Source organism: Mesorhizobium sp. AA22, from assembly GCF_001672375.2.
GTDB lineage: Bacteria > Pseudomonadota > Alphaproteobacteria > Rhizobiales > Rhizobiaceae > Mesorhizobium > Mesorhizobium wenxiniae.
Window position 1 is genome coordinate 1244990 of the sequence record NZ_CP048406.1, and the last position, 57671, is coordinate 1302660.

At 63.0% G+C, this 57671-nt stretch carries 50 protein-coding genes, 1 pseudogene and 1 riboswitch (2 of these 52 running past the window's edge); of the genes and pseudogenes, 34 read left to right on the plus strand and 17 right to left on the minus strand.

The genetic code is table 11. The features are described 5' to 3' along the window. Window positions 1-837, plus strand: the 3' portion of a protein-coding gene (locus tag A9K68_RS05940) for a metallophosphoesterase (protein ID WP_065011256.1). 66 nt of this gene lie to the left of the window's left edge; 837 of the gene's 903 nt are visible here — the last part of the coding sequence; its start codon lies beyond the left edge, outside the window; its stop codon occupies window positions 835-837. Window positions 838-841: 4 nt separating this feature from the next. On the opposite strand, the gene A9K68_RS05945 is transcribed toward A9K68_RS05940, so the two are convergent. Further along, entirely contained in the window at window positions 842-2092 is a 1251-nt protein-coding gene (locus tag A9K68_RS05945) for a cellulase family glycosylhydrolase (RefSeq protein WP_065011257.1), read from the minus strand. A gap of 133 nt (window positions 2093-2225) precedes the next feature. Between A9K68_RS05945 and ybgC the strand changes: the two genes are divergently transcribed. The 9 genes from ybgC to ftsH all read left to right on the plus strand — a co-directional run bounded on the left by ybgC (window position 2226) and on the right by ftsH (window position 12210). Further along, on the plus strand, window positions 2226-2699 hold the full coding sequence (gene ybgC / locus A9K68_RS05950; protein ID WP_065011258.1) for a tol-pal system-associated acyl-CoA thioesterase: 474 nt from the start codon (window positions 2226-2228) through the stop codon (window positions 2697-2699). A 292-nt stretch (window positions 2700-2991) separates the two neighbouring features. Continuing rightward, window positions 2992-3702 carry a protein TolQ gene (gene tolQ, locus A9K68_RS05955; RefSeq protein ID WP_029348869.1) on the plus strand — a complete coding sequence of 237 codons (711 nt, stop codon included), beginning with the start codon at window positions 2992-2994 and terminating at the stop codon, window positions 3700-3702. 9 nt (window positions 3703-3711) lie between these two features. After that, a complete protein-coding gene (tolR, locus tag A9K68_RS05960; RefSeq protein WP_065011259.1) occupies window positions 3712-4170 on the plus strand; it encodes a protein TolR in 459 nt (152 codons plus the stop codon). Window positions 4171-4177: 7 nt separating this feature from the next. Then, window positions 4178-5335 carry an energy transducer TonB gene (locus A9K68_RS05965; RefSeq protein ID WP_065011260.1) on the plus strand — a complete coding sequence of 386 codons (1158 nt, stop codon included), beginning with the start codon at window positions 4178-4180 and terminating at the stop codon, window positions 5333-5335. Window positions 5336-5402: 67 nt separating this feature from the next. Then, window positions 5403-6686, plus strand: coding sequence for a Tol-Pal system beta propeller repeat protein TolB (tolB, locus tag A9K68_RS05970; RefSeq protein ID WP_240992820.1), 1284 nt, complete (start codon window positions 5403-5405; stop codon window positions 6684-6686). Between the two features lie 261 nt (window positions 6687-6947). Then, a complete protein-coding gene (pal, locus tag A9K68_RS05975; RefSeq protein ID WP_029348860.1) occupies window positions 6948-7454 on the plus strand; it encodes a peptidoglycan-associated lipoprotein Pal in 507 nt (168 codons plus the stop codon). Between the two features lie 188 nt (window positions 7455-7642). Next, the gene (gene ybgF, locus A9K68_RS05980; protein ID WP_065011261.1) at window positions 7643-8755 is read left to right on the plus strand and encodes a tol-pal system protein YbgF; all 1113 of its coding nucleotides are present in this window, start codon (window positions 7643-7645) and stop codon (window positions 8753-8755) included. Beyond that, window positions 8749-10158, plus strand: a complete 1410-nt coding sequence (gene tilS, locus A9K68_RS05985; RefSeq protein WP_065011262.1) for a tRNA lysidine(34) synthetase TilS — start codon at window positions 8749-8751, stop codon at window positions 10156-10158. The genes ybgF and tilS overlap by 7 nt, the downstream gene beginning before the upstream one ends. Before the next feature lie 123 nt (window positions 10159-10281). Further along, window positions 10282-12210, plus strand: coding sequence for an ATP-dependent zinc metalloprotease FtsH (gene ftsH / locus A9K68_RS05990; protein ID WP_065011263.1), 1929 nt, complete (start codon window positions 10282-10284; stop codon window positions 12208-12210). 317 nt (window positions 12211-12527) lie between these two features. Here the strand turns inward: ftsH and A9K68_RS05995 are convergent, their stop codons facing one another. Next, the gene (locus tag A9K68_RS05995) at window positions 12528-13319 is read right to left on the minus strand and encodes a hypothetical protein (RefSeq protein ID WP_065011264.1); all 792 of its coding nucleotides are present in this window, start codon (window positions 13317-13319) and stop codon (window positions 12528-12530) included. 523 nt (window positions 13320-13842) lie between these two features. Between A9K68_RS05995 and glmM the strand changes: the two genes are divergently transcribed. The 5 genes from glmM to serA all read left to right on the plus strand — a co-directional run bounded on the left by glmM (window position 13843) and on the right by serA (window position 20233). After that, window positions 13843-15195: a phosphoglucosamine mutase gene (glmM, locus tag A9K68_RS06000; RefSeq protein WP_065011344.1), complete on the plus strand. Its 1353-nt coding sequence runs from the start codon at window positions 13843-13845 to the stop codon at window positions 15193-15195. A gap of 225 nt (window positions 15196-15420) precedes the next feature. Continuing rightward, a complete protein-coding gene (locus tag A9K68_RS06005) occupies window positions 15421-16251 on the plus strand; it encodes an outer membrane protein (RefSeq protein WP_065011265.1) in 831 nt (276 codons plus the stop codon). 189 nt (window positions 16252-16440) lie between these two features. Next, window positions 16441-17190, plus strand: coding sequence for an outer membrane protein (locus A9K68_RS06010; RefSeq protein ID WP_065011266.1), 750 nt, complete (start codon window positions 16441-16443; stop codon window positions 17188-17190). 200 nt (window positions 17191-17390) lie between these two features. Further along, complete coding sequence (locus A9K68_RS06015) at window positions 17391-18566, plus strand: phosphoserine transaminase (protein WP_065011267.1); 1176 nt, start codon at window positions 17391-17393, stop codon at window positions 18564-18566. Window positions 18567-18634: 68 nt separating this feature from the next. Next, on the plus strand, window positions 18635-20233 hold the full coding sequence (gene serA / locus A9K68_RS06020) for a phosphoglycerate dehydrogenase (protein ID WP_065011345.1): 1599 nt from the start codon (window positions 18635-18637) through the stop codon (window positions 20231-20233). Between the two features lie 102 nt (window positions 20234-20335). Here serA and A9K68_RS06025 read toward each other — a convergent pair whose 3' ends face one another. Further along, complete coding sequence (locus A9K68_RS06025; protein WP_065011268.1) at window positions 20336-21226, minus strand: DMT family transporter; 891 nt, start codon at window positions 21224-21226, stop codon at window positions 20336-20338. Window positions 21227-21548: 322 nt separating this feature from the next. Here A9K68_RS06025 and A9K68_RS06030 point away from each other — a divergent pair, with 322 nt between their 5' ends. Together A9K68_RS06030 and A9K68_RS06035 are read left to right on the plus strand one after the other, a co-directional pair. Next, a complete protein-coding gene (locus A9K68_RS06030; protein WP_065011269.1) occupies window positions 21549-22847 on the plus strand; it encodes an adenylosuccinate synthase in 1299 nt (432 codons plus the stop codon). 74 nt (window positions 22848-22921) lie between these two features. After that, window positions 22922-24595 (plus strand): hypothetical protein, encoded by a 1674-nt coding sequence (locus A9K68_RS06035; protein ID WP_065011270.1) that lies wholly within the window; start codon window positions 22922-22924, stop codon window positions 24593-24595. 115 nt (window positions 24596-24710) lie between these two features. Here A9K68_RS06035 and A9K68_RS06040 read toward each other — a convergent pair whose 3' ends face one another. The 4 genes and pseudogenes from A9K68_RS06040 to A9K68_RS06055 all read right to left on the minus strand — a co-directional run bounded on the left by A9K68_RS06040 (window position 24711) and on the right by A9K68_RS06055 (window position 27691). Further along, window positions 24711-24881, minus strand: coding sequence for a CcdB family protein (locus tag A9K68_RS06040; RefSeq protein WP_246811302.1), 171 nt, complete (start codon window positions 24879-24881; stop codon window positions 24711-24713). A 42-nt stretch (window positions 24882-24923) separates the two neighbouring features. Then, window positions 24924-25165: pseudogene (locus A9K68_RS32430) on the minus strand (type II toxin-antitoxin system CcdA family antitoxin). A gap of 56 nt (window positions 25166-25221) precedes the next feature. Continuing rightward, the gene (locus A9K68_RS06050) at window positions 25222-27045 is read right to left on the minus strand and encodes an ABC-F family ATP-binding cassette domain-containing protein (RefSeq protein ID WP_065011271.1); all 1824 of its coding nucleotides are present in this window, start codon (window positions 27043-27045) and stop codon (window positions 25222-25224) included. A 1-nt stretch (window position 27046) separates the two neighbouring features. Further along, window positions 27047-27691: a thiamine diphosphokinase gene (locus A9K68_RS06055; protein ID WP_065011272.1), complete on the minus strand. Its 645-nt coding sequence runs from the start codon at window positions 27689-27691 to the stop codon at window positions 27047-27049. A 102-nt stretch (window positions 27692-27793) separates the two neighbouring features. Then, a riboswitch (TPP riboswitch) is annotated at window positions 27794-27908 on the plus strand. A 43-nt stretch (window positions 27909-27951) separates the two neighbouring features. On the opposite strand from A9K68_RS06055, the gene thiB reads away from it, so the two are divergent. The 4 genes from thiB to A9K68_RS06075 all read left to right on the plus strand — a co-directional run bounded on the left by thiB (window position 27952) and on the right by A9K68_RS06075 (window position 33337). Continuing rightward, entirely contained in the window at window positions 27952-28965 is a 1014-nt protein-coding gene (gene thiB / locus A9K68_RS06060; RefSeq protein ID WP_065011273.1) for a thiamine ABC transporter substrate binding subunit, read from the plus strand. A 260-nt stretch (window positions 28966-29225) separates the two neighbouring features. Continuing rightward, window positions 29226-30845: a thiamine/thiamine pyrophosphate ABC transporter permease gene (thiP, locus tag A9K68_RS06065; protein WP_065011274.1), complete on the plus strand. Its 1620-nt coding sequence runs from the start codon at window positions 29226-29228 to the stop codon at window positions 30843-30845. Further along, window positions 30842-31612: a thiamine ABC transporter ATP-binding protein gene (gene thiQ / locus A9K68_RS06070; RefSeq protein WP_065011275.1), complete on the plus strand. Its 771-nt coding sequence runs from the start codon at window positions 30842-30844 to the stop codon at window positions 31610-31612. The genes thiP and thiQ overlap by 4 nt, the downstream gene beginning before the upstream one ends. A 297-nt stretch (window positions 31613-31909) precedes the next feature. Continuing rightward, complete coding sequence (locus A9K68_RS06075) at window positions 31910-33337, plus strand: M48 family metalloprotease (RefSeq protein WP_065011346.1); 1428 nt, start codon at window positions 31910-31912, stop codon at window positions 33335-33337. Between the two features lie 3 nt (window positions 33338-33340). Here A9K68_RS06075 and A9K68_RS06080 read toward each other — a convergent pair whose 3' ends face one another. Next, window positions 33341-34204, minus strand: a complete 864-nt coding sequence (locus tag A9K68_RS06080; RefSeq protein WP_065011276.1) for an RNA polymerase factor sigma-32 — start codon at window positions 34202-34204, stop codon at window positions 33341-33343. Between the two features lie 331 nt (window positions 34205-34535). Here A9K68_RS06080 and A9K68_RS06085 point away from each other — a divergent pair, with 331 nt between their 5' ends. From A9K68_RS06085 to A9K68_RS06095, 3 genes are all read left to right on the plus strand, one after another. Next, window positions 34536-35309 (plus strand): amino acid ABC transporter substrate-binding protein, encoded by a 774-nt coding sequence (locus A9K68_RS06085; protein ID WP_065011277.1) that lies wholly within the window; start codon window positions 34536-34538, stop codon window positions 35307-35309. A 162-nt stretch (window positions 35310-35471) separates the two neighbouring features. After that, the gene (locus A9K68_RS06090) at window positions 35472-36152 is read left to right on the plus strand and encodes an amino acid ABC transporter permease (RefSeq protein WP_029348816.1); all 681 of its coding nucleotides are present in this window, start codon (window positions 35472-35474) and stop codon (window positions 36150-36152) included. Beyond that, window positions 36149-36922 (plus strand): amino acid ABC transporter ATP-binding protein, encoded by a 774-nt coding sequence (locus tag A9K68_RS06095; protein ID WP_065011278.1) that lies wholly within the window; start codon window positions 36149-36151, stop codon window positions 36920-36922. Before A9K68_RS06090 ends, A9K68_RS06095 begins: the two co-directional genes overlap by 4 nt. A gap of 101 nt (window positions 36923-37023) precedes the next feature. On the opposite strand, the gene A9K68_RS06100 is transcribed toward A9K68_RS06095, so the two are convergent. From A9K68_RS06100 to A9K68_RS06120, 5 genes are all read right to left on the minus strand, one after another. After that, a complete protein-coding gene (locus tag A9K68_RS06100) occupies window positions 37024-37605 on the minus strand; it encodes a CarD family transcriptional regulator (protein ID WP_027152934.1) in 582 nt (193 codons plus the stop codon). Between the two features lie 471 nt (window positions 37606-38076). Then, window positions 38077-38415: a ferredoxin FdxA gene (gene fdxA, locus A9K68_RS06105; RefSeq protein ID WP_023762879.1), complete on the minus strand. Its 339-nt coding sequence runs from the start codon at window positions 38413-38415 to the stop codon at window positions 38077-38079. A 227-nt stretch (window positions 38416-38642) separates the two neighbouring features. Beyond that, entirely contained in the window at window positions 38643-39029 is a 387-nt protein-coding gene (locus A9K68_RS06110) for an RNA-binding S4 domain-containing protein (protein ID WP_029348806.1), read from the minus strand. Between the two features lie 14 nt (window positions 39030-39043). Further along, window positions 39044-42463 (minus strand): helicase-related protein, encoded by a 3420-nt coding sequence (locus A9K68_RS06115; protein ID WP_065011279.1) that lies wholly within the window; start codon window positions 42461-42463, stop codon window positions 39044-39046. A gap of 708 nt (window positions 42464-43171) precedes the next feature. Then, window positions 43172-43930, minus strand: coding sequence for a TetR family transcriptional regulator (locus tag A9K68_RS06120; RefSeq protein ID WP_246811303.1), 759 nt, complete (start codon window positions 43928-43930; stop codon window positions 43172-43174). Here A9K68_RS06120 and A9K68_RS06125 point away from each other — a divergent pair. Continuing rightward, window positions 43889-45088 carry an NAD(P)/FAD-dependent oxidoreductase gene (locus tag A9K68_RS06125; RefSeq protein ID WP_246811304.1) on the plus strand — a complete coding sequence of 400 codons (1200 nt, stop codon included), beginning with the start codon at window positions 43889-43891 and terminating at the stop codon, window positions 45086-45088. The two genes, A9K68_RS06120 and A9K68_RS06125, sit on opposite strands and share 42 nt — an antisense overlap. 81 nt (window positions 45089-45169) lie before the next feature. Here A9K68_RS06125 and phbB read toward each other — a convergent pair whose 3' ends face one another. Beyond that, window positions 45170-45895 carry an acetoacetyl-CoA reductase gene (gene phbB, locus A9K68_RS06130; protein WP_065011280.1) on the minus strand — a complete coding sequence of 242 codons (726 nt, stop codon included), beginning with the start codon at window positions 45893-45895 and terminating at the stop codon, window positions 45170-45172. A 181-nt stretch (window positions 45896-46076) separates the two neighbouring features. Continuing rightward, a complete protein-coding gene (locus A9K68_RS06135; protein ID WP_065011349.1) occupies window positions 46077-47255 on the minus strand; it encodes an acetyl-CoA C-acetyltransferase in 1179 nt (392 codons plus the stop codon). Here A9K68_RS06135 and A9K68_RS06140 point away from each other — a divergent pair. Together A9K68_RS06140 and phaR are read left to right on the plus strand one after the other, a co-directional pair. Then, a complete protein-coding gene (locus A9K68_RS06140) occupies window positions 47242-47421 on the plus strand; it encodes a hypothetical protein (RefSeq protein ID WP_156768512.1) in 180 nt (59 codons plus the stop codon). The two genes, A9K68_RS06135 and A9K68_RS06140, sit on opposite strands and share 14 nt — an antisense overlap. Before the next feature lie 134 nt (window positions 47422-47555). Next, complete coding sequence (gene phaR / locus A9K68_RS06145; protein WP_065011350.1) at window positions 47556-48179, plus strand: polyhydroxyalkanoate synthesis repressor PhaR; 624 nt, start codon at window positions 47556-47558, stop codon at window positions 48177-48179. Between the two features lie 91 nt (window positions 48180-48270). On the opposite strand, the gene A9K68_RS06150 is transcribed toward phaR, so the two are convergent. Further along, window positions 48271-48711: a hypothetical protein gene (locus tag A9K68_RS06150; RefSeq protein ID WP_065011351.1), complete on the minus strand. Its 441-nt coding sequence runs from the start codon at window positions 48709-48711 to the stop codon at window positions 48271-48273. 175 nt (window positions 48712-48886) lie between these two features. On the opposite strand from A9K68_RS06150, the gene A9K68_RS06155 reads away from it, so the two are divergent. From A9K68_RS06155 to A9K68_RS06165, 3 genes are all read left to right on the plus strand, one after another. Then, on the plus strand, window positions 48887-49501 hold the full coding sequence (locus A9K68_RS06155) for a TetR/AcrR family transcriptional regulator (RefSeq protein WP_246811399.1): 615 nt from the start codon (window positions 48887-48889) through the stop codon (window positions 49499-49501). A gap of 155 nt (window positions 49502-49656) precedes the next feature. After that, window positions 49657-50454, plus strand: coding sequence for a 3-hydroxybutyrate dehydrogenase (locus A9K68_RS06160; RefSeq protein WP_065011282.1), 798 nt, complete (start codon window positions 49657-49659; stop codon window positions 50452-50454). A 46-nt stretch (window positions 50455-50500) separates the two neighbouring features. Next, window positions 50501-51631, plus strand: a complete 1131-nt coding sequence (locus tag A9K68_RS06165; protein ID WP_065011283.1) for a patatin-like phospholipase family protein — start codon at window positions 50501-50503, stop codon at window positions 51629-51631. A 14-nt stretch (window positions 51632-51645) separates the two neighbouring features. On the opposite strand, the gene A9K68_RS06170 is transcribed toward A9K68_RS06165, so the two are convergent. Further along, entirely contained in the window at window positions 51646-52242 is a 597-nt protein-coding gene (locus tag A9K68_RS06170; protein WP_065011284.1) for a TetR/AcrR family transcriptional regulator, read from the minus strand. Between the two features lie 122 nt (window positions 52243-52364). Here A9K68_RS06170 and A9K68_RS06175 point away from each other — a divergent pair, with 122 nt between their 5' ends. The 4 genes from A9K68_RS06175 to A9K68_RS06190 form a co-directional block, all read left to right on the plus strand. Beyond that, a complete protein-coding gene (locus A9K68_RS06175; RefSeq protein WP_065011285.1) occupies window positions 52365-52826 on the plus strand; it encodes a (2Fe-2S)-binding protein in 462 nt (153 codons plus the stop codon). Window positions 52827-52828: 2 nt separating this feature from the next. Then, window positions 52829-55102, plus strand: coding sequence for a xanthine dehydrogenase family protein molybdopterin-binding subunit (locus A9K68_RS06180; protein ID WP_065011286.1), 2274 nt, complete (start codon window positions 52829-52831; stop codon window positions 55100-55102). A gap of 400 nt (window positions 55103-55502) precedes the next feature. Then, window positions 55503-56684, plus strand: a complete 1182-nt coding sequence (locus tag A9K68_RS06185; RefSeq protein WP_082982677.1) for an efflux RND transporter periplasmic adaptor subunit — start codon at window positions 55503-55505, stop codon at window positions 56682-56684. Window positions 56685-56686: 2 nt separating this feature from the next. After that, window positions 56687-57671, plus strand: the beginning of a protein-coding gene (locus A9K68_RS06190; RefSeq protein WP_065011287.1) for an efflux RND transporter permease subunit. Its footprint extends 2192 nt past the window's final position; only the first 985 of its 3177 coding nucleotides appear in the window; it begins with the start codon at window positions 56687-56689; its stop codon lies off the right edge, out of view.

Sequence of the window (57671 nt, forward strand, 5' to 3'; positions counted from 1 at the left end):
GCTTATGCGGTTGGCCTTGAGCCGATGTTCTTGACGCATGTAAAGCGCTATTCACTGACGCCGCCAAACTGGCCTGCGGGATTGCGGCTTCGCGTCGTCGCTCTCGCCGATATCCATGCTTGCCGGCCATGGATGACGCCGGAGCGGATTAGGTCGCTTTCGGAACGGGCGAACAGCCTGCAGCCGGATCTGATTGTCCTGCTTGGCGACTATGCAGCCGGCACACGCCTGGTTTCGGACTGGGTGGGTTCCTCCGAATGGGCGCCGGCCTTGTCAGGACTGAAGGCGCCGCTCGGCGTGTGGTCAATCCTTGGCAATCACGACTGGTGGGAGGACCTTTCTGCGCAGAAAGCCGGGGTCGGCCCGACGGTGGCGCGCAGGGCGCTCGAAAGTGCCGGCATCCCGGTCCTGGAAAACGATGCGGTGCGCCTGGAAAAAGACGGGCATGGCTTCTGGGTCGCCGGACTTGCGGACCAACTTGCGCTGCGGCCGGGCAAGGCCTGGGGCCGCAGCAGATTCAAAGGACTGGACGACCTGCATGGCACGCTGGCAAAGGTGTGCGACAAGGCTCCTGTTATCCTGCTGGCGCATGAGCCGGACATATTCCCGAAGGTCCCGTCACGGGTATCGTTGACGCTTTCCGGTCACACCCATGGCGGACAGGTGCGGTTGCTCGGCTATTCTCCAGTCGTGCCATCCCGCTTCGGCAACCGTTTTGCCTATGGCCATGTCGTGGAGGAGAACCGGAACCTGATCGTCTCCGGAGGGCTCGGTTTCAGCATCCTGCCGGTGCGTTTTGGGATGCGCCCAGAGATTCTTTCGATCGAACTGGGTTGATCCGTCAATGAAGTGACTTGACCACGTCCATCACATCCGGCTCGGCCTTTTCGCCGTCAAACGCGTCGACGATGCCGAAGGCGCCGCCATAGCTCCAGACCGACCATGCGAAGCCATGGGCTTCGGCGCGCCCGATCATGTCCCTGACATAGGCAGCACGGTATTCGGCCGGCATCACGTAGGGATTGCCGTATTCCTGGCGAATCATGCCGAATTCGCCGAGCGTGATGTTCTCCGGCTTGATGCCGTTGGCCTTTGCCCAGGCCTCGACCCTGGCGAACGGCGCATCCATCATCCCGAGTAGTTTCTCATTCGTGTCGATGCTCGCAACCTGCTCGTCGAGATAGGCGAGCAGGCCGCTCTGCCGCGCCCATGGCGCCTCGGCCTTGATCCTTGCGCGGATCGTATCGAGCGCTGCCTCCAGCTGGGCGCGCGGGACGGCGCTGAGCGGATAGGGCAGGCCAGTCACATAGGGGATGAAATCGCCGGCCCAGGTCGCGCCCTGATGGGTCAGCAGGAACGGGTCGTAAGAGTGAAAGGTCCAGATGATATTGTCGTCCGGGATCGCCTTCGGATCGATCTTTGCCAGCGATGTCGCATTGGAATAGCAGGCGCCGGTCAGGATCAGGGTGAGCTTCGTGGCCGACGAACGCGCCGCCGCGAACAGTCTCTGCTGGCGCTCCGGCCAGAGGCCAGTGCCGTCGGCGTCGCAGTCGATCACCGGCTCGTTCATCGGCTCGAAAGCGACCTGGCGCGGATCCTCATCGGCCAGCGTGCGGGCCATCCTGCGCACCATTTCGACATAGGCTTCGAAGGTTTTCGGGTCCTCCATCACCTCGCCCATGCCGATCTTGCGGCTGCTGCCGCTGGGGATCAGATGCATGTCGACGACCACTTTCAGCCCGGCGCGATTGACCATGCGCACCGAGTCCAGCACGCTGGCATAGAGCCCGTCGCGCAGCGCTAACGTCTCGCCGGACAGAAATGGCGACGGATCGACCGGCATGCGCAGGAAATCGAAGCCAGCCCTCTTCAGCGCCTTGAGGTCATCGTCATTGAGGAACTTGCGCCACTCGGGATAGGGCAGGATTGCCTGCGGGTCGCTCCATTTGTCCTCGCCAGGCCAGGTCGTCCATTGGTCGAGATTGAGGCCGCGCTTCATCGAAAAGCTCGCTGTCTGGGCCGGCATCACCAGCGCGGCAAGCACGAGTAGCGCCGCCATCAAGGTCTTGATCATCGCCGTCAACACTGCCATCCGGTTCTTGCGCCAAGCCAGTGCGTGTCGCCCAAGAGTGTGTAGCGGTTTTTGGGACAGCGACACGCAAGCAAACAACCACTAAAGTGCGTCGCGCTTTAGGTGCCCAGTCAGGCCCAAAAAGGAAAGCGCAATGGACGATCATGGTGAATCGGCGGCGCTCGGCGCCGGGCTTTCCGGCGCGCTGACGGAATTCGGCCATCGGCTGATGGCGCGGGTCTACTATGCCGACACCGATTTCTCCGGCGTGGTGTATCACGCGCGCTATCTCGAATTCTTCGAGCGCGGCCGCTCCGACTATCTCCGGCTTGCCGGCGTCCATCACACCGAGCTCGCCGAGGGCAAGCATGGCGAAAAAATAATCTGGGTGGTGCGGCGCATGGAGATCGACTTCCGCGGATCTGCCCGTATGGACGACATCTTGACCATCGAGACGCGCACGGAGGACATTTCGGGCGCCCGCATCTTCATGGCGCAGCAGCTGAAACGCGGCGGCGAGGTACTGGTCGAGGCGCGGGTCGAGGCGGCGATCATCGGCGAGAGCGGCCGGCCAAGACGTTTTCCGAAGGAATGGATCGCAACCTTCATGCGCAAGATAAATCGGTAGTTCAAATCGGTAGGTTACTTATGCCGGCGATCCGCGGACGATGCCTGGCGGCTCGCTCAAGGCGCGGCAATGCGCCGCGCTGTACGTCCTAACCCATCCTTAACCATAACGGTTCATGAAGAGAGTGGTGAAGATTGGAGGAATCCAGCGCCTTCCTTTCACCAACATTTGCCCCGAAAAGGCCGTCAACGGTGCATTTTGGGGTTATTCCGCAAGCGTTGCGCGAACCGACCAAAAGGGATGCCCATGGGCCAGCCGCCAGCCGTGCCCGGAAAATCTTAAGGACGTAACCATGGAAAATATCGCACTCGCCGAACCGGGCGCGCATTTGTCGATTTGGGCGCTGTTCATGCAGGCCGGCTGGGTGGTCAAACTGGTCATGATCGGGCTGCTCTGCGCCTCGATCTGGACCTGGGCGATCATCGTCGACAAGCTCGTCGCCTATGGCCGCATGCGGCTCGCGCTCAATCGCTTCGAACAGGTGTTCTGGTCCGGGCAGTCGCTGGAGGAGCTCTACCGCACGCTCGCCGACCGCAAAACGACCGGCATGGGCGCCATCTTCGTCGCCGCCATGCGCGAATGGAAGAAGAGCTTCGAGAAGGGCGCGAAATCGCCGCTTGGCCTGCAGACCCGCATCGACAAGGCGATGGACCTGGCGCTGACCCGCGAAATGGAAAAGCTGGAAGGACGGCTTGGCTTTCTCGCCACCACCGGCTCGGCGGCGCCCTTCATCGGCCTGTTCGGCACCGTGATCGGTATCATGACCTCATTCCAGGCGATCGCCGCATCCAAGAATACCAGCCTGTCGGTGGTCGCACCCGGCATTGCCGAAGCGCTGCTGGCCACGGCAATAGGCCTGCTCGCGGCCATCCCCGCCGTCATCGCCTACAACAAGCTGTCGTCGGACGCGAGCAAGATCGCCGTGCGCATGGAGGGGTTCGCGGACGAGTTCTCCGCCATACTCTCGCGCCAAATCGATGAAAAAGTCGCGCAGAAGACCTGAGGAACAATCATGGGAATGTCTGTAGGCGCGGGTGGCGGGGGACGCGGTGGTCGCGGCCACAGGCGGCGCGGCCGCCATCACGCGATGATATCGGAAATCAACGTCACGCCGATGGTCGACGTGATGCTGGTGCTGCTGATCATCTTCATGGTCGCCGCACCATTGCTGACGGTCGGCGTGCCGATCGACCTGCCGGACACGCAGGCCAAGGCGATGAATGTCGACACGCAGCCGATCACGGTCTCCATCAACTCCGCCGGCCAGATCTATCTCCAGGAGACCGAAATCCCGGTTGAGGAACTGGTGGCGAAGCTGCAGGCGATCTCGAAGACCGGCTATGACGAGCGCATCTTCATCCGCGGCGACAAGTCGACGGACTATGGCACCGCCATGAAGGTGATGGCCCGCATCTCGGCCGCCGGATACAAGAATATCGGCCTGGTTTCACTGCAGGAACAGGATCAATAGACGCAAGATGAGGACCGGCCTCACCACATCGGTGATCTTGCATACGGTCGTGATCGGCTTCGGCCTGTTCACGCTGTCGGCGCCGGCTGCATTGCCGGCGTCCGATGCCGAGTCGCTGGCGGTCGAAATCGTGCCGATGGAAGCGATCGCGCAGATACAGCAGGGCGACAAGAAGGCTGCGGTGAGTGAAAAGCCGGCGCCATTGCCTACCCAGCGCCCGGACATCGTGGCCGACGCGCAGACGGTCGGTGAGAACAGCGTCGATACCGACAAGCCGCCGACGCCGGAACCCAAGCCCCAGCCGGTCGATATGGCTGAGGCGCCGCCGCCCGCGCCGACGCCGAAAGAGAAGCCGAAGCCCGAGGATGTGCCGAAGCCGAAGGAACAGCCCAAGCCTGTTCCGGCGACGGAGGTCGCACCGGTCCCGCAGCCGAAGGAAGAGGTCAAGCCCGAGCCTGTCAAGCAGGCGGAGCCTAAGCCAACACCGGCCAAGGAGCCGGCGCCGACGCCGCCGCACGACAAGACCGCCGCCATCGACCCGCAGCCTGAGGTCAAGCCGGACGCCGTCGCCGAAGCAATAGCGAAAGAGCAGCCCACCGAGACGACGCAGCTTCCGGACTCTGCACCTGCGCCGCAGGCGCGGCCGAAGCCGCAGCCGGCCCAGGCCGAAAGCGCCAAGGCGCCGGAGCGCAAGAACGCCGACAAGCCGGTCAAGGAGGCCTCGTCCAAGCCGAAGTCGGAAGACAAGCAGTTCAACGCCGACGAGATTTCCGCGTTGCTCGACAAGCGGAAGCCGTCCGGCGGCGGCGCCAAGCGTTCAACCCAGCAGGCATCGCTCGGCGGGGACAAGAATCAGGGCCAGAAGCTTTCAAGGTCGGAGCAGGGGGCGTTGGAGGCTCAGCTTGGTGGTTGCTGGACCCTACCGGTAGGGCTCGAGGGTTCCGAGAATTTCATCGTCGTAGTCCGGTTCAACCTCGATGCCTCCGGCAAGCTGGACGGACGGCCATCTGTCGAAAAGTCGAGCGGAAGCCGCCCGTTCGACGAAAGTGCCGTTCGCGCGGTTCAGAAATGCGATGTGGCCGGCCTGCAGGTTCCCGCAGGCAAACAAGACATCTGGGCCGACGTGCGGGTCACGTTCGATCCGAGGGAGATGCTGGGCCTATAGGTCTGGCGCCCGTTGAATCATTGAAGAGAAGCGAGAAGACATGAAATCCATCCTCAAGCCGCTCCTGATGATCGTAGCGATGGCGCTGGGCATGACTGCCGCCGCCACCTTGCCGGCGCGGGCGCTCGTTGAGCTCAACGTCAACAAAGGCAATGTCGAGCCGCTGCCAATCGCCATCACCGATTTCCAGGGCGGCGATGCGTTGGGCGCGGAGATTTCCGGCATCGTCAGCGCAGACCTGAAACGCTCCGGCCTGTTCGCGCCGATCGACAAGAGCGCCTTCATCGAAAAGATCTCCAATCCGGATGCCACGCCCCGCTTCGAGGACTGGAAGGTGATCAATGCCCAGGCGCTGGTCACCGGCAGCGTCAGCAAGGAGGCCGATGGCCGCGTCCGCGCCCAGTACAGGCTGTGGGACACCTTTGCCGGCCAGCAGATGTCGGGCGAGCAGTTCTTCGCCAACGACGCCAATACGAGGCGCGTCGCTCATATCATCGCCGATGCGATCTATGAGCGGCTGACCGGCGAGAAGGGCTATTTCGACACGCGCGTCGTCTTTATCGACGAATCGGGCGCAAAGAACGCGCGCAAGAAGCGCCTCGCCATCATGGACCAGGACGGCGCCAACGTCCGCTATCTGTCGGATGGCAGGTCGATCGTGCTGACCCCGCGCTTCTCGCCAAACCGGCAGGAAATCACTTACATGTCCTACGAAAGCGGCCAGCCGAAGGTCTATCTGCTGCAGATCGAGACCGGGCAGCGCGAACTGGTTGGCGACTTTCCCGGCATGACCTTTGCGCCGCGCTTTTCGCCCGACGGCCAGAAGGTGATCATGAGCCTGCTGCGCGACGACGGCAATTCCAACATCTTCGCCATGGACCTGAGAAGCCGCTCGACGACCAGGCTCACCAATTCGACGGCCATCGACACCTCGCCGTCCTATTCGCCGGATGGCAGCAAGGTGGTGTTCACCTCCGACCGCGGCGGCCGCGCGCAGATCTATGTGATGGGCGCCGACGGTTCGGGCCAGACCCGCATCTCCTTCGGCGACGGCGTCTATTCGACGCCGGTATGGTCGCCGCGCGGCGATCTCATCGCCTTCACCAAGCAGACTGCCGGCGAATTCCAGATCGGCGTCATGCGCGTCGACGGTTCGGGCGAGCGCATCCTTTCAACCGGCTTCCAGCAGGAGGGGCCGACCTGGGCGCCCAACGGGCGGGTGCTGATGTTCTTCCGCGATTCAGCCGGCGGGCCGAAACTCGTTTCGGTCGATCTCACTGGGCGCAACGAGCAGTCGATCCCGACCGCGAATTTCGCGTCGGACCCGGCCTGGTCGCCGCTGCTCGAGTAAGCGAGGAAATGAAGAATTGAAGAGATGGAGACGACGGGATTCCTCAATTCTTCAATTCGCTCCTTTCCACGGCTTGGTCGCGTTTTAGCCGCATTTCCGCCTAGGGTCCGCGCACATGTTGCCCCGTCTGGTGGCCTCTGGCAAAACGGCTGCGGACGGCAGCCGAAACCAAATTTTAACCGTGTTTCTTGAACGCCGGTTAACCCAAACGTGGTTACTGGACGATCAACGAAATCACTCGAATTGCGAAGGAGAGGCGGCATGGGCCGTATCGCAGCACTTACCAGAAACCCGGTGATGATCGCGCTGGTGGCGTCGCTCGCCATTGCCGGTTGCGCCTCGAAGAAGACCCCGAACAGCGCCGCCGATCTCGGTCTCAGCGGCGCCGGGGCGGCAACGCCCGGATCGGCCCAGGACTTCACCGTCAACATCGGCGACCGCATCTTCTTCGATACGGATTCTTCCTCGATCCGCGCCGACGCGCAGACGACGCTTTCGCGACAGGCGCAGTGGCTGAACCAGTATAGGCAGTATGCCATCGTTATCGAAGGCCATGCCGACGAGCGCGGCACGCGCGAATACAATCTGGCGCTCGGCGCCCGCCGTGCCGCCGCCACCCGCGACTTCCTCGTCGCCAGGGGTGTTTCCGCCCAGCGCCTGAAGACCATTTCCTACGGCAAGGAGCGTCCGGTCGCGGTTTGCGACGATATCTCCTGCTGGTCGCAGAACCGCCGCGCCGTCACCACGATCAGCGGCGCCGGTTCTTGATCGGCAGAAATGCAACACATATGTGCGAAAGGCGGCCGCGGCCGCCTTTTTCATGTCCGGCGCCCGGATATGGGACTTGAAACAAAATTTGGCCGAAGTCCTGCGTCCTGCTAAGAGCCGAGGCGCCTGACGGTCCCACTCCGATCGGAAGGCATGCAACAGGCAAACAATTTCACGGCGAGAGGCACATGCATTTCAGATCGGTCTTGAGCGGCACGCTTGCGCTGCTGCTCGTATCAAGCGTCGCCGCACTTGGTGGCGGTACGGGGGCAAGCGGCAACGAGCAACAACCGCCGAAAGGCGGCTTTTCCTTACATTTGCCGAAGATCAACTTGCCCGGCGTTTTCGGCGAAAGAAAGAAACCGGATCAGGTTCAATTCGCCCAGGATGGCACCGGCACTACGGCGCTGGAGGAACAGCTGCGCCAGATGAACGGCAAGATTGAGGAGCTCAACTTCCAGGTGCTGCAGATGCAGGAGCAGATCCGCAAGCAGCAGGAAGACAACGAGTTCCGCTTCCAGCAGCTGGAAGGCGGGTCGCAAGGCGCGCAGCAACCGGCCGAGCAGAAGAAGTCGGACGCCACCACCAACACCGACAGCAGCGTCGCCGAGGCTCCGGCGACGCACGCGCCGGGCGATGCGGGCTCACCGCCCGCCGGCGACCAGAGCGGGGAGGTCATCGTCGAATCGCCGACGGGCGAACCCGGCACGGTGATCCCCGGCACGCCGCCGAAGACGTTCGGCACCATCACCGTCGACAAGAACGGCAATGTGATCGACGCCGACGGCAACACGCAGGCACATGCACCGGTGCAGAACACTGCCCCTGCCACCAGCGACCAAGCCCCCGGTGACCAAGGTGCTGGCACGCAGGCCGGCAAGTCCGACGACACGGTGGTCGCGGCGCTGCCCGCCACCGACGACCCCGAGGAGCTTTACCGCAACTCCTACCAGTTCATCCTGTCGGGCGACTACAGCACTGCCGAACAGGGCTTTCGCGACCACATCGCCCGCTTCCCCAAGAACGCCAAGGCGGCGGACGCGCATTACTGGCTGGGTGAGTCGCTGCTCGGCCAGCAGAAATACCGCGACGCGGCCGAGACGTTCCTCGCCGCCAGCAAGGACTATCCGAAGGCCAAGAAGGCTCCCGACATGCTGCTGAAGCTCGGTGTCTCGCTGGTCGGATTGAATCAGCGCGACGTGGCCTGCGCCACTTTCGGCGAGATCGGTAAGCGCTATCCCAACGTTTCCGGCACGCTCAAGGAACGCGTCAAGCAGGAAAGGGCGCTCGCGGCGTGCTGACGCTAGAAACCGAGCCTGACCCTTCGGTTTTTTCGCAGATCGACTTTACCAACGGCGCTGTTGCGGCCGTGTCCGGCGGCAGCGACTCGACCGCCCTTCTCCTTCTCCTCAAAGATCACCTCGACCGTACCGCGCCCGCAACGAAATTGCTGGCTGTGACGATCGATCACGGTCTGCGGCCGGGCTCGGCAGCGGAAGCGCAAGCCGTGGCCAGGCTTTGCGTCGGGCGCGGCATTGCCCACCGCACCCTGGTCTGGTCCAGGCGCAAGCCGTCGACCGGCCTGCCGGCTGCCGCGCGAGAGGCACGCTACCGGCTGCTGGCCGAGGCAGCGCAGGCGGAAGGTATCGGCCTGGTCCTGACCGGCCACACTGCCGACGACCAGGCCGAGACCGTGCTGATGCGGAAAGCACGCGAGGATGGGGCACGCCAAGATGGGCGAGGTCTCGCCGGCATGGCGCCCGCGACTCTTTACGACTGGCGGATCTGGATCGCACGGCCGCTTCTCGGCACACGGCGGGCGGCGCTGCGCGAAGTCCTGCAGCGCGCGAATGTCGGCTGGGTCGAAGACCCGACCAATGAAGACGAGGCTTTCGAGAGGCCGCGTATCCGCGCGGCACTTGCCGACCGCAATGGTACCCAGCGCGTGGAAGACGCGGTGGCGCTGGCCGCGCGGGCTGCGGTGGAGCGCGAACAGCTTGGCCATCGCGCAGCCGCGCTGATCCGCGGCTTTGCCAGCAGGCCCACCGCCGGCCTTATCCGTCTCGATCCGGGCTTTGCGACGGCCAGCGACGACGCGGCGGCCGTCTATGCGCTGCGCATCCTGCTGGCGACTGTCGGCGGCGTTGCCTTTCTGCCCGACCAGGTTCGCAGCAAGGCGCTGCTCGATCGGCTGAGGGCCGGACCATCTGGCACAACCCCATTTTTCGCGACCCCGTTTTGCGCCACATTGTCGCGGACGGTGGTCGATGCACGGCGTGCCGGCATCTTCCTGCGTCGCGAAACCCGCAACCTGCCGCCCGCTGCTCCTGCCGTGGACAATGCCCTCTGGGACGGCCGCTGGAGGATCACATTGGACGATGAACCAGGTGCATTTTTGATCGCGCCGCTCGGTGCGGCTCGTGCCGCAAAACGGCCAATTGCCGACGACGGCACGCCGCCAAGCCTTGTCCGCGCGGCCCTGGCGGCCGAGCCGGTGCTGTGGCGGGCAAATGAACTTCTTGGCGAATGCCTCGGTTCGGCGCAGGACAGCCAGGTCCTGCCGGGAATGGCGGTATGCCCGGTGGTCGCGCCCTTTGCCCGCTTCCTGCCGTCCTTCGACCTGGCGCCGGCCGGAACGGTCGCCGCGCTGATCGGCGCGGCGCTTCTTCCTGCCACGCCTTTTAGCGGCCACACTGCCAGTTGATCTTGGGCGAAAGCTTAACCGCGACATGCTGTTCTGCTTGGCAAGGGAAGGCGCCATCCCTATGTTAGACCCAAGTTTCCTCTCACGACGCGTGTCCGCCAGCGGACACCAACGGGACAATTGATGAATCCGAATTATCGCAATCTCGCGCTCTGGGCGATCATAGCGGTCCTGCTCATCGCTCTCTTCAATCTGTTCCAGACGCCGCAGACGCGCGGAGCAGCGAGCGATGTCCCCTATTCGCAGTTCCTGCAGGATGTCGCAGCCGGCCGGGTCAAGACGGTGACCATAGCGGGTGCCCGCATCTCGGGCACCTACACCGACACCTCTACCGGCTTCCAGACCTATTCGCCGGGGGATCCGTCGCTGGTTTCGAGACTCCAGGACAAGAACGTCACCATCAACGCGCGCCCCGAATCCGACGGTTCCAATTCGCTGTTCGGCTATCTCATCTCCTGGCTGCCGATGATCCTCATCCTTGGCGTCTGGATATTCTTCATGCGCCAGATGCAGTCCGGCTCCGGCCGCGCCATGGGCTTCGGCAAGTCGAAGGCCAAGCTTTTGACCGAAGCGCATGGCCGCGTCACCTTCCAGGACGTCGCCGGCGTCGACGAAGCCAAGCAAGATCTGGAAGAGATCGTCGAATTCCTGCGTGATCCGCAGAAGTTCCAGCGGCTTGGCGGCAAGATCCCGCGCGGCGTGCTGCTCGTCGGCCCTCCCGGGACCGGCAAGACGCTGCTTGCCCGTTCGGTCGCCGGTGAGGCCAACGTGCCGTTCTTCACCATTTCCGGCTCGGATTTTGTCGAGATGTTCGTCGGCGTTGGCGCCAGCCGCGTCCGCGATATGTTCGACCAGGCCAAGAAGAATGCGCCCTGCATCATCTTCATCGACGAAATCGACGCGGTCGGCCGCCATCGCGGCGCCGGCCTCGGCGGCGGCAACGACGAACGCGAGCAGACGCTGAACCAGTTGCTGGTCGAAATGGACGGCTTCGAATCCAACGAAAGCATCATCCTGATCGCCGCCACCAACCGGCCGGACGTGCTCGACCCGGCGCTGCTCAGGCCCGGCCGTTTCGACCGCCAGGTGGTGGTGCCGAACCCCGACATCGTCGGCCGCGAGAAGATCCTGAAGGTGCATGTGCGCAACGTGCCGCTGGCGCCCAATGTCGACCTCAAGGTGATCGCACGCGGCACGCCGGGCTTTTCCGGCGCCGACCTGATGAACCTCGTCAACGAATCCGCCCTGATGGCGGCGCGGCGTAACAAGCGCCTTGTCACCATGGCCGAGTTCGAGGACGCCAAGGACAAGATCATGATGGGCGCCGAGCGCCGCTCGTCGGCGATGACCCAGGCCGAGAAGGAACTCACCGCCTATCACGAGGCCGGCCACGCCATCCTGGCGCTGAACGTGCCGTCGGCCGATCCGCTGCACAAGGCGACCATCATCCCGCGCGGCCGGGCGCTTGGCATGGTTATGCAACTGCCGGAAGGCGACCGTTATTCGATGAGCTACAAATACATGATCTCGCGCCTCGCCATCATGATGGGTGGCCGCGTCGCCGAGGAGTTCAAGTTCGGCAAGGAGAACATCACCTCTGGCGCCTCCTCGGACATCGAGCAGGCAACCAAGCTGGCGCGCGCCATGGTCACGCGCTGGGGCTTCTCCGACAAGCTCGGCCATGTCGCCTATGGCGATAACCAGGAAGAGGTCTTCCTCGGCCATTCGGTGGCGCGCACGCAGAACGTCTCGGAAGAGACGGCGCAGATCATCGACGCCGAAGTGCGCCGGCTGATCGACGAGGCCTATTCGACGGCGAAATCCATCCTGACCAAGAAGAAGAAGGAATGGATCGCGCTGGCGCAGGGGCTGTTGGAATATGAGACGCTGTCCGGCGAGGAGATCAAGCAGCTGATCGCCGGCCACAAGCCCGCCCGCGATCTCGGCGACGACACGCCACCGAGCCGTGGCTCGGCCGTGCCGAAGTCCGGCAGCCGCCGCAAGAAGGGCCCGGAGCCCGAAGGCGGCATGGAGCCTCAGCCGTCAAGCTAGGGTCCGGCTCAGGAGATTGATTTCGAAAATCGCCGCGGTGTTGATCGCGGCGGTTTCATTTGGAGGGCTGCCAGCAGTCGGTCGCGGCCTGAAAACTCCATCGCTTCACCCAGTGCCGGGGACTTCTCCACATGGGAGGTAGACGCTGAAGGTTTGCGGAGGCCGTGATGAGGGCCGATCTCCCGCAAGGGGGAGACCGGCCGTCACCTCCGCTTTTACAAACCTTCAGCACTGCCGGCACAATTTATCGCCGGCAACAGGAAGGCCCGCGAACCTTGCGGTTGGCGGGCCTTCCTGTCTTCAGGTGTTACTGCCGATCAGCTCTTCAGCGCGGCATTGCAAAGGCTGTAGAAGCCGCCACCCTTCTGGATCCACTTGAGGCCACCCAGCGTATCGGCCTCCTTGTTGGCGTGGTACTCGTCGCGGCAGGTGTGCATGCGGCCCTTCGCCGGGGTTTCGCTGCTATACTTGGTGGAGATCGCCTTCGGAAACGTCACACCCTGGGGAGCGGTGACGGTCGGCGTTTCCGGGTGGCTGGTGAGGCTTGCCTGATCGGCTGCCGGCATGGTGTCGTCGTCGGAACCACTGGCACCGCACTGGCTCATGCGGAAGTCGTTCCACTTCATGCCGTTCAGCGTGTTGCCGGTCTTGGCCGCCTGATACTTGGCGCTGCAATCCGCCCTGCTGAGGCCGTTGCCTGCGGTGGCAGTCGCCGCTGCCTTGGGCGTCTCTGCGGCGGGTTCCACCGTCGCGCTGGCGCCGGCGGCGCATTCGCTCTTGCGGAAGTCATTCCACTTCGTGCCGTTCAGCGTGCCGGCGGCCTTTGCGGCCTGGTATTTGGTGCTGCATTCTTTCGCCGTCGGGCCCGGTGCCGCGTCGGTAGTTGCAGCGCTGGTGCTTTCCGCCGCGGCTGGCGTGGCGTCGGCGGCGTCGGTACCGCATTCTGCCTTGCGGAACTGGTTCCAGTTCTGCCCGCCAAGTGTTCCGGCGTCCTTTGCCGCGTTATACTTGGTGCTGCATTCAGTCATGGTCAGCGCATTGGCGGGCGCCGTCAGGAATAAAGTCACGACGGCGAGACCCGTCAAAGTGGCAAGTCGATGGATGAGCATGCGTCTTCTCCCTCAGATGTTCACGATATGTACCAAGCAAGCAGTAGCACTCAACGGCTGGTTGCGCCAGAGGCTAAATGGCGTAAAAGCTGTCGGAAAGTGCATTATTTCGATAAAGTCGTAGCCAGCTCCTGTCCGCCAGGTAGATTTTCCCGAGCGCTTTTGCACGGAAAGCGCGCATAGAGCGGCCCACAGTGAGGGACTGCCTGACATGACGGGTTGGATCGAGTGTCGCCGCTGCGGCGCAACTGAATGCCCGATCCAGGGCCACTCGACCCGCGGATTGCGAGTTCAGTGCCTACTGACTGAGACAACAAAGAATCCAGATGCAGTCTGAAGTTCCTGAACGCTGCTGCCGCAACCAGGCAGGGAACTTGAAAATCCACGCACGAGCGTGACACAAAACACACAAAACAACAATTTTCTAAGGATTGGTGACCTATAATCATGCATTGTGATGATAGGGCTCGGGCCAATTTATGGCATGACGTGCCGGAAAAGAACCATCGGGAAGCTGGCTAGCATGGCAGGAAGTTATTTCGGTACGGACGGCATTCGCGGGCGCGCCAACAGGTTTCCAATGACGGCGGAGGTCGCCATGAGGGTCGGCATGGCCGCCGGCCTTTCGTTCCAGCGCGGCAGCCATCGCCACCGCGTCGTGCTCGGCAAGGACACCAGGCTTTCCGGTTACATGATCGAGAATGCGATGGTGTCGGGTCTGTGCGCCGCCGGCATGGACGTGTTCCTGCTCGGCCCGATTCCGACGCCCGCGGTCGCCATGCTGGTGCGCTCATTGCGCGCCGACATCGGCGTGATGATCTCGGCCTCGCACAATCCCTACTACGACAACGGTATCAAGCTGTTCGGCCCAGATGGCTACAAGCTCTCCGATGAGATCGAGGAGCGAATTGAGGGGATGCTCGACAAGGATATCGACCTGGCGCTCGCCGATTCGGACGGGCTCGGCCGCGCCAAGCGCGTCGACGGCGTCCATGACCGCTACATCGAATTCGCCAAGCGCACGCTGCCGCGCTCGATGTCGCTTTCGGGCCTCCGCATCGTCGTCGATTGCGCCAACGGCGCCGCATACAAGGTGGCGCCCGAGGCGCTGTGGGAACTCGGCGCCGAGGTCGTCGCTATCAATGTCGAGCCCAATGGCTTCAACATCAACAAGGAGTGCGGCTCGACCCATCCGGCCGGCCTGCAGAAGAAGGTCCACGAAGTGCGCGCCGATATCGGCATCGCGCTCGACGGCGATGCCGACCGCGTCGTCATCGTCGACGAGAACGGCGCGATCGTCGATGGCGATCAGATCATGGCGCTGATCGCCGAGTCCTGGCATCAGAGCGGACGGCTGGCCGGCGGCGGCATCGTCTCGACGGTGATGTCCAATCTCGGCCTCGAACGCTTCCTCGGCGACATGAACCTGCAGTTGCACCGCACCAAGGTCGGCGACCGCTATGTCGTCGAGCACATGCGTGCGCACGGCCTGAATGTCGGCGGCGAACAGTCGGGCCACATCGTGCTGTCCGATTTTTCCACCACCGGCGACGGCCTCGTCTCGGCGCTCCAGGTGCTCGCCTGCATCAAGCGGCAGAACCGGCCGGTCAGCGAACTGTCGAAGAAGTTTGCGCCGGTGCCGCAGCTGCTGAAGAACGTCCACATTTCCGGCGGCAAGCCGCTCGAGGAAGCCCTGGTCAAGGCGGCGATCGAAGATGGACGGCACCGCCTGGGCAAGGCCGGGCGCCTGGTCATCCGGCCATCCGGCACGGAACCGCTCATCCGCGTCATGGCGGAAGGCGACGATCACCAACTGGTCGAGGCCGTCGTCAACGATATCGTCGAGGTCATTTCGGAAACGCGCAGCGCCGCCTGATCCTGAAGCTTTTGCCAGTTTGAAAGCCCGCCTCCGGCGGGCTTTTTTCGTTGGCTTGCACGCAAATTCTCCGCAGAAATGACGCGAAAACTCTGAAAGATTTAGAGGTACATGGTTAACCGATACGGTTAAACGCGTTTTAACTTTTCCAATTCATTATCCACGACTGAAGCCAATCAGATTCGGACGCGTTCGCTGTGCCGAGGGTTCTCAGGGGTGACAAGCATGTTCAATACAGCAAGAATGGCCCTCTTTGCCGCGCTGCTCGCGGGCGTGGCCGGACCAGTGTTCGCCGCCGACTTCGTCGAGCCGCCCGTGGTCGAGCCGGCCCCGCCGCCGCCCGTCTACGAGCAGCCGGTCGAATATGGCGGCTGGTACATTCGCGGCGACATCGACTATCACTGGTCGAAGTTCCGCGGCGGCGACTACATCACCTACGGGCCGGATCCAGGCACCGGCCGCTTTGACAGCGGCAAGCTGGAGGGCGCCTTCTCGGCCGGCGCCGGCGTCGGTTACCAGATCAACCAGCATTTTCGCACCGACCTGACCGCGGACTGGATGAGCAAATCCGATTTCCGCGGCTCGACCAGCGGCATCTGCCTCGATGGAGATCCCTGCACTTCGACCGACACCTCGTCCTATACGGCCCTGCTGCTTCTCGCCAACGCCTATGTCGATATCGGCACCTGGCACGGCATCACGCCCTATGTCGGCGCCGGCATCGGCGGCGCCTGGGTCAAGTGGGATACGCTGCATAACGTCACTGAGGACGGTTCGTTTGAGCATAGCGGCGGCAAAGGCTGGCGTTTTGCCTATGCCGCCATGGCGGGCGCATCCTACTGCCTGACCGATCGTGTCAAGCTCGATGTCGGCTACCGCTACAGCCATATCGAAGGCGGTAAGATGTTCGACTTCGCCAGCGGCGTCGGTCCGGGCCATGACAAAGGCATCAATGTGCACGAAGTGCGCGGCGGCCTGCGCTACCAGTTCGGCAACTCGGGCTGCGCCCAGCCGGAGCCGATCGCCTACGAACCCGAACCGGTCTACACCAAGTAATCGCTTCGAGAGCAGGGTTGCGGACCGCCCGGCGAAAGCCGGGCGGTTTTCGTTTGAGTCAGGAAAGCGCATCAAAATCAAATCGCTAACGTGCTGTTATCCTTAACCGCCACTTAACCACTATGGTTAACAATGCTCTGAAACGGCGCTCGCGATCGCGAATGGCGCCACCTTCGGGAGCCAGGGATCATGACATTCAAATCGCGCATAGCGCTGGCGCTTGCAGCAATCGCCCTGATGCCGCTGTCTCAAGCGCTTGGTGCCGACTACGATCCGCCGATCTATGTCGACCAGGCGCCGGATTATGTGCCGGTCGAAGTCGGTTCGGGATGGTATCTGCGGGGCGATGTCGCTTATTTGCCGGAAAAGAGTTTCGAAGATGAGGACTTCGCCTTCACACCGGCGAGCTTCAGCGACAATGAAGATCCGATCTTTGCCAGCATCGGCTTCGGCTACCATTTCAACGACTATCTGCGGGCCGATCTCAATTTCGGCTATCTGCCCGGCAACAAGATCGGCGTCGGCTATGATGACGGAACGACCGTGGCATCAGCGTCCCTGAAGAACTACGCCTTCTCGGGCATGCTCAATGGCTATGTCGATCTTGGCACCTATGTCGGGATCACGCCCTATCTCGGCGCGGGTATCGGAATCGTCCAGAGCAATCGCAAGCTTTCGGCGAGCTATTTCACCGACAACAATGACCCTACCGACGATTTTGTTCTGCAGGACGACAAGACCCAGTATTCCTTTGCCTATACGCTTAATGCGGGCCTTGCCTATCAAGTGTCCAAGAATGTTTCCGTCGATTTGGGCTATCAGTATTTTTCCGCGCCCGACGCCGAATATGCGACTGCCGAGAGTCTAAATTCCTATCCGATCGACAAAGGGATCAGCAATCATCAGGTTAAGCTCGGGTTGCGCTACGACCTCTGGTAGGAGCTGCTCGGGAGACAATCAAGACGGCGGATCTTCGGGTCCGCCCTCGTTTTGGAGGCCCACGACATTCTCATCACAGGTGATCAATATCCTGCCAGCGACAAAAACTTTCCCCTTGACGCCTGACGCCTGAACGCATATCGCCATCCGTGGGCCACCCCTCCCCAACGAGGGGCCACTATCTGGAAGGATAGACCACAATGACGACGCGTACGAAGCCCGGACTCCGTCCGGAAAATCCCAATTTTTCCTCAGGTCCCTGTGCAAAACGTCCCGGCTGGTCGGTCGAGGCGCTGACCAATGCTGCGCTCGGACGCTCGCACCGCGCCAAGATCGGCAAGTCCAAGCTCGAACAGGCGATCGAGCTGACGCGGGAAATTCTCCAGGTTCCGGCAGACTATCGCATCGGCATCGTGCCGGCGTCGGACACCGGCGCGGTCGAGATGGCGCTGTGGTCGCTGCTCGGCCAACGCGGCGTCGACATGGTCGCCTGGGAGAGTTTCGGTTCCGGCTGGGTCACCGATGTGGTCAAGCAGCTGAAGCTCGCTGACGTGCGCAGGATCGAGGCCGGCTACGGCGCGCTGCCGGATCTGACAAAAATCGACTTCGACCGCGATGTGGTCTTCACCTGGAACGGCACGACATCAGGCGTGCGTGTCCCGAACGGTGAGTTCATTCCGGTCAGCCGCAAGGGCCTGACCATCTGCGACGCGACGTCGGCGGCCTTTGCGCAAAAGCTCGATTTCCAGAAGCTCGATGTCGTCACCTTCTCCTGGCAGAAGGTGCTGGGCGGCGAAGGTGCGCACGGCATGCTGATCCTCAGCCCGCGCGCCGTCGAGCGGCTGGAAAGCTACAAGCCCGCCTGGCCGCTGCCGAAAATCTTTCGCCTCACCTCGGGCGGCACGCTCATCGAAGGCATCTTCAAGGGCGAGACCATCAACACGCCATCGATGCTGTGCGTCGAGGACTATCTCGACGCGCTGCGTTGGGCGAAGTCGATCGGCGGCCTCGACGCATTGATTGCCCGCGCCGACGCCAATGCCGCCGTTATCGACGGTTTCGTCGACAGATCCGCATGGCTCGGCCATCTGGCCACCGACCCGGCGACGCGGTCGAACACGTCCGTCTGTCTTTCCTTCACCGACCCGGATGTCGCCACGCTTGATGCCGACGGACAAGCGGCGTTCGCCAAGGGCATCGTCTCGACGCTCGACAAGGAAGGCGTCGCCTACGATATCGGCGCCTATCGCGATGCGCCGCCCGGCCTGCGCATCTGGTGCGGCGCGACAGTCGAGACCTCCGACCTCGAAGCGCTGCTGCCGTGGCTCGACTGGGCCTTTGCCGCACAAAAGGCGTCGCTCAAGGCGGCTGCCTGAGTTTCCCGTGGCGGCCCTCGGGGCCGCCCATTCCCAAACGGATCAAATCTCATTTGAAGGAGGCCGCCATGGCGCCCCGCGTTCTCGTCTCAGACAAACTCTCCACCACTGCCGTTCAGATCTTTAGGGATCGCGGCATCGACGTCGACTACCTGCCCGAGCTCGGCAAGGACAAAGAAAAGCTGCTCGAAGTGATCGACCAGTATGACGGCCTCGCCATCCGTTCGGCGACCAAAGTCACCGAAAAGCTGATCAACGCCGCCACCAGGCTCAAGGTGGTCGGCCGCGCCGGCATCGGCGTCGACAATGTCGACATCCCGGCGGCGAGCCGCAAGGGCATCATCGTCATGAACACGCCGTTCGGCAATTCGATCACCACCGCCGAGCATGCCGTCGCCATGATCTTCGCGCTAGCCCGCCAGATACCGGAAGCCAATGCCTCGACCCATGCCGGCAAATGGGAAAAGAACCGCTTCATGGGCATCGAGATCACCGGCAAGACGCTGGGCATCATCGGCTGCGGCAATATCGGCTCGATCGTGGCCACGCGCGGCGTCGGCCTCAAGATGCACGTCATCGCCTTCGACCCGTTCCTGTCGGACAGCCGCGCCGAGGAGCTCGGCGTCGAGAAGGTCGAACTGGACGAGCTGTTCACCCGCGCCGATTTCATCACTCTGCACACGCCATTGACCGACAAGACGCGCAACATCATCGACGCCGCGGCGATCGCCAAAATGAAGACCGGCGTGCGCATCATCAACTGCGCCCGTGGCGGGCTGATCGTCGAGGCCGACCTGATTGCGGCGTTGAAAAGCGGCAAGGTGGCGGGCGCTGGCATCGATGTGTTCGAGGTAGAGCCGGCGGAGAAAAGTGAGCTGTTCGGCATGGAGCACGTGGTGGCGACGCCGCATCTCGGTGCGTCGACGATGGAGGCGCAGGAGAATGTCGCCCTGCAGGTCGCCGAGCAGATGGCCGACTATCTGATCAAGGGCGCTGTTTCCAACGCCATCAACATGCCGTCGATCACCGCTGAAGAAGCGCCGCGCCTGAAGCCTTTCGTCAAGCTTGCCGAAGTGCTCGGCGCCTTTGTCGGCCAGGTCACCGAGGATCCTATCAAGGAGGTCGAGATACTGTTCGACGGCTCGACCACGACGATGAACACGCGCGCGCTGATCAGCGCCACTCTTGCCGGGCTGATCCGGCCGCAGGTCTCCGACGTCAACATGGTGTCGGCCCCGATCATGGTGAAGGAGCGCGGCATCATCGTCGCCGAGGTCAAGCGCGACAAATCCGGCGTGTTCGACGGCTACATCAAGCTGACGGTCAAGACCGAGCATAGGACGCGTTCGATCGCCGGCACCTGCTTCTCGGACGGCAAGCCGCGCTTCATCCAGATCAAGGGCATCAACCTCGACGCCGAGGTCGGCCAGCACATGCTCTACACGACGAATGCCGATGCGCCCGGCATCATCGGCCTGCTCGGCACGGTCTGCGGCGAGAACGGCGTCAACATCGCCAACTTCCAGCTCGGCCGCAACCGGCCTGGCGGCGATGCCATTGCACTGCTTTATCTCGATGCGCCGTTCCCGGAAAACGTGCTGGAACAGGTGCGGGCGCACAAGTCGATCGACTCCGCCAAGCGGCTGCATTTCGATGTGGGCGCCTGAATAATGCCCGCGCGCCCCGCGTGCTCTGCAAGCGCGCGGGGCGCTTCGACAATGTGGCTGACAGGCTCTGGATTGCACCATGCGGCGTCGAATATTTGCCGGCTAAATCGCCATCTTCCTTCCGCTGTATTCGGCGAGGCTGATACCGCCAAGCACCAGCACCAGGGCCAGTCCCTGATAGAGCTGGAATGTCTCACCGACGATCAGCACCGACAGGAGCGTGCCGAAGATCGGCACCAGGTTGATGAACAGGCCAGCCCGGTTGGCGCCGATCAGTTCGTTGCCCCTGATGTAAAAGATCTGCGAGACGACTGAGGCGCCGATCGCGGTGTAGAACGCTATCGCCCAGCCGCGCGCATCGGGGACGATGACCTTGCCGGCGGCCACTTCCCACAGGAAGAAAGGCAGCGAGGTGACAAGTGCGGCAATCGACAGCGCCAGCATCAGGCTTTGCCAGCGTATAGCCGGCTTCAGCCGCAGCCCGACCGAGTAGAAGCTGTAGCAAAGCACCGCGATCAGCATGATGGCGTCGCCGAAGTTGAGATCCAGCTTGAGAAGCTGGCGCAGATCGCCATGGCTGGCTGTCAGGGCGACACCGACAATCGTCAGCACGACGCCGGCGATCTGCACCCGGTTCACACGCAGGCGAAACAGCACGAAATTGGCGAGGATGATCACGATCGGTATCGCCGCCTGCTCGATCGAGACGTTGATCGCCGTCGTGTAGTTGAGCGCCGTGTAGAAGATCGCGTTGAAGAAGGTGAAGCCGCAAGCGCCGAGCCCGCCAAGCAGCAACCAATGCTTGCGCACCACCGGCCAGTCCTCGCGCAGCGTTCGCCAGCCGAGCGGCAGCATGATCAGAACGGCCAGAACCCAGCGTAGGAAGACCAGCGTCATCGGCGAGATGTGGTCGACCGCCAGCTTGCCGGCCACCGAGTTGCCGCCCCACAGCAAGGTGGTGAACAGCAGGAACAGATAGGCGGTTCGATGCATGGCTAAAATTTCCAGCCGGGAGGGCAGGCGAAGGGTCTTTTGCCGACCTATTGTGGTGGTTCGCCCAAGTAAATGATGTCAAAGGCGAAAATTGTTGTGCCTGAGGGCGCTTTCGGCGGTAAAGAATGGTCGCGCTCGCCGGGTCTTGACGTTATAGAGCGACGTGCGTCCACTGGACGGACAAAGTACGCGTCTCAAGGCTTGAATGTTCGCATCGTGCTTTCCGAAAATCGATTCCGATTTTCGGGGGCCTATGCGATAGAAGCCTGTCGTTTCGAACTATTTCAAGCCGCTCCGAGCGGCGCCTCAAGGGAAAAGAAACATGGCCAATGTGGTGGTCGTCGGCTCGCAATGGGGCGACGAGGGCAAAGGCAAGATCGTGGACTGGCTGTCGGAACGCGCCGACGTTGTCGTACGCTTCCAGGGCGGCCACAATGCCGGCCATACGCTGGTCGTCGACGGCAAGGTCTACAAGCTGTCGCTGCTGCCGTCCGGGGTGGTGCGGCAAGGCAAGCTGTCCATCATCGGCAATGGTGTCGTCTTCGATCCGCACGCCTTCGTCGCGGAAGTGGCGAAATTGAAGGCGCAAGGCGTCGAGGTGACGCCGGAGCGCCTGAAAATAGCCGAAAACACCGCGCTTATCCTGTCCTTGCACCGGGAGCTGGACGGATTCCGCGAAGACGCCGCCACCAATTCCGGGACGAAGATCGGCACGACCCGTCGTGGCATCGGCCCCGCCTATGAGGATAAGGTGGGCCGGCGCGCGGTCAGGGTGATGGATTTGGCGGATTTGGAAACGCTGCCCTTGAAGGTCGACAGGCTGCTGACGCACCACAATGCGCTGCGCCGTGGGCTCGGCCACGCCGAAGTCACGCATGACGCAATCATGAGGGAACTGATTTCGGTCGCCGACGAGATCCTGCCCTATATGGACCGTGTCTGGAAGATCCTCGACGACAAGCGCCGCGCCGGCGAACGCATCCTGTTCGAGGGCGCGCAAGGCACGCTGCTCGACATCGACCACGGCACTTATCCGTTCGTCACCTCGTCCAACACGGTAGCTGGTCAAGCCGCCGCCGGATCCGGCGTCGGCCCGGGTGCCATCGGCTATGTACTCGGCATCACCAAGGCCTATACGACGCGTGTCGGCGAAGGTCCGTTTCCGACCGAACAGAAGAACGAGATCGGCGAGTTCCTGGGCACGCGTGGCCATGAGTTCGGCGTCGTCACCGGCCGCAAGCGCCGCTGCGGCTGGTTCGATGCCGTGCTGGTTCGTCAGGCCGTGGCCGTCAACGGCATCAAGGGCATTGCGCTGACCAAGCTCGACGTGCTCGACGGGCTGGACGAGATTAAGGTCTGCACCGGCTACCGTCTCGATGGCGAGGCGATCGATTATCTACCGGCCAGCCAGGGTGCGCAGGGGCGCGTCGAACCAGTCTACGAGACGCTGGAGGGCTGGAAAGGCACCACCGCCGGCGCCAGAAGCTGGAACGATCTGCCGGCCCAGGCAGTCAAATATGTCCGTCACATCGAGGAGCTGATCGGCGCGCCGGTCGCACTCCTTTCCACCAGCCCTGAACGGGACGACACAATACTTGTGACCGATCCGTTTCAAGACTAGATTCTCAGCCGTTCCGGGCATCGCGGCCGATTTGCGGGGGCCGGCCCAGAAACGAAATGCAGGTCAACTGAAGCATGGCAGATTTTGTTGGTGCTCTGAAAAAGACGCTCGATAAACTCGACAACCCGACGCCGGAGATACGCGCGAGGGTCTATGACAAGGCCCGTTCGACGATCGCGGACAAGCTGGCCAAGAACATACCGCCGCTGGCGCCTTCGGTCGTTGCCCAGCATAAGCGCACCCTGGAGGAGGCCATCGCCAGCGTCGAGCGGGAGTACGCCAAGCCTGCGCCGGCATCCGATCCGCTGTCGGAGCTGGAGGACATCTTCTCCTCCATCGACCGCAACAAGAACCAACCCAGCCACGTCCGGCAGCCGGAAAAGGCCGAGCCGGCATGGCAACCGGCAAAGACCGAGCCGACGTGGCAGCCGGCGCCTGCCGCCAAAGCCGCGCCGAATTGGCAAAAACCGCCATCCGTTGCTTCTCCGCCAGAGCGCACCGATGCGGTGCCTTCGGACGCGGATTTTCCGGCGGCGGACGAGAAGAGCGATACGTTTCGAGACGATGTATTTCCCAACGACGAGGAGCCGGCGCCGGACACCTTTCAGCGTCTGCGTCCTGCCGAGCGCAAGCGCAGCTATGGCGGGCTGATCGCCGCTGTCGTCGCTTTGCTCGTCATCGCCGGCGGCGGCTACGGCGTCTGGCTGAACAAGGACGCGTTCAGCAACATGATGGGTCTCAACAGCACGACTGTTGCAACCATAGAACCGTTGGTGAAGCCGACCCCGGCCGAGCCGGCTACCGAGGCCGCGGCAAGGCCCCCGGCCGCCGCGGCTCCAACGGATGCCGAGGGCACAAAGTTCACCCAGCGGCTGACACCGGAGGGCGGTGAGGTCGATCCCGGCCCCGCTTCAGGACAAAGCGGTATCGGAGAGGGCGAATCCGTCGCAGCACTGACCACACCGCCGCCGGCCGCACCTGCGCCTACAGCGCCGGCCGGCGATACGCCAGACACGACTGCGCCCGCCACGCCGGGCGCTGCCCCCACAACACCGCCTGCCGATGAAGCAACGCCGGCGCCGGCGGCGCCGACCGATAGCGCAGCCGCGCCGGCAGCGCCGGCCCCGGGTGCTGCGCCGGCCCCGGGTGCTGCGCCGGCCGCGCCAACAGCCGCGCCTGCGGAAACCGCGCTGGCGGTCGGCCAAAAGGCAATCTTCTACGAGGAGCGTACCAGCACCGCCCAAGGCTCGGCCGAGCCCGGCAGCATCGTCTGGTCGCTGGTGCAGGAATCGCCCGGCGGCAATTTGCCGCCCGAGCCGGCAATCCGCGCCGAAGCGAGCATTCCAGGCAAGGACGTGCAGCTGCGCATGACCATCCGCCGCAACACCGACCAGACACTGCCGGCCAGCCATATCATCGAGATGATTTTCCTGACGCCCGATGGTTTCGACGGCGGCGGCGTCGACAATATCCTGCGCGTCGCCATGAAGGGCTCTGAACAGGATGCCGGCAGCCCGCTGATCGGCATCCCGGCCAAGATCGCCGACGGCTTCTTCCTGGTCGCTCTCAACGACACCAAGGCGGACGAAGACGCCAATCTGACCCTGCTCCGGGGGCAGAACTGGATCGACGTGCCGGTCGTCTACAAGACCGGACGGCGGGCGCTGCTCACCATGGAAAAGGGCATTCCCGGCGACAGGGTGTTCGACGAGGCGCTGAAGGCCTGGCAAACAAAGACGGCGGGCTGAGGCCGGCTCACCAGCCTCAACGCTCCCTTTGGCTCAGAAGCCTTGGAACAGCATGTCGAGTGCGGCCACGATGTCGTCGTGACGACTGGAAAGATTTCCTTCGGCAGCAGGCAATTCAGAAGCCCATCAAGGCTGATATGAATTCTGTCACCATGACATGGTCACTGCCGTTGATCGTGAAGGTGGGGTTTAGCCGGCGGCCCGGCACCGGGGCCGTGGGCGGCATCAACGGGATGACAACCCTGGTGTTTAGACTTTTAAGAAGATCAGCCTGAACGTCGAGCATAGCCGTCGCCTTCAGCTCTCCGGTAGAAATCGTAACGCGCCATCAAAACGGCCGGTACTTGGCCAGTGGCAGTCCGTTGCGCCTGACATAGTCGTTAGAGCTCTCGATCGTCTCCCTGTTTTCCTCCTGCCACCGGCGCGTTTTTTCGGCTGAAATCGCCTTGGCGATACCCTCCTCGGCGGCGCGAGATAGTTAATACCGAGCGCCTTGGCGTCTTCGATCAATCTGGAATCGATGGAGGTATTGACCGATTTTCGTTGGCCTTTTGGAGTCGATTGAAACATGGAGCAGCTCCCATTCATGCGCATAAGATAGGCGCATGAGAACACGCATGAAATCCCTACCCCTCCATCTCCTCGCGCAGCATCTCCAGCTCCAGCCATTCCTCCTCGAGCGCTGCCAGCGTGGCGCGCTCCTTATCGAGGGCGGCGATGGTTTTCTGGAATGAGGCCGGGTCGCGCTCGTAATACGCCGGGTCGGCGATGTTGTTCTCCAGCCGTGAGATCGAGGCGTTCACCGCCTCGATCTTCTTCGGCAGTGATTCCAGCGCGAATTTCTGCTTGAACGACAGTTTCTTTGCCGGACCCTTCGGCGCAGCTGCTTCGGTCCTGCCTGCCGCCGCCACTTCGCTGGTCTCCGCCTTTGGCGGCCGTGGCTTGCGGTTGTCCAGCCTGGTGCCGCCGCGCTGCGCCAGCATGTCGGAATAGCCGCCGGCATATTCGATCCAGCGGCCGCCGCCGTCCGGCGCGATCAGGCTGGTCACGGTGCGATCGAGGAAATCGCGGTCGTGGCTAACCAGGATGACGGTACCGGCAAAACCGGCGACCAGTTCCTGAAGCAGTTCCAGTGTCTCCATGTCGAGATCGTTGGTCGGCTCGTCGAGCACCAGCAGGTTTGCCGGCCGCGCCAGCACACGGGCGAGCAGCAGCCGCGCCCGCTCGCCGCCCGAAAGCTCGCGCACCGGCGTGCGCGCCTGTTCCGGCTTGAACAGGAAATCCTTCATATAGGAGACGACGTGGCGCTGCTCGCCATTGATGACAAGGTTCTCGCCGCGCCCGTCGGTGAGGTATTGCGCCAGCGTTTCGGCCCGGTCGTCCGCCTCGCGCTTCTGGTCGAGCGTGGCGATCTCCAGATTGGTGCCGAGCCGCACCGAGCCTGAGTCCGGCTTCAATTCGCCGGTCAGCATCTTCAGCAGCGTCGTCTTGCCGGCGCCGTTCGGCCCGACCAGGCCGACACGATCGCCGCGCTGGATGCGGATCGAGAAGCCCTTGACCACGGTAAGATCGCCAAAGCTCTTCTCGATGTTCTTGGCCTCGATCACCAGCTTGCCGGATTCGGCGGCGTCGCTGGCCACCATGGTCGCCGCACCCTCGGCGCCGCGGTGGCCACGAAAACGCTGGCGCATGGTCTGCAGTTCGCCGAGCCGGCGCATGTTGCGCTTGCGCCTTGCCGTCACGCCGTAGCGCAACCAGTGCTCCTCGCGTACGATCTGGCGGCCAAGCTTGTGCTGCTCGCGCTCTTCTTCTTCCAGCACGTTGTCGCGCCATTCCTCGAAATGGCCAAAGCCCTTGTCGAGCCTGCGGGTCTGGCCGCGATCGAGCCAGACAGTGGCGCGTGACACGCGCTCGAGGAAACGGCGGTCGTGCGAGATGACGATCAGCGCCGAAGAGGTGCGGGCAAGCTCCTCCTCCAGCCACTCGATGACCGACAGGTCGAGATGGTTGGTCGGCTCATCAAGGAGGAGAATGTCGGGCTCCGGCGCCATGACGCGGGCGAGGGCAGCACGGCGCGCCTCGCCGCCGGAGAGATCGTTCGGCGGTTCCTCGCCGGACAGGCCGAGATGCTCCATCAGATAGGCGGCGCGGTAGGGATCGTCGGCGGGTCCGAGCCCCGCCTCGACATAGGCGCGGACGCTGGCGAAACCGTCCATGTCGGGCATTTGCGGCAGGTAGCGCACTGTCGCCGAAGGCTGGCGGAACACCTCGCCGTCCTGCGGCTCGATCAATCCCGCAGCGATCTTGAGCAACGTCGATTTGCCCGAGCCGTTGCGGCCGACCAAAGCGATCTTGTCGCCCGCCGACGCCATCAGTTCCGCTCCGTCGAGCAGCGGCGTGCCACCGAAGGTCAGTTTTATCCCGTCGAGATTGAGAAGTGGCGGCGCCATGTCAGCTTTCGGTAAGCGGGAATGGGTGGGCGAGCAACAGCGCGCGGCCGCTGCCCAGCGCGATTTCGAGCCGGCCCTTGACCTCATTGGAAATGGTCAGCGACGAGCCGAACGCCACCTCGATATGGTTCAGCGGCCATTTGGCGCCGGTCACGGTCAGGCCGGAAAGGTCGGAAAAGCCGAGAATCGAAAACAGCGTGCCATCCGCGTAGTCGAAGCCGGCCTTTCCGCGAAGCAAGGGGGTGCCTTCCTGTGCGCCGCTGGTCAAAAGCACGTCCGTCCCTGCCTCGGCCAGTCGGACGCTGAGCGCCAGGTGCAAGAAGGCGTGGTCGGTCCGCTTGCCACCGAACGCGCCGGCAAGCACGAGGCTGGTCGCGCCGCGTTCGAGCGCGGCGGCGATAGCCAGTTCGCCGTCGGTCTTGTCCTTTTCTGCCGGAAACACCTGGCGGGGCACGGCGGCCAGCTCGTCCGGCAGCTCCGCCGGCACCGAATCGAAGTCGCCGACCCAGAGTTCCGGCGTCAGGCTCAGCGTCCGGGCATGGCTCATGCCGGCGTCGGCGGCGATGACACGCGTGCCAGCGACCTGGCGGTCGAGCAGCGGCGTGCGGATAAGATCGCCGCCAAGCAGGATGGTGAATTTGCTCATATGCGTGGCCCTTACCAGCCCTGCTTGCGAAACGGAAGGCCGCGTTCCGGATGCCCGGCAAACTTCCGCTTGCGCCACACCTGGGCCGGGCCTATGTGTCGAAACGCTCTAACGGGGTGCTGGACGCGATCTTCGCGGACCAGCTGAGAGGCAACCATGCCAACCCGCTGAACCTGATCCGGTTTGTACCGGCGGAGGGATTAGACGTTTCGGACAGCCCGACGCCTCAATTCCTTTCAACGTGAACGAAGGAGGCGCCGATGCGCACGTTTTCATACACTCTTGTTTCGGCAATGCTGCTTGCGGCGGCCCTTCTCGCCGGCATCGGGCCGGCATCCGCGCAGGAAAAACTCACCGTCTATACCTATGAGAGCTTCACCGCCGACTGGGGTCCAGGCCCCGCGGTGAAGAAGGCCTTCGAGGCCGAATGCGGCTGTACTCTCGAATTCGTCGCGGTCGCCGACGGCGTCGCCCTGCTCAACCGCGTCAAGCTGGAAGGCGCCGCAACCAAGGCCGACATCGTGCTCGGCCTCGACACAAATCTGACGGCCGAAGCCAAGGCCACCGGCCTGTTTTCGCCGCATGGCGTCGTCATCGACGTCAATGTGCCGGGTGGCTGGAGCGACAATATTTTCGTGCCGTTCGACTATGGCTATTTCGCCGTCGTCTACGACACCGAAAAGCTAAAGACCCCGCCGAAGAGCCTGAAGGAATTGGTCGACGGCAATGCCGATGAGAAGATCGTCATCCAGGATCCGCGCACCTCGACGCCCGGTCTCGGCCTGCTGTTGTGGGTGAGGTCGGTCTATGGCGACAAGGCGCCGGAAGCCTGGGCCAAGCTTAAGGCAAAGGTGCTCACCGTGACGCCGGGCTGGAGCGAGGCCTATGGCCTGTTCACCAAGGGTGAGGCGCCGATGGTGCTGTCCTATACCACGTCGCCGGCCTATCACATGGTCGCCGAAAACACCGAACGCTATCAGGCGGCGTCCTTCGAGGAGGGCGAGTATCTGCAGATCGAGGTTGCCGGCTTAACCACCACGGGTGCGAAGAACCGGTTGGCGAAACAGTTCTTGACTTTCATGACCGGGCCGAAATTCCAGGATGTCATCCCCGAGACCAACTGGATGTTTCCTGCCGGCAAAACTGACAAGCCGCTCAATCCGGCCTTCGACAAGCTCGTCAAGCCGACCAAGACTTTGCTGTTCAGCCCCGAAGAGGTCGCCGCCAACCGCAAGGCCTGGGTCGACGAATGGCTGTCGGTGATGAGCAAGTAGTTTGTGATTGAAAGATGATCACTTTACGGTGCCCCCCTCTGTCCTGCCGGACATCTCCCCCTCAAGGGGGGAGATCGGATGTCACTTCCGCTTTCGCCAATCGAAGTCGAAAGATTGAGGCGAGGGTAAAGCTGCCAATCTCCCCCCTTGAGGGGGAGATGCCAAGTTTTGGCAAGGAGGGCAGGACAGAGGGGCGTGGGCGGGAACTCGGCCTCAGCCATATTTTCTGCTTCGACGATCGTTGAACCAGGCAGGGCGGCATGCATACCGGATATCCTGCCGATCCCCGCGTCGCCGCCGGCACCATCGCGCTTGCCGCTGTTGCGCTGCTGATCGGCGGAGCGTTCGCCGGGCTCATCCTTGAAGCTACACGCAACCCGACCGGCGCCGCGTCGACTTTCGATTCCTACCTCTTCCGTGTCGCCCGTTTCACGCTGTGGCAGGCTTTGCTGTCGACACTGCTTTCCGTCGTACCGGCGCTGTTCGTTGCGCGGGCGCTGTCGCGGCATCCGCGCTTCTTTGGTCGTGGCTTGATCCTGCAGCTCTTCGCCGTGCCGCTTGCGCTGCCGGCCATCGTCGCCGCACTCGGCATTCTGGCTCTCTATGGCCGTGCCGGCTATTTCGCCGGCGTGCTCACCGCGATTGGCGGTCAGGGCTGGCCGGGCATATACGGCCTGTCCGGCATCCTCGTAGCCCATGTCTTCTTCAATCTGCCGCTGGCGACGCGGCTGTTCCTCGAGGCGCTGGCGACAGTGCCGGCCGACCAGTGGCGGCTGGCGAGCCAGCTCGGCATGGGCGCCAGGCCCGCATTCCGGTTGATCGAATGGCCGACGCTGCGTGCGGCACTGCCAGGGGTCGCCGGGCTTGTCTTCATGCTCTGCATCACATCCTTTACCATCGTGCTCACGCTGGGCGGTGGGCCGGGCGCGACGACACTGGAGGTCGCCATCTATCAGGCGCTGCGTTTCGATTTCGATCCTGCCCGCGCGGTGACGCTGACACTGCTGCAGATCGCGCTGACCTTCATCGTGGTGCTTGCATTGATGCGGCTTGGCGCCAACACCGTCGCCGACGCCAACCTGCCGGTGGCACCGCGCCGGTATCTTTCGGCTGGTACGGCCGAGACCGCGCTGAACGCAGCATTGATCGTTCTGGCATTGCTGTTCGTCGCCGGGCCGATGGCGGCCACGGTGACGTCAGGCCTTGGCGCCGATCTCGGCCGGCTGGCGGCCGAGCGCGCGGTGCGGCAGGCAACGCTGACCAGCGCCGTGCTCGCCTTGCTGGCGGCGCTGCTTTCAGTGGCGCTGTCGCTGTCGCTCGTCATGGCACGACGGGCGCTGGCCTTGAGGCGTCGCGTCGACGCCAAGACGCTGCTCGAATACGCCACCGATACCGGCGCCGGCCTCGTCCTCGTCGTGCCGCCCATCGTAATCGGCGCCGGCTGGTTCCTTCTCCTGCGTACTTTCAGCGATGTCTTTGCCATCGCCCCTGTCATGGTCGTCGCCGTCAACGCGGTGATGGCGATGCCGTTTGCCATCCGCGCCATTCGCCCCGGCTATGATGCGGCGAGCGAACGCCACGAACGGCTCTGTTTACTGCTTGGCATTTCGGGCTGGGACCGGTTCCGGCTGGTCGACTGGCCGTCGCTGCGGCGGCCGCTCGCCACCGGTTTCGCGTTCGCGATGGCTTTGTCGCTCGGCGATCTCGGCGTCATTGCCCTGTTCGGCAGCGACTCCCTGCAGACGCTGCCTTATCTCTTGCTGTCGCGCATGGGCAGCTACCGCACTATGGACGCGGCAGGCCTGGCATTGCTGCTCGGCGTGCTCTGTCTCGCGCTTGTCCTGGCCGCGGACTGGCTGGGACGGGGAGAAAAATCATGACGCTCAACAGCGAAAGCGGTACGGCTGTGCGGCTGGAAAAGGTCTCGTTCAGCTATGGCGAAGCGCCGTTTTTATTCGATGTCGAGTTCGCCGCCTCGAAGATCACCGCCATCATGGGGCCGAGCGGTTCGGGAAAATCGACACTGCTCAATCTGGTGGCCGGCTTCGAGACGCCGCGATCGGGCCGCGTGCTGATCGGCGGCGCCGATTTCGGCGCCAAACCGCCTTCGGCGCGGCCGGTGTCGATGGTGTTCCAGGAAAACAATCTCTTTGCCCAGCTTTCGGTCGAACGAAATGTCGGCCTTGGCCGCTCGCCGTCGCTCAGGCTGACCGAGGCCGACCACGCTGCGGTCGCCGCGGCGCTCAAGCGCGTCGGCCTTGCCGGCAAGCAACAGCGCCTGCCGCGCGAACTCTCCGGTGGCGAGCGGCAACGCGTCGCGCTCGCCCGCGTCCTGGTGCGCGACCGGCCGGTGCTCTTGCTCGACGAACCGTTCGCCTCGCTCGGACCGGCCTTGCGCGACGACATGCTCGATCTGGTAGCCGACGTTCAAGCAGAGCGGCGCATGACGGTGCTGTTCGTCACGCATCAGCCGGAGGACGCCCACCGTATCGGCCAGGACATGGTGTTCCTGGACAATGCCACGGTTGCCGCAACCGGGACTGTCGCCGATTTTTTTACCAGGGCTGGACCGGAAGCCTTCCGGCACTATATCGGTGCAGGTCCGTTTGGCGCGGGATCACGAGATGTTGCCCGGAAGCGGACATAATTTACGGCCAAACCGGCTTCAGGCGATGTGGTGCTTGCTTGCCATGGTCAAAGTAGTGTGGCTAGGTCCTCCGATACTGGTCCGGCATAGGTTGTGATTTGCCACTTGGGTGTCATGCGTGCTCGTGGGCGCGAAGGACGCTGTGGCAGTTGATTGTGCGTATGATCCTTTCTGAAAATCGATGCCCGATTTTCGGGGCCATGTGCTGAGACCCGAAAGGAAGCTGTTCTGCCGACCGGCACCGACAGAGTGAGAAGGAAACCGCTGGCGCGCTTCCTCGCGCTGGCCGGCTTTGCCATGGCGCTGGCAAGCTGCCAGATGTTCACGCCTCCGGACGTTCAGGAATCCGGCTTCCAGCCTTCCAACAAACCGATCACGGTTGACAATGTCGCCGCCAACAGCAAGCTCGCCGAAATGGCGAAGGCGCAGCACCCGCGCATCCTCGCCACCTATGGCGGCGAGTATTCCGATCCCAAGCTCGAACGCATGGTCGCCAAGGTCGTCGGCAGCCTGACCGTGGTGTCCGCCAACCCGACCCAGACCTACCGCATCACCATCCTTAATTCGCCCAACGTCAATGCTTTCGCGCTGCCGGGCGGCTATCTCTACATCACGCGCGGCCTGTTGGCGCTGGCCAACGATTCGGCCGAGCTCGCCGCGGTCATCGCGCATGAGATGGGCCACGTCACTGCAAACCACGGCTTGCAGCGCCAGCAGCTCGAGGCTGAGGAGGGGTTTGCAACCAAGGTCGTCTCGGATGTGCTCGGCGACAGCCCGACCGCCAAGGCGGCACTGATCCGCGGCAAGCTGCGGCTTGCCCAGTTCTCGCGCAATCAGGAGCTTGAGGCCGACGGCATCGGCATCAAGTCGATCGGCGAGGCGGGCTTCGATCCCTTTGCCGCCGGCCGCTTCCTGCAGTCCATGTCGGCCTACACCGATTTCCGCTCTATCAGCGGCGCCACCGACGCCAGCCTCGACTTCCTGGCGACGCATCCCAACACGCCGCAACGCATCGATCTGGCGCAGCGTCATGCCCGCCAGTTCGGTGCGCCCGGCGTCGGCACGCGCGACCGCGACGCCTTCCTCGCCGGCATAGACGGCCTGCTCTACGGCGACACACCGGAGGAGGGCTATGTGCGTGGCGAAACCTTCCTGCATCCAGGGCTCGGCGTGTCGTTCTCGGTGCCCGATGGCTTCATCATCGACAACTCGGCCGCGGCGGTGACGGCAACCGGGCCAGGCGACATAGCGATCCGCTTCGACGGCGTTTCGATCGACAAGAGCCGCTCGCTGACCGACTACATCCGCAGCGGCTGGGTGGCCGGTCTGGACGAAAGCAGCGTGCGCCAGGAAACGATCAATGGCAACGAGGCGGCGACGGCGCATGCCAGCGCCGAGGGCTGGCAGTTCGACATCGCGGTGATCCGTGCCGGCGGTCAGGTCTACCGGCTGTTGACCGCAGCACCTTCCGCCAGCACCTCGCTGGATGCCGTGGCGCGCTCGGTCAGCGGCTCCTTCCGTATCTTGAGCGCAACCGAGAAAGCGGCGCTGAAGCCGCTGCATATCCGCGTTGTCACGGTGCGGCCCGGACAGACCATGGGGTCGCTCGCCGCGCAGATGGTCGGCGTCGATCGCAAGCTGGACCTGTTCAGGGTGCTCAACGCGATGTCGCCCGGTGCAGCAGTGTCCGCCGGCGACAAGGTCAAGATCATCACCGACAAATAAGATTCAGGCGGCTGTCGCCAGAAACTCGGGGTTTTGCTTCACCAGCGCTATCTTGAGCTTTTCCATGGCGCGTGCCTCGATCTGGCGGACGCGCTCCTTGGAGATGCCGAGCGCCTCGCCGAGGGCTTCGAGCGTCGCGCCCTCGTCGCTCAGCCGGCGCTCCTCGATGATCCTGAGCTCGCGGGCATTGAGCGCGCCGAGCGCCGTTTTCAGCCAGACAGAGCGACGTTCGACATCGATCGTGTCGCCTACGACCTCGTCCGGCAAAGGATCGTCAGAAACCAGGAAATCCATTCGCTCGGTGGCGCCCGCATCGTCGGCGAGCGGCTGGTTGAGCGAGCTATCCGGTGCCGAAAGGCGGGAGTCCATCATCGCCACGTCGGCCTCCGAGACGCCGAGCGCCACCGACACCTCTCGGTAGAGCGAGGTATTCGAGATCGGCTCGGCGCCGTTCGCCAAGCGGGCGCGCAGGCGCCGCAAATTGAAGAACAGCGCCTTTTGCGCCGAACTGGTGCCGCCACGCACGATCGACCAGTTGCGCAGGATATAATCCTGCATCGAGGCGCGGATCCACCACGTCGCATAGGTCGAAAACCGCACCTCGCGCTCCGGTTCGAAACGGGCCGCTGCCTCCAGCAGGCCGACATGGCCTTCCTGGACCAGGTCGCCGAGCGGCAGACCGTAGTGGCGGAATTTCGAGGCCATGGAAATGACCAGCCGCATATGCGCCATGGCGATTTGGTGCAGCGCCTGCTGGTCGTTGTCTTGCTTCCAGCGCAGCGCGAGAAGATGCTCCTCGTCGCGCTCGAGATAGGGGGCTTTCATCGCCGCGCGGACCATGGTTCGCCCTGCCATATCTTCCATCATGCCACGCTCCCTGTTCCGGGCGTTGCGGTGCGGTCGCTCGACCCTGAGCTGGCATCGTGGTTGAATTGGCGACGCCGCGCCCTACAACAGCCAAGAACGTGCCACGCGGGTGAATGGTTCCGCCGCTGATGTCGCGTGGATTGCACTGGCGAAAGCTCGTTGCGGCGGTCGCTACGCGGTCGGTTGGCGTGACTCGATGTCGTTTTGAGAATTGGATTTCAAAAGCGTCTTATTTTTGAAATCCGGTTCCTTATTTCGCCAGCCTGCATCTGTCAGTTTCCGGCGCTCAACAAATACGCCGGACGCCGGCCAAGGACGGGATCACAGAAAAATGAAATGGCTCAAATCGCTTATCGTGGCCGGAACACTGCAGGTTTTGGCCGTCACATCAGGCCATGCCGGCGCAAATCTCGATCAGATCAAGCAGGTCGGCGTCCTTAAGGTCGGCACCGAAGGCACCTATGCCCCCTTCACCTATCATGATGCCTCGGGTGCATTGGTCGGCTTCGACGTCGAGATAGCCCAGGCGATTGCCGAGCGCCTCGGCGTCAAGGCCGAATTCCTCGAAGGCAAATGGGACGGGCTGATCGCCGGCCTCGACGCCAAGCGTTATGACGCCGTCATCAATCAGGTCGGCATCACCGAGGCGCGCAAGGCCAAGTATGATTTCTCCGATCCCTACATCGCTTCCAAGGCGGTGCTGATCGTGCGCGGCGACAACACCGATATCAAGAGCTTTGCCGACCTCAAGGGCAAGAAAGCGGCGCAGTCGCTGACTTCGAATTTCGGCAAACTCGCCGAAACGAACGGTGCCGAGCTCGTCGGCACCGATGGTTTCGACCAATCGATCCAGCTGCTTCTTACCGGCCGCGCCGACGCCACCATAAACGACAGCCTGTCCTTCCTCGATTTCAAGAAGCAAAAGCCCGACGCCAATGTGAAGATCGCCGCGCAGGAAGAAAACGCCGACTATTCCGGCGTCATCGTGCGCAAGGGCGATCCGGATCTGGTCGCCGCCATCAATCAGGCACTGGCCGACATCAAGGCCGACGGCACCTACCAGAAGATCGCCGACACCTATTTCGGCCAGGACGTTTCGAAGTAAGCGCATTGCACGGAGCGGGCCGGTTGCCGGCCCGCATGGCAAGCATCGCGGCGAGCCGTCTTTGACGGCCGCCGCTTTTCGCGTGATATGACGATCGTATGGTTGCGCCTCGATGCTGCCGGGCCGCTTTTTTTGGGCGGCAATCTCGCAAGGAGGGTTTTCGTGCCGCACTGGCTGCAATTGATGCTGGACTCATTGCCGACGCTGCTATGGGCCGCGCTGATCTTCACCGTTCCGCTAACGCTCCTGTCGTTCGCATTCGGTCTCTTCGTAGGGCTGGTTGCGGCGCTTGTCCGTCTGTTCGGCCCGAAGCCGCTGGTCGCCGTGGTCCGCTTCTACGTCTGGATCTTCCGTGGCACGCCACTTCTGGTGCAGCTCTTCCTGATCTTCTACGGCCTGCCCTCGGTCGGCATCCTGCTCGACGCTTTTTCAGCCGCGTTGATCGGCTTCACGCTCAACATCGGCGCCTATACGTCGGAAATCATCCGCGCCGTCATAGGCTCGGTGCCGAAGGGGCAGTGGGAGGCGGCCTACTCGATCGGCATGACCTGGAGCCAGGCGATGCGGCGCACCATACTGCCGCAGGCCGGCCGCGTCGCGGTGCCGCCGCTGTCCAACACCTTCATCTCGCTGGTCAAGGATACATCGCTGGCCGCCGCCATCACCGTGCCGGAAATGTTCCAGGCGGCGCAGCGGATCGTCGCCACCACCTATGAGCCGCTGATCCTCTATATCGAGGCGGCGGCCCTGTATCTGGCCCTGAGCTCGGTGCTGTCGGCATTGCAGACGCGCTTGGAAAAGCGGCTTAACCGCTATGGCGGCTTCCTGGAGGCGCGTTCATGATCGGCCTCACCGACATCGAGAAGCGCTTCGGCGACAACCTCGTGCTGAAGGGCGTGACCGTCACCATCGAGGAAGGCAGCGTCACAGCTCTAGTCGGTCCCTCGGGCGGCGGGAAAAGCACGCTTCTGCGCTGCATCAACCTGCTTGAGATCCCGACTTCGGGCACGGTGCGCATCGGCGACGACGCGCTCGAATTCCACCCTGGCGGCAAGGTTTCGGCAACGGCCATCCGGCGCCTGCGGCTGCAGACGGGCATGGTGTTCCAGAATTTCCAGCTGTTCCCACACCGCACCGCGATCGAGAATGTCATGGAGGGGCTGGTGACGGTGCTGAAATGGCCGACGGCGAGGGCGCGCGAGCGGGGGCTCGCTCTGCTCGAAAAGGTCGGGATGGCGCATAAGACCGATGCCTGGCCGGCGACGCTGTCAGGCGGCCAGCAGCAACGCGTTGCGATCGCCCGGGCGCTGGCGCCATCGCCGAAAGTGCTGTTGTGCGACGAGCCGACCTCGGCGCTCGATCCGGAACTGGCGCAGGAGGTGGTCGACGTGCTCAGCCAGCTCGCCCGCGAGGGGACCACCATGGTGATCGCGACGCACGACCTGCGCCTCGCATCGAAGATCGCGCAGGAGGTGGTGTTCCTCGACGCCGGCAGCGTCGTCGAGAAAGGCCGCGCCGCTGTCCTGTTCAGCAATCCGGAGCGCCAGCGAACCAGGCGGTTCATCGCGACACTGAAGCAGGAGGCAGAGAAGGAAGGAGGCGGCGAAGGTTAATGCATGTCGCCTAAAAGTTCGTAGCGGTTTGGGATAACGACATGCATACAAAGAAAAACCCGGCGCGAGGCCGGGTTTTCCAATTCGAAGGCGAGAAGCGCTCAGGCAGCTTCTTCCTGCTCGGCTTCTTCGTTGTCGGCCTTGGCGCCGCGCTTCGGACCCTTGTTGAGGTTCACCTCGATGAGGCGCACCGCTTCGGTTTCCGACATGCGGTTGACGGCCGCGATCTCGCGCGCCATGCGGTCGAGTGCCGCCTCATAAAGCTGGCGCTCGGAATAGGACTGCTCCGGCTGGTTGTCGGCGCGGTAGAGGTCGCGCACCACTTCCGAGATCGAGATCAGGTCGCCGGAATTGATCTTCGCATCATATTCCTGAGCCCGGCGCGACCACATGGTGCGCTTGACGCGGGCGCGGCCCTGCACGACCTTCAGCGCGCGATCGACATAGTCCTCTTCCGACAGCTTCCTCATGCCGATGGAGGTCGCCTTGGCAACCGGAACCTTCAGACGCATCTTGTCCTTCTGGAAGTCGATGACGAACAGTTCCAGCTTGTGGCCCGCAACTTCCTGCTCGTCGATCGAGACGATCTGGCCGACGCCATGCGCCGGATAGACGATGTACTCGCCGGTCTTAAAACCGTGACGCGCTGCGCTGGACTTCTTCTGCGGGGTGATTGTTGCCATTACGCCATGAACTCCTTGGTGTGGTACCGGCATTCTGCCGGCCGAACTCGCGCGATCGGGTAACCGATCGTTAGCCGCACAACTACGAAACCACCGGAAAAGCCGAGGTCGGCAAGCCGCACAATTGCGACTGCCTGCCCCAGATCACTCTGGTCCGGATTGAGAAATTCACCTTTCAGTGATTTGGGGCGTTTGCGCCATAAATCGACGTTGTGTCACCGGCATGTTTGGCTGATATAGCACAAAAAGTCGGAAGAATCAAGGTTTTGCTGCACGCGCGAAGGTCAAGCGCGATCTCCGCCTATCAAGGCAGTTAATGTGCGGTGCCTATTACGCCGCGTCATGCCGATCAAATCGGCGTCGCCGTTACAGCGCCACGCGCCCGTTTTGGACGTGCACGGGACGCTGTGACAGTTTTGATCTTGCGCACGATACTTTTCGAAAATCGATTCCGATTTTCGGAGTCAGGCGCTAGTCGCCCTCGCCTGGCTCGGGGGAGAAATACTTCTCGAACTTGCCGGCCTCGCCATCGAAGGATTTGGCGTCGGCCGGAGGCTCCTTCTTGGCGGTGATGTTGGGCCATTTATCGGCATATTCGGTGTTGATCTGCAGCCATTTGTCGAGCCCCGGCTCGGTGTCAGGCTTGATCGCGTCGGCCGGGCATTCCGGTTCGCAGACGCCACAGTCGATGCACTCGTCGGGATGGATGACGAGCATGTTCTCGCCCTCATAGAAACAGTCGACCGGACAGACCTCGATGCAGTCCATGTATTTGCATTTTATGCAATTATCGGTCACGACATAGGTCATCAGTCGGCTCCGGGACGTCACGTTTTATCAGAGCGAGGTGCGTCCAATCGGACGCACAAATGCACGCTCCAACGCTTTGAATTCACGCATCGTGTTCCCCAATGCGGTAGGCTTTTTTGGTGAGGTAACGTCTTTGCCCGCCGCTTGCAAGAGCAGCCATCGCGCGCGATACCGGCGTTTCCGGAATGGAATTCCAGACGGGCCATGCGACGAAAGCCAGTTATGCATCAGTCATCGCCGAGCAGCCGGTCGGTCTCCCGGCGTTCCTTCTTGGTGGGGCGGCCGCTGCCGGCATCGCGCAGTGCGGGAATCGCATCGGGAACGGCCTCGCCTTTTGGCACCGGCGGTGGCGACATATCCTCATAGAGCAAGCGCGCTTCCTCTGCGGGGCCGCGCCGGCTTCCCGTGCCGAGCACCTTCCAGACGAAGATGCGCCGCTCGAGAGTGATGGTCAGGACGTCGCCGGCGCGGACCAGATCGGAGGCCTGCGCTGCTTTGTCGCGATTGATGCGGACGCGTCCGGCCACCACCAGCTTCGCTGCAAGCGAGCGCGATTTCACCGCACGCGAAAAGAACAGCCATTTGTCGATGCGCTGGCGGGCATCAGCGACCATCGGAGCGAGCGAACCTACTTCTTCAGCTGGTCGCGCAACGCGGCGAGCTTGGCGAAGGGGGAATCCGGGTCGAAGCGCACGGGACGCTCCTCGCGCGGCTTCGGCTGGAACGCGGGCTTTCCACCGGGCGCGCCACCCTTGCCCTCCGGCCTGCCGCCCTTCCAGTCGGGCCGGCTTTCGCGACGATCGGAATGCCCGCCCTGCGGCTTGCCGTCGCGCCGCTCTCCCGTCTCGCCCTGGGGCTTGGGCTTGAACTTGCTGCGGTCGAAGCGCGGTTTGCCGGCGCCGTCGCGGCGTCCCTCATGGGCGGGCCGGCTGCCTGGAGCGCCGACCGGTTGTCCGCCGGTGGCATCTGCCGGTGCGTCGCCACGGCCATCGCGCGCGGCTTGCCCGTTGCGCGGGCGATTGTCCCTATCACGGGGCCGGTTGTCATGGTGGCGGTGGCGCGGGCGCTGGTCGAAGCGGCCCTGCCGCCACAACAGAATGGGCTTTGGTTCCTCGGCTTCTTTCTCGGCCTGGGGAGCAGCCTCGCCAGTGGCGGCTTCCGCCGTCGCGGCAGGTTCGGCCGACACTGCTTCCGTTGCAGGCGAGGCTTCGGAGGCCGGCTCCGCCGATGCGACTTCAACCTCGGCGGTTTCGAGTTCTGCCTCTGGCTGAGCCGCTGATACCGGAGGCGCTTCGGCTGCGGCTTCGGCTGCAGGCAGCTCCTCTTCCGTGACCTCAGCCGGAGTTTCCCGCTGAGCTTTCGCGACAGGCTCCGCTTCACCTTCGGTGGAGGGTTCCGCAGGGGCTTCGGCCGTGGCTTTTGCCACTGCATCCGGCTCAGAACTCCCGGCCGGCGCCTCGGCGGCTGCGTCCGCAATCGCGGCTTCGGCTGCCTTGGCCCGCTCGGCTTGTTCTTCCGCCGCCTGCTTGGCCGCGGCGGCTTCGCGCGCGGCATTGTCCTGTGCCTCGAGCCGCGCCCTCACCTCGACCGCCGGCTTCGGCTCTGCCCGGTAGCCGAGGCCTTTCAAAATCTCTTCCATGTCGTCGGCCGTGGCGCCGAGGATCGACATCATCGGCGGCGTCACCATGAAGGACTGACCATCATAAGCGCCGTCGGGGCGCTGGCCGAGGCCCGGCTTCCAATTGGTTGCGGGCCGGATCAGGTCGGCCAGCCGTTCAAGGATGTCGACGCGCACCGCGCGACGGCCGAGATTGCGGTAGCCGGCCAGCTTGTAGAAGGTCTTGTCGAACGTGGGATCGATGACCACCGAGGTGCGGCCGGAGGCCAGCGCGTGAACCACGTCGCCAAAGCCGGGCTTGTCCTTGCCGTCGCTCCTCAGCGCCCACAACAGCGTCACCAGTCCAGCCGGGGCGGGCTTGATCAGCGCGGGCACGAAGACGTGGTAGGCGCCGAAGCGCACGCCGAGTCGGCGAAGGGCGGCGCGGCCTTCCTGGTCGAGCGACTTCATCTCCTCGGCGATGTCACGGCGGTTGATGAGGCCGAAATGCTCGACGAGCTGGAAGGCGATGCCACGGCCAATGCCGGTGATCTGCTCGGCGTTCTTGAGGTCGACCAGCGGCTTCAGCAGGGACTCGATCTGGAAATTGACGAAGCGCTCGGCGCGGGCCGCGACCTTATCGCGGGCGGGTCCGGTGAGCTGCTCGTCGGCCAGCAGCACTAGGCGCGGCTTCAGCGGCTCGTCGCCTGCTACCAGCGTGCCGATCGGCGCGCCGATCCAGCGCAACGTGCCGTCGGAGCCGAGCGCAATGTCGCCGTTGGCCGAGGCGCCGAAGCGTTCGGCCCGCGCCTCGAATTCGGCTGCAAGCGCCTTCTGGGCTGCTGCACGCACCGCCTTGGCGTCCTCGCCGCCGGCGCTTTGGTCGGCGGTGAAGCGGAACCCCTGCAACTCGCCGACATGATGGCCTTCGACGAGGACGGTTCCGGTTGGGCTGATTTCGGCTTCAGGCATGGTATTTTCTCTAAGGCGCCGCATGAGGACGGAAGTCCTGCGGTCTACGAAGCGTTTCGTCAACCGCTCATGCAGCGCATCCGACAATCTGTCTTCGATTTCGCGTGTCTTTTCCTGCCAGTGTGCCTGATCGGCCAGCCAGCCCGGCCGGTTGGAAACGAAAGTCCAGGTGCGGATCTGGGCGATCCGGTGCGACAGCGTGTCGATGTCGCCCTCGGTGGTGTCGGCACGGCGCACCTGCTCGGCCATGTAGTTCTCGTCGACATGGCCATGCCTGGCAAGGTCCATATAGATCGAGGCGATCAGGTCGGCATGCTGGGCTGGCGCGATCTTCCTGTAGTCGGGAAGGGCGCAGGCCTCCCACAACAGCGCCACGCGCCGGGCGTCGGTGGCAAGCGCCCGAATGTCCTCGTCGCGGGACAGGTGCTCGAGCGCCTGCGCATCCACCGCCGGCAGCGCGCGCGTCAGGCCTTCAACCGGGGCGTTGGTCTCGATCGAGCGCTTCAGCGCGTCGAGGTTGGCGAAATCGAAACGCGCGGTGCGCCATTGCAGCACCTTCACCGGGTCGAAATCATGCGCTTCGATCTTCTTGACCAGTTCCTCATCCAGTGGATCGACCTGGCCGGTGACGCCGAAGGTTCCGTCGCGCATGTGCCGGCCGGCGCGGCCGGCGATCTGGCCGAGTTCGGCCGCCGTCAGATTGCGGTACTGGTAGCCGTCGAATTTGCGGTTCTGGGCGAAGGCGACATGATCGAGATCGAGGTTGAGGCCCATGCCGATCGCATCGGTGGCGATCAGATAATCGACATCACCCGATTGGAACAGCGCCACCTGCGCGTTGCGGGTGCGGGGCGATAGCGCACCGAGCACGACGGCCGCACCGCCCTGCTGGCGGCGGATCAGTTCGGCGATCGCATAAACCTCGTCGGCGGAAAAGGCGACGATCGCCGTGCGTCGCGGCAAGCGGGTGAGCTTCTTCGAGCCGGCATAGGCGAGATGCGACAGCCGTGGCCGCGTCACCACCGACACGCCCTTCAGCAGACGCTGGAGGATGCCGTGCATGGTGGCCGCACCCAGCAGCAGTGTCTCCTGGCGGCCGCGCAGATGCAGGATGCGGTCGGTGAAGATATGGCCGCGCTCGAGATCGCCGGCCAGCTGAACCTCGTCGATGGCAACGAACGCGGCGTCGGTCTCGCGCGGCATGGCTTCCACCGTACAGACCGAATATCTGGCGCCGTCGGGCTGGATCTTCTCCTCGCCGGTGATGAGCGCCACCTTGTGAGCGCCGACCTTCTCGCAGACGCGCGTATAAACCTCGCGGGCGAGGAGCCGGAGCGGCAGGCCGATAATGCCGCTTTCATGCGCCACCATGCGCTCGATGGCGAGATGGGTCTTACCGGTGTTGGTCGGTCCGAGCACGGCGGTCACGTCGCGGCCCGACAGGATCAGCGGTTCAGTGTGTTTCGGCTGGATGTTCATCGACCTGGAAATAAGGCTCTCTGCCTCGCGTTGTCGGGAGCGCGCCCCGTGCTGGCGCGTGTGACAAGCGACACATAGGGATTTCGGGCGCGAAGCGAAAGCGGAATGTTCCGACGGCAGCTCGAAGGCTCCCCTCAGCTTCGATAATCTGTTCCGATTAGACAGTAGGGCGTTCCGATTTAACAGTTGGAACGAGTCTGGAACGAATCGGCTACGAATCGCTGACTCGCGCGGATTCAGGGTTTGTTCACGGCTACATCTGGATTTTTCGCCGGCGAGTCTCACCACATGCTGAATCGCCGAAATGGCCCGTTTCATGCAGGGCTGACTCGCCGTTAACCTTTGCCGATGAACGATCGACAGCAGGTCGGCGGGTGTCATCCAACATTTTGAAATTATTAATCTTTCCTAACGCGTCTTAACCATTTGGGGATGTTTTCAGCCTTTTGTCGTTAACCTTCCGCTCAAAGCCGGAACGAAACGGCGACGAATCAGCGCTGGCGGAGTTTCCCGGTTTGTTCACCCCAATATGTAGTGTCGTGAACAGGTTTTCCACCGGGTATCCACAGGCGGGGAACAGGTTTTGCACAGGCTTTGCGGCCGCCGTTAACTTTTGCGTGCCGCTTCGGCACAAGGTCGGCGTCGCGTCCATCGTCGGCGCAGTCGCTGCACGAGGACCAGTGTGCCAGCAATGCAGAACGGATTGGTTCAAGACCCGTCCTCTCCCACGGCATAGCGCTGCAAAGTAGGGCCGACTTTCTGGATAATTTCGTCGTGGGACAGGGCGACGACTGGCGGAAGCCGCAGCAGGTACCGGCACATCGCCAGACCCAGCAGCTGGCTCGAAACGAGCCCGGCCCGTCGACCCGCATCGGCCGGGTCAGAGACCGCCGCAACCACCGGCCTCACCTGGTTTCCAAATACGTCGCGCAATTTTTCCGCGGCGAATTCGTTCGACGTCGCCGAACGCAGCAGAATTGCCATGCCAGGGCCGCTGGCCGGGCCTTCCCAGATTTCGAGAAAACGCCTGATCAGCGTTTCGCCGATGGTGTTTCGGTCGATCACCCGCAGTGCCGGCAATTGCAGATCGACGACCGCCGCCCTGGCGAACAGCTCGTCCTTGCTGCGGAAATAGCGGATCACCATGGCCGGATCGATCGAGGCATGCGCCGCGACGTCGCGGATAGAGGCGCCGTCATAGCCGTGCTCGGCGAACAGGAGCCTCGCGGCCTCGAGGATTTGGGCGCGCGTGCGGTCCGACTTGCTGGGTTTCTTCGGCTGATTCTCGGTCATGAAATTCATATGCCAACGGCCGTTGACAAATGCAATGGGTTCGCCTAGAAAGTCAACGATCGTTGACAAATGGAGAGAGAAATGTTGCCCGAAACTACGGAAGTCCTGATAATCGGCGCCGGGCCGACCGGCATGGCGCTGTCCATCGTGCTGCACCAGGCCGGTGTCGATCATGTTTTGATCGACAGGCTGGCGCAGCAGCTTCAGACGTCGCGGGCTGGCGTCATCCACGCGCAGACGCTGGAAACGCTGGAGCCGCTCGGCGTCACGCAGCGGCTGAGCGAGCTTGCCCTGAAGCTGCAGAATTTCGCCATCCGCGACCGCAATCGGGCGCTGCTCAAGCTCGATTTCAGCAAGCTTCCGTCAAGGCATCCCTATCTGATGATGCTGCCTCAGAACCTGACCGAGCAGGTGTTCGCCGAGCGGATCGCAGCCCTGGGCGGCGTGATTCATCGCACGGTCGAGGCCAAGGCCGTCGTTCAGGACGCTGACGGCGCACGCGTGACGGTGATCGAGAACGGCCGCGAGAAACCGATATCGGCACGCTACGTCGTTGGTGCCGACGGCATGCACAGCCTGGTGCGCAGGTCGAGCGGCATCGAGTTCGACGGCGCGGCCTATGACGCTTCGTTCGTGCTCGCCGATGTTCGTCTCGACTGGCCGGTTGGGCCGACCGAAGTGTCGCTGTTCTTTGCACCGGCCGGGCTGGTGGTGGTGGCGCCGCTCCCGGACGGATCGTACCGGGTCGTCGCAACAATGGATGACGCACCGGAAAAGCCTGAGATCGCCGACATCCAGGCGCTGCTCGACAGCCGTGGACCGACCAAAGAAAGAGCCCGGGTGCTCGATCTGTCGTGGAGCTCGCGTTTTCGCGTCCATCACCGCTTGGTCCGCTCGTACCGCAAGGACCGGTTGTTTCTCATGGGTGATGCCGCGCACGTGCACAGCCCGGCGGGAGGGCAGGGCATGAACACCGGCATCATCGACGCGCTCGTGCTTGGCCAGTTGCTTGGCGACGTGGTGAACGGCGTGCGCCCGGAAGCGGAGCTCGACCTTTACGAAACGCTGCGGCGTCCGGCGGCCGAAGAGGTGCTTGAACTAGCGGGCACGATGACCGACATGGCGCTTACCCGCAGTCCGGTGAAGCGGTTCGTCCGCAATCTCGGGCTTTCGGTGCTGAACCTCAATTCATTCCTGAGACGTCGCATTGCCTTGAAACTGTCAGGCCTCAGCCGGGCGCCGCTTGCCCGCCTGCCGGCACCGTCGCGCGAGCCGGGCCCGATCGCCCGGACCAAGCCTGCAGCCGAACCAGGGCTGAAGCTTGTCGCCTGACAGCCGCAGCTACCCCAGCCTCGATCTTGGCCCTGTGGGCGTCGGGCCGGTGCATCAGTTATCGGCGAGGGGCACGACGCCTCAGGTGATGTACTGGCCGCCATTGGCGGAGATGGTCGAGCCGGTGATGAAACCGGCATCGTCGGAAGCGAGGAAGACGACGCAGCGTGCGATCTCTTCCGGCTCGCCGAGGCGGCCAACCGGGATCTGCGGGATGACGCGCTCGTTGAGCACCTTCTCATCCATCGCCCTGACCATCTCGGTGGCGATATAACCGGGGCAGATGACATTGACGGTGATGCCGGCCCGCGCTCCTTCCTGGGCGAGCGCCTTGGTGAAGCCGATGTCGCCGGCCTTCGACGCCGAATAATTGACTTGGCCGGTCTGACCCTTCTGGCCGTTGATCGAGGAGATGGTGATGACGCGGCCGAACTTGCGGTCGCGCATGCCGCCCCACAGCGGGTGCGTCATGTTGAAGACGCCGGAAAGATTGGTGTCGACTACCTCTTTCCATTGCTCGCGCGTCATCTTGTGGAACATGGCGTCGCGGGTGATGCCGGCATTGTTGACCAGAACGGAAACCGGGCCGAGATCGGCCTCGATCTGCTTGATGCCGGCGGCGCAGGCATCGTAGTCGGCGACCGACCATTTGTAGACCGGGATGCCGGTCTCTGCCTTGAATTTCTGCGCCGCTTCGTCATTGCCGGCGTAGTTCGCGGCAACCTTGTAGCCGGCGGTTTTCAGGCCGATCGAAATCGCGGCGCCAATACCGCGCGACCCACCGGTGACGAGTGCTACCTTTGTCATGATGTCCTCCCTTTTATTCGTGAGCGGCGGGCGCTGAACGCTCTAACGGCGATTGAGCCCGTTCGCCACCGACTATTTCATGGCTTGCCTGGCACATGAACCCCGAAAATCGAAATCGATTTTCGGAAAGCTACAGCGTGCTTTGCGCGTCCCAAGGGACGCCCGGCGCTGTAGGCTGCCTTCACAGTGTTTCCACGCACATGGCAACGCCCATGCCGCCGCCGATGCACAGCGTGGCAAGGCCTTTCCTGGCACTTCTGCGGCGCATTTCGTAGACCAGCGTGTTGAAGATGCGGGCACCGGAGGCGCCGATCGGGTGGCCGATGGCGATGGCCCCGCCATTGACATTGACGATGGACGGATCCCAACCCATGTCCTTGTTGACGGCGCAGGCCTGCGCGGCGAAGGCTTCGTTGGCCTCGACCAGGTCGAGATCGCCGACCGACCAGCCGGCCTTGGCCAGCGCCTTGCGCGAGGCGGGAATAGGCCCGGTGCCCATGATCTGCGGATCGACGCCAGCGGTCGCCCAGGACACGATGCGCGCCAGCGGCGTGATGCCGCGCCTTTCGGCTTCCGCTTCGGTCATCAGCAGCACGGCGGCGGCGCCGTCATTGATGCCGGAGGCATTGGCGGCGGTCACGGTGCCCTCCTTATCGAAGGCCGGTCTTAGCTTCGTCATGGCGTCGATCGTGGCGCCGTGGCGGATGTATTCGTCCTGGTCGACAATGGTGTCGCCCTTCTTGCCCTTGACGGTGAAAGCCACGATCTCGTCCCTGAATTTGCCGGCCTTCTGCGCGGCCTCTGCCTTGTTCTGGGAGGCCAATGCGAGCCGGTCCTGGTCCTCGCGGGTAATCTGGAACTGGCGTGCGACGTTTTCGGCCGTGTTGCCCATGTGGTAGCCATTGAAGGCATCCCACAGCCCGTCCTTGATCATGGTGTCGATCATCTTGTAGTCGCCCATCTTGACGCCGGCACGCAGGTGTTGAGCGTGCGGGGCCAGCGACATCGATTCCTGCCCGCCGGCGACGATCACCTTGGCATCGCCGGTGGCGATCTGCTGCATACCGAGAGCAATAGCGCGCAGACCTGAGCCGCAAACCTGATTGAGGCCCCAGGCGGTGGTTTCCTTTGGCAGGCCGGCATTGATAGATGCCTGGCGGGCGGGGTTCTGGCCCTGAGCCGCGGTCAGCACCTGGCCGAGGATGACCTCGTCGACCTCCGCCGGCTCGACACCGGCACGAGACAGCAGTTCCTTGATGACCACGGCACCAAGCTCATGCGCCGGGGTGGCAGCAAAGGCGCCGTTGAAGGAACCGACGGGCGTGCGCGCCGCACTGGCGACAACGATGGCAGCGGACATGTTCTTCTCCAGACTTCGAGGTATCGAGGTTTTTGGTATCGTCAGGGCTTTTCTTGCCCTTTCAATGATCCAAGTCAAACCGGAAATGGGCATGCCCGCCATGCGCCGCAAGCAGGTTGCGCTTTGTCGTGGAAACAGCCCGCCCATTGCTGCGCAGCATTTTTAGCCCGCTATGCAGCATTAATCGATCCCGCAGTGCACAAACCACTTGGAATTGCGACGCTTTTGCGCATATCCTTAAAAAGGCGCAATCGTTACCGGCAGCTTACTCAAGTGCGCCGGTGTCCTGGGAGGATGCTGATGGCCGCGAAAGACGAACCGATTACCATCAAGAAATATGCCAATCGCCGCCTCTACAACACCGGCACCAGCACTTATGTGACGCTCGAGGACCTTGCCGAAATGGTCAAGAAGGGCGAGGAGTTCACCGTCCAGGACGCCAAGACCGGCGACGACATCACGCATCCGGTGCTGACCCAGATCATCTTTGAACTGGAGAACAAGGAGGGGCAGAACATGCTGCCGATTCCGTTCCTGCGCCAGTTGATCGCCTTTTACGGCGACCAGATGCAGATGATCGTGCCGAGCTTCCTCGAGCAGTCGATGATCGCCTTCTCAAAGGAACAGGAACGCTTCCGCGAGCAGATGAAGGGGGCGTTGGGCAAGTCGCCGCTGGACATGATGAAGATCGCCACGCCGATCAAGGCACTGGAAGAGCAGACGCGCCGCAACATGGAGATGTTCCAGAATGCCATGCGGCTGTTCACGCCATTCCCACCCGCTGGCCCACCCGCAGGCTCGAATGGCACTTCCGCAGCGCCGGCAGAGCCGGCCAGGAAAGAGACGTCGGAAAAGCCCGACGACCTTCAGGAGTTGAAGGAACAGATCGCCGCCATGCAGCGCAAGCTCGACACGATGTCGTGATCGCCGGCCGACTGAACCCGGCCGAAATCTCCCAACAGCAGTCCGTGGCAGAACATCTCCGCCTCGAATGAGGCTGAGGGCTCCGGCCACGCTATTTCGTCGTCACCGTCACCAGCGCGGTAACGGGTTTGCCGTCCACAAGAATGGGCTTGTGATGATCATCGGCAAGTAGGACGCCGATCACGTGCTTGCCGGCGGCATCCTGACAATGGCCGAAACGAGCCTTGATAAAATCGCCGCCAAAGTCGCTGTTCATGCTGTTGTACGGCTTGCCGGGGATGTTGCAGGTATCTCCGGCGGGATCGATCTTCATATGCACGTGGCCGCATTGGCTGACGCCGTCGCATTCACCCGCTGGCAGCAGCGTGAAGTTGACGACGACGCCTATCGCCTTCTCGGGATCGTTACCGAGTTCGATAACCGAACCGGCCACCGGCCAGACGATTTCCAGAGTTGGCCGATCTTCGGCCTGGGCAGACCCGAGCGACAATAGGGAGAAAGCGAGGGCAGTCGTTGCGATGATGCGAAGCATGGTACCCTCGTTGATGCTGTAATCACTGATTACATATGAATCGCTGGGGCGCAAGAAAATGATCGGTGATTACATTTCGGCCCCGTGCTACTGGGAGGGCATGACCAACACGGATTCCAGCGAAGCCGCCAACCCCAAGCGCTATCATCACGGCAATCTGGTCGAGGCCTTGATCGTGGCAACCGTGGAGATCATCGAGGAACGCGGAGCAGAGCATGTGTCTGTGCGCGAGGCCGCAAAGCGTGCCGGCGTTTCGCCCGGCGCGCCATTCCGCCATTTTCGGTCGAAAACAGCACTGCTGACCGCGGTCGCCGAACAGGCGATGAACCGGCTGACCGAGGCCGTTGCCAATGCACAGTCCAAAGCCGACAGCGCGGATCCCATTGTGGCCTTCGAAGCAATCGGACGGGGCTATCTGGAATGGGCGATCAGCAATCCCACCCATTTCCAGATCATCAGTTCCCGAACGCTGATCGATTTCGATGCGTCGGATAGTCTTCGTGATCAGAATGAAGCCATTCGCCGGAAGATGATCGATCTGCTGACCCAAGCGCAACAGCAAGGTCGGCTCGCTCCGGACACCGACTTCGATCATCTGATGCTTGCCGCGCGCGCATTTGTCTACGGATTGGCACGCATGGCAATCGATGGTCATTTCCCGGAGTGGCATCCGTCCGAGCCGCCATCCCTCGCCGCGCGGAGAGCTCTCCACCTTTTCATGAGCCGGATGGCGATTTCATCCAAAGCGCAATCTCCGGAGCACCCCGAAGTAGCTACCCGGGATCGCTGACAAACTGTTTTACACACTGTCCGTCAGGCCACAACTTCGAGTGAGGGTGTCCTCATTCATGACAAAAATTTCATGTCAGCGCCAATCCGTGCCGCTGTTCTTGCGCCACACGAGACATATATGCTGCACTGCAATATGTCTCCGTTAGCACCCCACTGAAGGATCTCGCCTTGCCCAGCAGAAAAACCGCCATCGTCACCGGTTCCACCTCGGGTATCGGGCTGGCCATCGCCCATGCGCTCGCAGCGGAAGGGTGCAACATCGTCGTCAATTCCTTTTCCGACACGGCCGACGACCAGGCCATCACCGATGCGATCGCCAAACATCACGGCGTGAAGACCGCCTACATCAAAGCAGACATGTCGAAGCCGGCCGAATGCCGGGCGCTGGTCGCAAAGGCAGCCGAGACCTTCGGCTCGGTCGACATCCTGGTCAACAATGCCGGCATCCAGCATGTCGCGTCGGTGGAAGAATTTCCGATCGAGAAGTGGGACGCGATCATCGCCATCAATCTGTCGTCGGCCTTCCACACCATCGCCGCCGCGATCCCGCTGATGAAGCAAGCCGGCGGCGGCAGGATCGTCAACATCGCCTCGGCCCACGGGCTGGTCGCCTCGCCGTTCAAGTCGGCCTATGTCTCGGCCAAGCACGGCATCATGGGGCTGACCAAGACCGTCGCCTTGGAACTGGCGCGCGACAAGATCACATGCAACGCCATCTGCCCCGGCTATGTGCTGACGCCGCTAGTCGAGGCGCAGATCCCCGACCAGATGAAGGCGAACAAGATGGACCGCGACACTGTGGTCCGCGAGGTCATGCTCGAAAAGCAGCCGACCAAGGAATTCGTCACGGTCGAGCAAGTTGCCGCTGCCGCGGTGTTCCTGTGTTCGGATGCAGCAGCGCAGATCAACGGCACGCATATTTCGGTCGACGGCGGCTGGACCGCCCAGTGAATTTGCCGCGCGAAACAAATCTGGCCGACAAATCAAGGGCAACGCCATGACGACAAACGGCAAGGTGGAGGAGCCCAAGAAGATCAACGTCGCGCTGCAGGGCGGCGGCTCGCACGGCGCCTTCTCCTGGGGGGTGCTCGACCAGCTGCTGGAGGACGGACGGCTCGACATCGCGGCGGTTTCGGGCACCAGCGCCGGCGCGATGAACGCGGTGGCGCTGGCCGACGGCTTCGTCCGAGGCGGCGTCGAGGGGGCGCGGCAGAAGCTCGACGATTTCTGGCGCGCGGTGGCGCTGAAGGGCCGGTTCAGCCCGGTCCAGCGGATGCCGTGGGACGTGGTCTGGGGCAACTGGTCGATCGAGAATACGCCGGGCTATCTCTTTTTCGACACCATGTCGCGGGTGTTTTCGCCCTATGTCGCCAACCCGCTCGGTCTCAACCCGCTGCGCGACGTGATCGAACAGGAGATCGATTTCCGCAATGTGCGCGCCTGCAAGTCGATGGAGCTGTTCATCTCCGCGACCAATGTCGAGACCGGGCAGTTGCGCGTCTTTTCGGATGGCGAGATCGATCTCGACACGGTGATGGCGTCGGCCTGCCTGCCGCAGCTGTTCCGCGCTGTCGAGATCAAGGGAGTGCCCTACTGGGATGGCGGCTATGGCGGCAATCCGGCGCTATTCCCGTTCTTCAAGACGGCTGCCACTGAGGACGTGCTGTTGGTGCAGATCAATCCGGTGGTCCGGGAGGGAACGCCGAAGAGCGCCAACGAAATCCAGAATCGCATCGACGAGATCACTTTCAATGCCGGGCTGCTGCGCGAATTCCGTTCGATCGCCTTCGTCAAGGAGCTGATCGCCGCCGGCCGGTTGCCGCACGGCGAATACCGCGACATCCGCATGCACCGCATCGATGCCGACGAGGCGTTCAAGGATCTGTCGGCATCGTCCAAGGTTAATGCCGAATGGGCGTTCCTGACCTATCTGCGCGACCTTGGCCGCACTGCCGCCAGCGATTGGCTGGAGGAGAATTACGACGCCGTCGGCAAACGGCCGACGCTTGATCTCTCAGGCGAGCTCGACGACGGCTTCAAGCCGATGCGTGGTCCGGCACCTGGGCGGCGGGTCAAGGAGTTCCTCGCGGCCCGCAAGAAGCCCGAGGCAGCGCGTCGCCAAGCCTGAGGCGTTTTGGATTGTCAGCTTTTTTGCAAGGCCAGATCGATCACCTTGATCAGCGCGGCCGCCGCCTGCCGCTGCTCGTCCGGATCGCTGATACGCATCTTCATGCCATCCAGCCCGTCGAGCAGCATGTCGGCGAGCAGTTTTACCGACAAGCCCTTGGCGGTGAGGTCGACGCCATTGCGTCCGGCTTCGCTCTGGATCGCTGCGGCGATATGCTCGGCAAACCGGCCGCGCCAGCAGCCGATCAGATCGGCGAGGCTCGACTTCATGTCAAGGAGTTCGGCGCCATGCGGCGAGGCATTGACGGCCCGCGTCATCGAGATCAGTGCCTCGTCGATGGCCCGCATCGTGCGCTCGGCAAATGGTTCTTCGCCGGCGAGCGCCGTTTTCGCCTGCTCGAGCGAGCGGGAAAGCAGCATCAGCGCGATGGCGCGATAAATGTCGGTCTTATTCTTGAACTGGAGATAAAGCGCCGGCCGCGACATGTCGGCGGCACGCGCAATGTCGTCCATGGTGGTGCGAGCGAAACCATAGGCCAGAAACACCTTCAGCGCGCCCTCCAGAATGCGGGCGCGCTTGGGGTCGGTGGCGATGTCCTCTGACTCAATCATGCTGCAACCTTATCCTGCAAAAGCTCTGTTGACAAAATGACGTAATTTGTCAATATGTATGAGGACGAAATGGCCGACCGGCCTTTCGCCTTGGGCTGCGGACGACAACAAAGGGTATCCCCATGCGCCTCACCGTCGACGGGCAGGCATTCGACATCCAGGCCGATCCCGAAATGCCGCTGCTGTGGGCGCTGCGCGATCTCATGGGCAAGACCGGGCCGAAGTTCGGCTGCGGCATTGCCGCCTGCGGCGCCTGCACGGTGCATGTCGATGGCCAGCCGGTGCGCTCCTGTTCATTGCCGATCGGTGAGGTCACCGGCACGGTCACCACGATCGAAGGCATCGGCACCGAAGGCAGACTGCATCCGGTACAGCAGGCATGGCTGGAAGTGCAGGTCGCCCAATGCGGCTACTGCCAGGCCGGCCAGATCATGAGCGCGGTGGCGCTGCTCGACGAGTTTGCCGAGCCGACCGATGCCGACATCGACAATGTCATGGGCGGCAATCTCTGCCGCTGCGGCACCTACCCGAAGATCCGCGCGGCGATCAAACGAGCGGCCGTCCTCAAGACGGCGGGGATCTGACCATGGCCAGTCTCGGAAAGATCGCCCGCCGCACGTTTCTCATCGGCGCTGCTGCCATCGCGGGCGGTGTCGCCGTCGGCTACTATTACTACCGCAAGCCCTATCCGAATCCGCTGGAGGGCGATCTCGCCGCTGACGAAGCGACCTTCAACCCCTATGTGAAGATCGGCGCCGACGACACGATCACCATCATCGCGCCGCGTGCCGAGATGGGCCAAGGCATCTCGACGACGCTTGCCGCCATGGTCGCCGAAGAGCTCGATGTCGGGCTCGATCAGGTCAAGGTCGAGCACGGCCCGGCCTCCTACGCCTATTACAATTCAGCGATCCTGGAAGAGGGCGGTCCGTTCGCCTTCTTTGACGAAAGCATGACGGCGGAAATAGTGCGCGCCGGCATGGGCGTGGTCGGAAAATTCCTCGCCCTCCAAGGCACCGGCGGCTCGGCCTCGACGCGCGACGGTTTCGACAAGATGCGGCAGGCCGGCGCCGCTGCGCGGCAGATGCTGATTGCAGCGGCCGCGCAAAAGCTCGGTATAGCTGCTGCCGATCTGGAAACGGCCAATGGCTCGATCCTGCACAAGGCGTCGGGCAAGTCGCTGACCTATGGCGCGGTCGCCGCGACCGCTGCGACGATGGCGCCGCCCGCGGAAATCAGGCTCAAAGACAAAGCCGACTGGAAACTGCTCGGTAAACCGCAAAAACGCATCGACATGCCGGCCAAGGTCACCGGGGCGCCGATCTTCGGCATCGACGTGACCTTGCCGGACATGCTGTACGGCACGGTCAAGATAAGCCCGCGCTTCTGGGCCAAGCCGGTCAAGGCCGATTTCTCAAAGGCTGAGAAAATGCCTGGCGTGATCAAGATCGTGCCGATCGACACGAATTACGGCCACGGCTTCGGCATCATCGGCGAAAACACCTGGGCGGCGTTCAAGGCGGCGGAGGCGATCGACACCGAATGGGCCGATCCCGAATATCCGCTGGATAGCGCCGGCATTTCAGAGGCGCTGAAGCGGGCACTCGGCACAAAAGGGTCGGTGATGCGCGACGATGGCGACGTGAATACCGCCTTCGCCGACGCGCCGCGCGAAAAGATCGTCGAGGCCGACTATGCGGTGCCTTATCTGGCACATGCGACGATGGAGCCGATGAACGCCACGGCGCGGTTGAAGGATGGCGTCCTCGACATCTGGTGCGGCAACCAAGCGCCGACCTTGGTGCGGCAGCTTTGCGCCAATGCTGTCGGCATCGAGCAGGACAATGTCAACGTCCACACCACCTTCATGGGCGGCGGCTTCGGCCGACGTGTCGAGGTGGATTATGCGCTCTGTGCCGCACTGATGGCGAAAGAAACGGCAGGCCGGCCAATCAAGGTGATCTGGACGCGCGAGGAGGACATGCGCCACGACGCCTACCGGCCGACTTCTGTCGGCAAATTCCAGGCGCGGCTTGGCAACGACGGCATGCCGATTGCCGTCGACATGACAATCGCCTCGCCATCGCTGATAGCCAGCACCTTGCGCCGGCTGTTTCCTTCGATATCGCCGCTCGGGCCCGACAAGTCCATCGTCGACGGAGCCCATAACCAGCCCTATACGATCCCGAATTACCGGGTGACCGGCGTCGCCGCACCCGTCTCGATCCCCGTCGGCTCCTGGCGATCGGTCGGCAGTTCGATCAACGGTTTCTTCCATGAAGGATTTCTGGACGAGATCGCTGTCACCGGGAAAACCGACCCGGTCGATCTGCGCAAGAAGCTGATGGCTGCCTATCCGGCAGCGGTGAAGGTGGTCGAGAAGGTCGCCGAAATGGCGAAATGGGGCGAGACGCTGCCCGCCGGCAAGGCCAAGGGCATCGCGTTCACGCTGTCTTTCGGCAGTTGGGTCGGCGAGATCGTCCAGATCGCCGACACGCCGTCCGGAATCCGCATTGAGAAGGTATGGATCGCCGCCGATGTCGGCACCGCACTCGATCCTGATATCATCGAGGCGCAGCTCATCTCCGCCGCCGTCTATGGCTTGTCGGCGGCGATGGGTCAGGAGATTACTTTCGCCGACGGCATGGTCGAGCAGTCGAATTTTCACGATTACGATGCCATGCGCATCTTCCAGTGTCCGGCGTTCGAAGTTGCTATCCTGGAGAATTTTCACAAGATGGGCGGCGTCGGCGAAGTCGGCACACCGCCGGCGGCACCGGCACTCGCCAACGCCGTCTTCGCACTGACCGGCAAGCGCATCCGGACGCTGCCCTTGTCGAAGGAGGTGACCTTTGCATGAAATATTCCCATCATGCTGACAGCTGCTGCCATGCCGTTTCGGTAGCGCCTCCCCAGCGGCAGAGGAAAGCCTAAGGCACGGCAACGATGACGGTTGATGCAGCCAAGGGTTCGTCCGAGGGTCGCGGTCTAGCGGTTGCTTTCGTATCCGCGCTGCGCCGACCGCCATGTGGCAGACGGAACGGCTGCGCTGATCCGGCGCGCCTCATGGCGGCGGGCGCATCCTGCCCAGCGAAGTATTACCCATCAACTTTTCTGACTATATTGCGGTGCAACTTTGATGTAGAAGCTCATTCGCCGATCACGGCAAGTTGAACACGGCCTTGCGCGCACCCATATCGGCGACGCGCCCGAGTTAGAAGACGCGGCCTGGCCGAACCCCGCGCACTGGAAAAACGACGATGCCGAAATACAGGTTTCACAAGCTTGCAGCCATTGTTGTGCTTGTCGGGTTCGCTGCATGGATGGTGACGGGCGAGTTCTCGTCCGTCGGCAGCGCGGCCGCCGACAACGAACCCAAGGCGGGGGAGGTCGAGCAGCCAAAGGCGGCTGACGCCAGCAAGGCCAAGCCCAGTGAGGCAGAACAGCCCAAGGCGCCCCTGCGCACCGTCGCGACCATAACTCCGCCCAGGCGTACCTATGCGCGCGCCATCCGGATTTCCGGTCTGACCGAAGCCGATAAGCGCGCGGTCCTGGCGACGCGCGTCGCCGGCGTCATCGACAAGCTTCCGGTCAAGCAGGGACAGCGCGTCAAGACCGGCGACCTCGTGCTGATGTTGGCAGCCGAGGAAAAGCTTTCAGCGGTCAGCAACGCCAAGCAGCTTCTGGTTCAGCGTCAGGCCGAGCTCGACGCGGCGTTGCGGTTGGCGAAAACCGGCAATCTGCCCAAGCTGCAGCTCGATACGGCGCGCTCGAATTTGACCTCGGCGCAGGCTCTGCTGGAGACGGCGCAAGCCGAGCTTGACCGCAACGAGGTGAAGGCGCCCTTCGACGGCGTCATCGACCGGGTGCCGGTGGAGCTTGGCAGTTCCGTGATGCAGGGCGGCGAGGTGGCGACCATTTTGAGCCTCGATCCGGTGATCGCCCGCGGCGAGGTCAGCGAACGCGATCTCGGCTATCTGAAGATCGGCGACAAGGCGAATGTACGGTTGGTCAGCGGCCAGAATGTCGAGGGCACCGTGCGCTATATCAGCCGCGACGCCTCGTCAGCCACCCGCACCTTCCGTGTCGAGATCGCAATCCCCAACCCCGACGCCACTATCCCCGCCGGGATGACCGCCGAGATCGCGCTGAGCGCCCAGCCGACCGACGCAGTCTTGCTGCCGCGCTCCGTGGTGACGCTGGGCGACAAGGGCGATCTCGGCATCCGCGCCGTCGACAAGCACGACAAGGTCGTGTTCTTCCCGATCGATCTGGTCGACGATACGCCAACCGGCCTGGTGCTCGGCGGCATCCCTGCCGATGCGCGCATCATCGTCGCCGGCCAGGAACTGGTGAAGGAAGGCGAAGTGGTCAAGCCGGTCGAGGCCGACCAGGCGACCATCCAGAAACTGCTGGGCGAAGCGGCAGCCGGGACGCAGTAATCATGGATATCGTCAAACTCGCAATCAACAACGCCAGGCTGACCATTTCGGTTCTGGTGTTCCTCATCCTTGCGGGTGCGGTCGCCTACCAATCGACACCGAAGGAAGCAGAGCCCGACGTTCCGATTCCGATGATGTATGTCAGCCTGATCTATCAGGGCATCTCGCCCGAAGATTCGGAACGCCTGCTGCTGCGGCCGATGGAAGCCAAGCTGAAGAGTCTCAAGGGTCTCAAGGAGATGCGTTCGGCCGCCTTCCAGGGCGGCGGTTATGTACTGGTCGAATTCCACCCGCAGACGGATCTGGCGACGGCGTTGCAGGACACGCGCAGCAAGGTCCAGGACGGCAAGGCCGACCTGCCGCAGGCGGCTGAGGAGCCTGTGGTCTCCGAAGTCAACGTCTCCGAGTTCCCCGTCCTTGTCGTGACGCTGTCGGGCGAGGTGCCCGAGCGCGTTCTGACGACGGCGGCGCGCGAGTTGCGCGACCGCATCGAGGAAGTGCCTGGCGTGCTGGAGGGCTCGCTGCAGGGCGCCCGCGACGATCTCGTCGAAGTCGTCATCGATCCGATGAAACTGTCTTCCTACGGGCTGCAGCTCGAGCAGCTGATCGGTGCAGTCGGCGATTCCAACAGTCTTGTCGCCGCCGGCAACATCGAAGGGTCCGAGGGCAAATACGCGGTCAAGGTGCCGTCGCTGATCGAAACGCCGCAGGACGTGGCGGCGCTTCCGATCGTCGCCGGCCCCAATGCCGTGGTGCAGGCCAAGGACATCGCCACCGTCCGCTCCACCTTCAAGGACGCCGAGACGGTGACCCGTCTCGACGGCAAGCCGGCGATCGCCATCGAGGTGAAGAAGCGCATCGGCGCCAATCTGATCGACACGATCGCCCAGGTCACGGCGGTGTCCGATGCCTTCATAAAGACCATGCCGGAAGGCATGCACGTCACCTACACCCAGGACAAGTCGGTCTTCGTCAACCAGTTGCTCG

Bases quoted from the DNA above. Each gene is read 5' to 3' on its own strand.
- thiB (WP_065011273.1), top strand. From the start codon at position 27,952: ATGCGCACGTTTTCATACACTCTTGTTTCGGCAATGCTGCTTGCGGCG.
- phaR (WP_065011350.1), top strand. From the start codon at position 47,556: ATGGCCGCGAAAGACGAACCGATTACCATCAAGAAATATGCCAATCGC.
- ybgF (WP_065011261.1), top strand. From the start codon at position 7,643: ATGCATTTCAGATCGGTCTTGAGCGGCACGCTTGCGCTGCTGCTCGTA.
- ybgC (WP_065011258.1), top strand. From the start codon at position 2,226: ATGGACGATCATGGTGAATCGGCGGCGCTCGGCGCCGGGCTTTCCGGC.
- A9K68_RS05945 (WP_065011257.1), bottom strand. From the start codon at position 2,092: ATGGCAGTGTTGACGGCGATGATCAAGACCTTGATGGCGGCGCTACTC.
- A9K68_RS06015 (WP_065011267.1), top strand. From the start codon at position 17,391: ATGACGACGCGTACGAAGCCCGGACTCCGTCCGGAAAATCCCAATTTT.
- A9K68_RS06075 (WP_065011346.1), top strand. From the start codon at position 31,910: ATGGCGCTGGCAAGCTGCCAGATGTTCACGCCTCCGGACGTTCAGGAA.
- A9K68_RS06030 (WP_065011269.1), top strand. From the start codon at position 21,549: ATGGCCAATGTGGTGGTCGTCGGCTCGCAATGGGGCGACGAGGGCAAA.
- A9K68_RS06050 (WP_065011271.1), bottom strand. From the start codon at position 27,045: ATGGCGCCGCCACTTCTCAATCTCGACGGGATAAAACTGACCTTCGGT.
- A9K68_RS06085 (WP_065011277.1), top strand. From the start codon at position 34,536: ATGAAATGGCTCAAATCGCTTATCGTGGCCGGAACACTGCAGGTTTTG.
- A9K68_RS06185 (WP_082982677.1), top strand. From the start codon at position 55,503: ATGCCGAAATACAGGTTTCACAAGCTTGCAGCCATTGTTGTGCTTGTC.
- A9K68_RS06100 (WP_027152934.1), bottom strand. From the start codon at position 37,605: ATGGCAACAATCACCCCGCAGAAGAAGTCCAGCGCAGCGCGTCACGGT.
- phbB (WP_065011280.1), bottom strand. From the start codon at position 45,895: ATGACAAAGGTAGCACTCGTCACCGGTGGGTCGCGCGGTATTGGCGCC.
- A9K68_RS06095 (WP_065011278.1), top strand. From the start codon at position 36,149: ATGATCGGCCTCACCGACATCGAGAAGCGCTTCGGCGACAACCTCGTG.
- A9K68_RS06150 (WP_065011351.1), bottom strand. From the start codon at position 48,711: ATGCTTCGCATCATCGCAACGACTGCCCTCGCTTTCTCCCTATTGTCG.
- tolQ (WP_029348869.1), top strand. From the start codon at position 2,992: ATGGAAAATATCGCACTCGCCGAACCGGGCGCGCATTTGTCGATTTGG.
- A9K68_RS06080 (WP_065011276.1), bottom strand. From the start codon at position 34,204: ATGATGGAAGATATGGCAGGGCGAACCATGGTCCGCGCGGCGATGAAA.
- A9K68_RS06135 (WP_065011349.1), bottom strand. From the start codon at position 47,255: ATGTCCGCTGCCATCGTTGTCGCCAGTGCGGCGCGCACGCCCGTCGGT.
- A9K68_RS06115 (WP_065011279.1), bottom strand. From the start codon at position 42,463: ATGAACATCCAGCCGAAACACACTGAACCGCTGATCCTGTCGGGCCGC.
- A9K68_RS06170 (WP_065011284.1), bottom strand. From the start codon at position 52,242: ATGATTGAGTCAGAGGACATCGCCACCGACCCCAAGCGCGCCCGCATT.
- A9K68_RS06125 (WP_246811304.1), top strand. From the start codon at position 43,889: ATGGCGCTGTCCATCGTGCTGCACCAGGCCGGTGTCGATCATGTTTTG.
- A9K68_RS06165 (WP_065011283.1), top strand. From the start codon at position 50,501: ATGACGACAAACGGCAAGGTGGAGGAGCCCAAGAAGATCAACGTCGCG.
- A9K68_RS06005 (WP_065011265.1), top strand. From the start codon at position 15,421: ATGTTCAATACAGCAAGAATGGCCCTCTTTGCCGCGCTGCTCGCGGGC.
- thiP (WP_065011274.1), top strand. From the start codon at position 29,226: ATGCATACCGGATATCCTGCCGATCCCCGCGTCGCCGCCGGCACCATC.
- glmM (WP_065011344.1), top strand. From the start codon at position 13,843: ATGGCAGGAAGTTATTTCGGTACGGACGGCATTCGCGGGCGCGCCAAC.
- A9K68_RS06180 (WP_065011286.1), top strand. From the start codon at position 52,829: ATGGCCAGTCTCGGAAAGATCGCCCGCCGCACGTTTCTCATCGGCGCT.
- A9K68_RS05965 (WP_065011260.1), top strand. From the start codon at position 4,178: ATGAGGACCGGCCTCACCACATCGGTGATCTTGCATACGGTCGTGATC.
- tolR (WP_065011259.1), top strand. From the start codon at position 3,712: ATGGGAATGTCTGTAGGCGCGGGTGGCGGGGGACGCGGTGGTCGCGGC.
- pal (WP_029348860.1), top strand. From the start codon at position 6,948: ATGGGCCGTATCGCAGCACTTACCAGAAACCCGGTGATGATCGCGCTG.
- A9K68_RS06025 (WP_065011268.1), bottom strand. From the start codon at position 21,226: ATGCATCGAACCGCCTATCTGTTCCTGCTGTTCACCACCTTGCTGTGG.
- fdxA (WP_023762879.1), bottom strand. From the start codon at position 38,415: ATGACCTATGTCGTGACCGATAATTGCATAAAATGCAAATACATGGAC.
- A9K68_RS05995 (WP_065011264.1), bottom strand. From the start codon at position 13,319: ATGCTCATCCATCGACTTGCCACTTTGACGGGTCTCGCCGTCGTGACT.
- ftsH (WP_065011263.1), top strand. From the start codon at position 10,282: ATGAATCCGAATTATCGCAATCTCGCGCTCTGGGCGATCATAGCGGTC.
- A9K68_RS06035 (WP_065011270.1), top strand. From the start codon at position 22,922: ATGGCAGATTTTGTTGGTGCTCTGAAAAAGACGCTCGATAAACTCGAC.
- A9K68_RS06140 (WP_156768512.1), top strand. From the start codon at position 47,242: ATGGCAGCGGACATGTTCTTCTCCAGACTTCGAGGTATCGAGGTTTTT.
- A9K68_RS06040 (WP_246811302.1), bottom strand. From the start codon at position 24,881: ATGCTCGACGTTCAGGCTGATCTTCTTAAAAGTCTAAACACCAGGGTT.
- tolB (WP_240992820.1), top strand. From the start codon at position 5,403: ATGATCGTAGCGATGGCGCTGGGCATGACTGCCGCCGCCACCTTGCCG.
- A9K68_RS06120 (WP_246811303.1), bottom strand. From the start codon at position 43,930: ATGATCGACACCGGCCTGGTGCAGCACGATGGACAGCGCCATGCCGGT.
- serA (WP_065011345.1), top strand. From the start codon at position 18,635: ATGGCGCCCCGCGTTCTCGTCTCAGACAAACTCTCCACCACTGCCGTT.
- A9K68_RS06110 (WP_029348806.1), bottom strand. From the start codon at position 39,029: ATGGTCGCTGATGCCCGCCAGCGCATCGACAAATGGCTGTTCTTTTCG.
- A9K68_RS06010 (WP_065011266.1), top strand. From the start codon at position 16,441: ATGACATTCAAATCGCGCATAGCGCTGGCGCTTGCAGCAATCGCCCTG.
- thiQ (WP_065011275.1), top strand. From the start codon at position 30,842: ATGACGCTCAACAGCGAAAGCGGTACGGCTGTGCGGCTGGAAAAGGTC.
- A9K68_RS06175 (WP_065011285.1), top strand. From the start codon at position 52,365: ATGCGCCTCACCGTCGACGGGCAGGCATTCGACATCCAGGCCGATCCC.
- A9K68_RS06055 (WP_065011272.1), bottom strand. From the start codon at position 27,691: ATGAGCAAATTCACCATCCTGCTTGGCGGCGATCTTATCCGCACGCCG.